This is a genomic window from Streptomyces sp. NPDC085524, from assembly GCF_044541755.1.
Taxonomy (GTDB): domain Bacteria; phylum Actinomycetota; class Actinomycetes; order Streptomycetales; family Streptomycetaceae; genus Streptomyces.
On the sequence record NZ_JBITTH010000014.1, the window covers coordinates 1 to 57,671 of the forward strand.

Below are 57,671 nucleotides of genomic sequence, written 5' to 3' on the forward strand. Positions count from 1 at the left end.
GCCGAGTACTGGCACGCACGGGTCCGTGCCGAGCTCGGTTTCGGCGGCGAGGACCCGGCGAAGGTCGAGGACATGTTCGACCTGAAGTACCGCGGCGCCCGCTTCTCCCTCGGCTACGGTGCCTGCCCCGACCTGGAGGACCGGGCGAAGATCGCCGAGCTGCTCCAGCCGGAGCGGATCGGGGTCCACCTCTCGGAGGAGTTCCAGCTCCACCCCGAGCAGTCCACCGACGCGATCGTCATCCACCACCCCGAAGCGAAGTACTTCAACGCACGCTGACACGGATCGGTCGTCCAGGGCATGCAGCACACGCTTCACGCCCTGGACGTCGTCCGCCTCGCCCGGCCGCATCGAGGGCAACAAGGCCTGCTCCGTGCCTGGTTCGCTGCCACGTATCGCTCCCCTCGCAACTTCCGGGGACGGCAGCGAAACGATCACGGTCGATGGGGTCGGTGCCTGTGCCGGGCCGTCCGCCGGACGTCGAGGTGGTCCAGGGCGGGGAGCGGCCGATCGGGGTCTCCCGGCGGGTCTCCGTCACCCAGGACGTGGAGACGGCCGCTGCCGGGCCGGGTGGTGCGGTGGAGAAGGTGTGCCCCCGGCAGGACTCGAACCTGCGGCCAAGTGCTTAGAAGGCACCTGCTCTATCCACTGAGCTACGGGGGCCGGAAGGTGGCCGCGGTGGGCCGCGCCGGGTCAAGGATAGGGCTCCGGCTGCCTTGTCCCGGCTGCTTCACCCGCGTGCCACGATGTGTAGGTTCGGTGAAGCGGTCCCGATAATCGCAGGCAGGTGCGATTCCCGCACCGCTTTTGCGCCGCCGCGCCCTTGGTGTTGTGCACTCGTTATGCCTGCGCCCCACTCGTCCACTGTGTCCAGGATGTCTTCTGGGGTAGCGCTCGGCGCGCAGAGGACTTATAAGCTTCAAAAATGGTCCTAAATTGGGCATTCTTCGCATGTGGTGACCTTGGATGTTCGGCCTCAGCTGCTCGATGCCCTGTCCGCCCTGCGCGACCGGGTCGCGTCCGTGCGTCTGCCGCTGCCCCTGCCCGGCGCCCCACGCGCCCGCCAGACCAGAGCCGAGCTGCTCGCGCAGCTCGACGACTACCTCGTACCCCGGCTGAAGGCGCCCGAGGCGCCGATGCTCGCCGTCGTCGGCGGGTCCACCGGAGCCGGTAAGTCCACCCTCGTCAACTCCCTCGTCGGCCGCCAGGTGAGTGAAGCCGGCGTGCTCCGGCCGACGACCCGCATCCCCGTGCTCGTCTGCCACCCCGACGACCACCACTGGTTCGCGGGGATGCGCGTGCTGCCCGACCTGATGCGGCTCTGGGTCCCGCACGACGAGGACGAAGGACCGCCCGCACCGCGGAAATCCCCCCGCGACACGGGACGCGGCCCCGGCCCCGGCCACCTGATCCGCGAGATGCGGATCGAGACCGTCTCCACCCTGCCCCGCGGCCTCGCCCTCCTCGACGCCCCCGACATCGACTCCCTCGTCGTCGAGAACCGCAACCTCGCGGCCCAGCTCATCTGCGCCGCCGACGTCTGGGTGATGGTCACCACCGCCTCGCGGTACGCCGACGCCGTCCCCTGGCACCTGCTGCGCACCGCCAAGCAGTACAAGGCCACGCTCATCACCGTCCTCGACCGGGTCCCGCACCAGGTGCTCGCCGAGGTTTCACGGCAGTACGCCGCCCTCCTCACCCGGGCCGGGCTGGGCGACGTACCCCGCTTCACCGTGCCGGAGCTGCCCGAATCGACGGGCGGCGGCGGGCTGCTCCCCGCCAGCGCCGTCGCACCCCTCTCCGCCTGGCTCGCCCACCACGCGCAGGATCCGGCCGCCCGCCAGTACGCCGTCGGGCGGACCGCCCTCGGCGCGCTCGACTCCCTCTCGCGGCGGATGCCGGAGCTCGCCTCGGCCGTCGCCGCCCAGCACGCCGCAGCCGTACGGCTGACCGGCGCCGTCGAGGACGCGTACAAGAAGGAGGGGAAGCGGATCCAGGGCCGCCTCGACCACGGCGCCGTACTGGCCGGGGACGCCCTCACCCGCTGGCGCGGCTACCCCCTCGACACCAGCGCCGCCGAACTGCTCGACTCCCTCGCCGACTCCCTCGGCGCGCTGGTCCAGTGCGCCGTCGCCGCCGCCGACGAGCGCATCGCCGACGCCTGGAGGCGCGAGCCCGCCTCCGGAGCCCTGTCACTGCCCGCCCCCGACAGGGAAGCCGGCGAACGCATCGGCATGGCCGTCCGGCGCTGGCGGCGCGTACTGGAGGAACTCGCCGAGGAAGAGGTGTCCGGCCTCGACCGGCAGCCCGCCCCCGACCCCGAAGGCGTCGCCGCCCTGCTCGCCGCCGCCCTCCTCGGCGGCAAGCGGGCCCGCCCCGCGGGGGAGCGGCTCGCCGAACGGATCGGCGCCCAGGCCGCCCTGCGGCTGCGCGACCGGGGTGCCGAACTGGTCGCCGACCACCTCGACCAGGTGCTGCGCGCCGAACGCGACCGCCGGCTCGCCCCCCTGGAAGCACTCGAAGTGACCCCGGAGCCACAGGCCGAGCTCATCGCCGCACTGTCCGTACTGCAGAAGGAGAGGTGACGCGGTGAGCGCCCTGACCGACCCGGACCGCGACCGCACCGACGACCGCTGGGACGACGGACTGATCGCGCGCTCGCGCCGGGCGGAGGTGGACGAGGGCGAGGACGGCACGGGCGAGGACGGCGACGAGGCACTCGTACGGGCCGTCTCCGGCGCCGGCAGCGACGGCGGCAAATCGGCCGCGCCCCCGCTCAGCCCCGAGGCCCAGGCCCTGAGGGCGCGCCTCGACGCACTGCGCCAGCTCGTCGGCCTCTCCCGGACCCGCATCCTCGACGGCAAGACCCTCGCCGAAGCCGGCCGGGTCCTGGACGAGGCGGCCGCGCGCCGCGGGCTGTCACCGCAGCACACGGTCGTCGCGATCGCCGGAGCCACCGGAAGCGGCAAGTCCACGCTGTTCAATTCACTCGCCGGAGTGCAGATCTCCGAAACCGGGCTCCGCAGGCCCACCACCGCCGCACCCATCGCGTGCAGCTGGTCGGACGGAGCCGCCGGACTGCTGGACCGGCTGGAGATCCCGGGCCGGCTGCGCCGCCGGCCCCGCGAGACCTCGGGGGCGGGGGCCCTGCGCGGCATGGTCCTCGTGGACCTGCCCGACCTGGACTCGGCGGTCGGCGCGCACCGCGACCACGTGGACCGCGTCCTGGCACTGGTCGACGCAGTGGTGTGGGTCGTGGACCCGGAGAAGTACGCGGACGCCGTCCTGCACGAGCGCTACCTGCGGCCGCTCGCCGGGCACGCGGAGGTCACCTTCGTCGTGCTGAACCAGGTCGACAGACTGGCCGGCGAGTCCGCGGACCTCGTACTGGACGACCTGCGGCGGCTGCTCGACGAGGACGGGATCGCACTCGGCGAGCACGGGGAGCCGGGAGCCACGGTGCTCGGACTTTCCGCCCTTACGGGTGAAGGCGTCGGGGAGCTGCGCGAACTCCTCGCACAGTTCACCCAGGAGAAGGGCGCCGCGACCAGGCGGATCTCCGCCGACGTGGACCGCGCCGCCGTGCGGCTCCGCCCGCTGTACGTGGCCGACGGGCACCCGGGGCCGGAGATCGGGGAGGCGGCGCGCACCGAGTTCGAGGACCGGCTCGCCGAGGCCGTCGGGGCGTATGCGGCGGGTCTCGCCGCCGAGCGGGCCTGGCGGCGCAACGCGGGCCGGGCGTGCGGGACGCCGTGGTTGCGGCTGTGGCGGTGGTACGAGAGCCGCCGCGCCCCCCGCACCCTGGCGGGCCTGGCCGCACTGGCGGTGATCGGCGGCCGGGGCACCGCCGCCGTGCAGGCCCCCGTCGAGGAGGAGGTGACCGCGCGCCAGCGCGTGGAGCAGGCCGTGCGGGCCGTCGCCGACGAGGCCGTCACCGGCCTGCCCGAGCCGTGGGCGCAGGCGGTGAGGGAGACCGCGGTGCGCGGCGGCGAGCGGCTCCCGGAGGAGCTGGACGAGATCGCGGTGACCCTGGGCGCGGCGGTCGCGGTGCCGAACGCCAAGCCCCCGCGGCCCGCGTGGTGGCCGGCGGCGGTGCTGGGCCAGGCGGCCATGACGCTGCTCCAGATCTTCGGCGGGCTGTGGCTGGTCGGGCAGATCGTCGGGGTCCTGGAGCCGAAGCTGCTGCCGCCCGTGCTGCTGATGGTGGCGGGCATCATCGGCGGGCCGCTCGTGGAATGGGCCTGCTCGATCGCCGCCCGGGGCCCGGCGCGGCGCTACGGGCAGGACGCGGAACGCAAGCTGCGCCAGGCCGCGGCCGGATGCGGGCGGGCCCGGGTGCTGGAACCGGTGGCGGCGGAACTGCTGCGCTACCGCGAGGTGCGCGAGCAGTACGCCACCGTCGCCGCAGGGGGGACGAAGTTGTCCACAACCCGCCAGTAGTCCACAGGCCGGAGCGGGTGTCGGCCCCGCGCCCCAGCATGATCCGTAGCCCGTACGGATGGTCCGCGCGGGCACGGTGCGAGGGGGAGGGCGGCCGGGATGAACGACACCCAGGTGACGCTGGTGGGCTGCGTGGCGACGCGGATCGACTTCAGGGAGACGCCGGGCGGCCCGTCGGCGAGGTTCCGGTTCGCGGTGACGCCGAGGTACTTCGACCGGCGCACGGACACCTGGACCGACGGGGCGACCAGCTTCTACACGGTGTGGGCGCGGCGATCCCTCGCCGTGAACCTGGCCGGTTCCGTGTCGGTCGGCGAACCGCTGGTGGTGCACGGGAGGCTGCGGGTGCGCGACGACCCGGCGGACGGGGAGGGCAACCGGTGGTTCTCGGCCGACATCGACGCGACGGCCATCGGACACGACCTCAACCGGGGGACCGCCGCCTTCCGGCGCGTGGTGAAGACGGAGACCCCACTGATGCCCAATCAGAAGGCGGCGGTGGGCTGAGTGTTCGAGACGGATAGGATTCGCCGGTACTCACGGGCACCTGGGTCTTTCACGGCCCGAAGGGGAAGACTGTGTCGATTTCCGTTCCCGCATCCTCCGCTCCTGATCCTGCACCTTCCGTACGGGGCTCCACACGACGCCCGCTGGCAGTGGCCCTGCTGGCCGCGGCCCTCACCGCCGCGCCCGGCGCCCGGGCGGCAGCCGACTCCGGCCCGGTGGCACCCCGGGCGCCGGAGGGCGCGAGTGCCGTCCTGGACGGGCTGAAGACGTACGGGCAGGCGGTCCTGCGCTCCGGCGACGGCTCCGTGCGGCAGATCCCGGCCGGGCTCTACGAGATGCGGGTCGACGGCGGCGGCATGCTCCAGACGTACGGGGTGGGCGTGGCGGGCAACGCGCAGCCCCAGGCCCGGTACACGGAGAGCGGCTGGAGCGGCAGCCCGCTCGCCGGGAACGGGGACGCGGGCCGGATCCGCTGGGTCCTGGAGCACTCCTACCCCCAGCTGAACGACCTGGCCGGGCTCGCCAAGGCGGCCGGGGCCGGCACGCTCACCGCGGAGAGCGCGGCGGCCGGGACCCAGGTGGCGATCTGGCGGCTGGCGGACAAGGTCCAGGTCGAGGCGGCGGACCCGGCGGCGGAGAAGCTCGCCGACTACCTCCAGAAGGCGGCCGCGCGGCTGCCGGAGCCGCCGGCTTCGCTCGCGCTGGACCCCGGCGAGGTCTCGGGGGCGGTGGGCACCCGGATCGGCCCGGTGACCGTGCGCACCGGGGCGCGGAGCGTCTCCGTCGTGCCCGACGCCGCGGCCCTCGCGATGGGCGTGCGGGTGGTGGACGCCGAGGGGCGGCCGCTGGACACCGCCGTCCACGGCACCCGGCTGTACTTCGAGGTGCCCGCGGGCACGCCCGACGGGACGGCCTCGGTCACCGTCCACGGGGCCACGAAGGTGCCGGTCGGCCGTGTCTTCACCAGCGAGGTGCCGGCCCAGGCCCAGGTCGTGGCCGGCTCCAGCGAGTCCGCGTCCACGGCCGTCGCCGAGGCGCAGTGGCCGCAGCCCCCGGCGCCCCAGGCGGGTGCCACCGCCGACCCGGGGGGCATCACGACCCTGGGCGGCCGGGCGGCCCCCGCTTCCCCGGCGACCCCCGAGGAGGAACGCCTGGCCACCAGCGGCAGCTCGGCGGCCACCCCGGTCATCGCCTCACTGGCGGTCGGCCTGGTGGTCCTGGGCGGCCTGGTGGTCCTCCTCCTCCGCAAGCGCCCCCAGGACGAGGAGGAGGCCTAGCCGGGGGGCTCAGGCGTCGAGGGCCGGGTAGTCGGCACGGACGGGGCCCGGGGTCACGCCCAGGTCGGCGCGCATCGCGGCCCGCATGCCCTTCCACTGGTCCCCCAGGCGCAGCAGCACGGCCTGGATCTCCTCGAACGACCCGCCCTCGGGCCAGGGCCGGCCCTCCTCCAGCCTCATGGTGCGGCTGTACGCCCCGGCGAGGACCTGCGTCAGGGCGTCCAGCTCCGCCAGGACCGCGTCCGAGGCGACCATCTGGGCCTCGGCGAAGGCGGCGTGCATCGCGTGCCGCGCCTCTTCCAGCTCCGCCCTGGCCTCGGGGGTCACCCCGCCCTTGTGGACGAGCCACAGGTACTTCATCAGCTCGATGCGGTAGCGGCGGTAGCCGGAGTTGGCCGTCACGTAGCAGGCGCGCCGCTTGTCCGCCTCGGCCAGGCGCTGCTCCCGCTCCCACTGGGCCTCGGCCACGCGCTGCTGGCGGTCGAACTGCTCCGCCTGGACGCGGCCCAGTACGCGCTGGGAAAGGATCGGCGCGAGGAGCGTTCCCGTCACCGCGACGACCGCGCCCGCGAGGGCGAGCAGGGCGTTCTCCACCAAACCTCCGTACATCGCTCTCCGTGAGGCCGTGGCCCCGGTTCACGGGCCATCCTGCCCCGCGGCGGCGCGGCCCGGACCGGGTTCGCGGACATCGCCCCCGATCTTGATCTGAACCTGGCAGGGCGAGTTCCGTGCCGTGGTGACGGGGACCGGAGCCACCGTCGGCTCCACCTCCTTGACCGACGGAGGCCGGGGCCGCAGGCCCCCTCCGCGGCGGGAGCCCGGCTCAGGTCCCCTGACCATTCGAGTTTCCCCCGCGGGGTGGACGTCAGGCAGTATGGGGTGTATCTGCCCACCATCGATCTGCCGGACGGTTTCTCTTGGCTGAGTTCATCTACACCATGCGCAAGACGCGCAAGGCACACGGCGACAAGGTCATCCTTGACGACGTCTTCCTGAACTTCCTGCCCGGCGCGAAGATCGGTGTGGTCGGTCCGAACGGTGCCGGTAAGTCCACCGTTCTGAAGATCATGGCGGGCATCGAGCAGCCGTCCAACGGCGACGCCTTCCTCTCTCCCGGCTACTCCGTCGGCATCCTCATGCAGGAGCCGAAGCTCGACGAGTCCAAGACCGTCCTGGAGAACGTCGAGGACGGCGTCGGCCCGATCAAGCAGAAGCTCAACCGGTTCAACGCGATCGCCGAGGAAATGGCGACGAACTACACCGACGAGCTGATGGAGGAGATGGGCAAGCTCCAGGACGACCTGGACCACGCCAACGCGTGGGACCTGGACGCCCAGCTGGAGCAGGCCATGGACGCCCTGGGCTGCCCGCCCGGCGACTGGCCCGTCACCAACCTCTCCGGTGGTGAGAAGCGCCGCGTGGCCCTCTGCAAGCTGCTGCTCGAGGCCCCCGACCTGCTGCTCCTCGACGAGCCCACCAACCACCTCGACGCCGAGTCCGTGAACTGGCTGGAGCAGCACCTGGCCCAGTACAAGGGCGCCGTCGTGGCCGTGACCCACGACCGCTACTTCCTCGACAACGTCGCCGAGTGGATCCTCGAGCTCGACCGCGGCCGCGCCCACCCCTACGAGGGCAACTACTCCACCTACCTGGAGAAGAAGGCCGAGCGCCTCAAGGTCGAGGGCAAGAAGGACGAGAAGCGCGCCAAGCGCCTCAAGGAAGAGCTGGAGTGGGTCCGCTCCAACGCCAAGGGCCGCCAGGCCAAGTCCAAGGCCCGCCTCGCCCGCTACGAGGAGATGGCGGCCGAGGCCGACAAGATGCGGAAGCTGGACTTCGAGGAGATCCAGATCCCGCCGGGCCCGCGTCTGGGCTCGATCGTGGTCGAGGTCAACAACCTCTCCAAGGCGTTCGGTGACAAGGTCCTCATCGACGACCTGTCCTTCACGCTGCCGCGCAACGGCATCGTCGGCATCATCGGCCCCAACGGCGCCGGCAAGACCACGCTCTTCAAGATGATCCAGGGCCTGGAGACGCCGGACTCCGGTGAGATCAAGGTCGGCGAGACCGTCAAGATCTCGTACGTCGACCAGGGCCGCGCCAACATCGACCCCAAGAAGACCCTCTGGGCGGTCGTGTCGGACGAGCTGGACTACATCAACGTCGGCAACGTCGAGATGCCGTCCCGCGCCTACGTCAGCGCCTTCGGCTTCAAGGGCCCGGACCAGCAGAAGCCGGCCGGCGTGCTCTCCGGCGGTGAGCGCAACCGCCTGAACCTCGCGCTGACCCTCAAGCAGGGTGGCAACCTGCTGCTCCTCGACGAGCCCACCAACGACCTCGACGTCGAGACCCTGGGTTCGCTGGAGAACGCCCTCCTGGAGTTCCCCGGTGCGGCCGTGGTCGTCTCCCACGACCGCTGGTTCCTGGACCGAGTGGCCACGCACATCCTGGCGTACGAGGGCGACTCGAAGTGGTTCTGGTTCGAGGGCAACTTCGAGTCCTACGAGAAGAACAAGATCGAGCGGCTCGGCCCGGACGCCACCCGTCCGCACCGCGCCACCTACAAGAAGCTCACCCGAGGCTGAGGCCGGAAGAATCATGGCCAGACACCACTACCGGTGCCCCCTGCGCTGGGCGGACATGGATGCTTTCGGGCACGTCAACAACGTCGTCTTCCTCCGCTACCTGGAGGAGGCGCGGATCGACTTCATGTTCCGCCTCGCGCCGGGGGAGGGCAGTGAGTCCTTCACGGGCGGCTCCGTCGTGGCCCGCCACGAGATCGACTACAAGCTGCCCCTCGTGCACCGTCACGAGCCGGTCCTCATCGAATCCTGGGTGACCCGGATAGGCGCCGCGTCCCTGACCATCCGCTACGAGGTCAAGGACGAGGCGACCGAGGACGCGCCCGAGACGGTCTACGTGCGCGCCGAGACCGTGGTCGTCCCGTACAACCTCGCCGAGGGGCGGCCCCGCCGCATCACCGCCGAGGAGAGGCACTTCCTGGAGGAGTACCTCGACAAGCCGAAGGCCCCCGAACCGGCTTCCGAAGGGCGCCTCGCGGCATGAACGAGCAGTTGCGCTTCGCCGACTCCGGGGAGGCGGCGGACCTCGCCGCCTTCCTGGGCCGGCTGGTGCACTACGACCGCGCCGCCGCGGTCCGCCTCCAGGCGGGCGGCGGCGCGCTCGCCGTTTTCGGACGGCCCCCGTCCTTCGAGGTCCTCGCCGTCCGCACGGTGCGGCTCGCCGAGCCGGTCGCGACGCCCCTGGACCTGACGGTCTCCGCCGGTGAGTTCCTGGAGCACGTGGACGAGGCCTCGGCCGCGGCCGCCGTGCCCGGCGCGGTCACCGGCCCGCCCTGGACCGGTGTGCTCCCGCCCCGCGGCGGCTGGCAGCAGGTTCCCGGGCTGCCCGCGCCCGAGCAGATGAGGGCGGCCGTCGCGGCGGCCGTCGCCGAGTTCCGGGCCCGTGACGAGGCCCTGCCCCCGCAGCACCGTACCCGCTCCGAGCGCGACCGCATCGGCCGCGACATCTGGTCCCGGACGCTGGGCGACACCGAACTCCCGCTGCGCGCCGTGCACGCCGCGCAGTCCCTGGGCTTCCTGCGGCCCGTCCGGTCCGCCGTGGCCGCCGGCGGGCCCGCCGGCGAGAGCTCTGCCGCCCACGACCCGGTGGCGCTGCTCGCCGCCGGGAGCTGGCTGCGGCTGCGCACCCCGTACGGCTCCGTCGCCATGCGCCGCCCCGGCGCCGCCGGCGGCCTGGGCGCCCTCCAGGTCCGGCCGGTCTAGGCCGCCCGGCTCCGCACCGCACCCCCCTCGCGTTCCGCTTGGGGGTGCGGTTCCGCGTCCGGATCAGCCCGCGGTGTTGATCATCGAGGCGGCCGCGTAGGTCAGGTACTTCCACAGCTGCGCGTCGTGCTCCGGCGCCAGCCCCAGCTCGTCCAGCGCGACCCGCATGTGCCGCAGCCAGGCGTCGTGCGCCGCCGAGTCCACCTGGAACGGGGCGTGCCGCATCCGCAGCCGCGGGTGCCCGCGGTGCTGGCTGTACGTGGTCGGACCCCCCCAGTACTGCATCAGGAACAGCGCGAACCGCTCCTCGGCGGGGCCCAGGTCCTCCTCCGGGTACATCGGGCGCAGCAGCGGGTCTTCGGCGACCCCCTCGTAGAAGCGCCGGACCAGGCGGCGGAAGGTCTCCTCGCCGCCCACCTGCTCGTAGAACGTCTGCTCCTGAAGCGTGCCCTGCGGAATCTCATTCACCCGACCATCGTCTCAGACGCCCGGACGCAGGACCGGGGTCCTAGGACCCATCCCCGGCCCCCGCCACCAGGCCCCGCAGTCGCTTCCCGGGCGCCCGCGCAGCACAGTGGAGACATGGGCGCACACACCTCACGCACCACCGCGGTACGGGACCTGCGGGAGACCGCCCACGCCGCCCAGGTGCGGGAGCTGACCGCCGCCGGGGTGCTGGAGGACCCGCGGTGGCGCGCGGCCTTCACCGCCGTGCCCCGGGACGTGTTCGTGCCGTACTTCTGGACCGGCCGCGGCGCCGGACACGAGCGGCTGTGGGCCGAGGACCCCGACCCCGAGCAGCGGGCCCGCTGGCTGCGCGGCGTCTACGCCGACACCCCCCTCGCCACCCGGCTGCGCGACGGCCGGCTGGTCTCCTCCAGCAGCCAGCCCTCACTGATGGCGAAGATGCTGACGGCCCTGGAGCCGGCCGACGGCGACGACGTCCTGGAGATCGGCGCGGGCACCGGCTACAACGCCGCCCTGCTCTGCCACCGCCTGGGCGACGAGCACGTCACCACCGTCGACCTGGACGAGGAGATCACCGAGTCCGCCAAGGCCCACCTGGCCCTGCTCGGCTACCACCCGGCCGTGGTCACCGGGGACGGCGCGCGCGGCTGCCCCTCCCGGGCCCCCTTCGACCGGATCATGGTCACCTGCGCGCTGCCGATGATCCCCGTCGCCTGGCTCGGCCAATGCCGGCCCGGGGCGCGGATCCTGGCCCCGCTGTCGACGGGGCTGATCGACCTCACCGTCCGGGACGCCGGCTTCGCCGAGGGCCGCTTCCTGCACACCCCGGCCTATTTCGTCCCGCTGCGCGGGGCCACGGCCGCGCCGTCACCCACCGAGATCGTGGAGGGGCACGGGCTCCCGTACGAGATGGTCGAGAACGAGCGCTTCCAGTTCATGCTGGTGCTGACCGACGGCGTACTGCACCCCCGCGAGGCGCTGGACCTGTGGCGCCGGGAGGACCGGCCGGGCCGTGAGCGCTTCGGGGTCACCGTCAGCGCCGACGGCCAGTGGTCGTGGCTCGACGACCCCCAGGGGCCCTACGTATGGCCCCTGGGGGAGGGCTGAATCAGCCCCGGCGGATGGTGATCGTGGTCCAGGCACCCACGTGGACGCGGTCGCCGTCGGCGAGCGGCACCGGCACGTAGGGCTGGATCGGCTCCTCGCCGCCGTTGATGGTGGTCCCGTTGGTGGAGTTCTGGTCCACCACCGCCCAGCTCTGGTCGGGCTGCTGGACGAGCACGGCGTGCGCGTGCGAGACGCCCGGGTCCTCCGGGGGCACCGACAGGTCGATGTCGGGCGACTCGCCCGTGGAGGCGCGGCGGCGGCCGATGGTGATCTGGCCGCCGGAGAGCGGGAGGTGCTGCTCCGGGGAGTACGCCGGCAGGTTGAGCCCGGCCGCCTCGGGGCCGCTGCGCTGCATCATCGCCATGAAGTACGAGCGGTCGGGGCCGATCGTCGCGGACCAGGCACCGCCCTGAGCCGGGAACGGCTGCTGCGGGGGCTGCTGCTGGTACTGGGGCGTGAACTGCTGCTGCGGGGACTGCGGCGGCACCTGCTGCTGGTACTCGTGCTGCTGCGGGGACTGCGGCGGCGCCGGGGGCTGCTGCTGGTACTGCTGCTGCGCGGGCTGCTGGTACTCCTGCGGCGCCTCGTGCGCGGGCGGCGGCAGCATCCAGTCGTCCTCGCGCTGGAGCGGCTCGGCCGGCCGGTTCACCCGGGACGGCCGCGAGCCCTGGTACTCGAAGTGGTCCTGGGAGTAGGCAGGCGGCGCCGGAACGGGCGGCGGGGGCGGCGGCGTGGCACCGGTCCGGGGGCCGGTGCCCGCGGTGGGCGTCCGCGTCAGGAAGTTGTACCGGCATTCCTCGCAGAACGGGGCCATGGCCTCGCGCGGGGTGCGGCACTCCGGGCAGAGCTCGGCCTGCATGGTCGCGGCACCACCGGTCGGGGGGAAGCCGTAGCCGTAGGAGGGCGCCGCGGGCGGCGTCTCCTGGGCCGCCATGCGGTGGCCGCACACCTCGCACCAGTCGTCGGAGGCGGACTGGTGCCCGTTCGGGCAGGTCGGCATGACGGCACTTCCCCCTTCTTCTCCCTGCGTCTTCGCCGCAGGTCTTCTCAGGTCTTCTTCACTCGGACGGTCTGCGTCGATCGCGTGTCGAGGGTCATCTCGTCGGCGTCGGCCACCTTCGCTTTCAGCCGCACAGTACCCGCCACCGCATCCACGACATCCACCACCTTCGCCAGAAGCTTCGCAGTGTCGGCGTTTCCGGACGCACTGGCCAGTTGCACGGCGCGTCCGAGCTTGGCCGTCGCGCCGCCGACATCGCCCAGTTTGCGGGCTTCGAGGCCCTGCTGGATAGCCTGCGCCAGCTCCGCCTGTCCCGTGTAGTGCGCGACCTGCGGGTTCATGGCCGTGGACGCGGCCAGATCGTCCGTCCACACCGCACGCACCAGCCCCTGGGCGAGCGTGGTCGCCGGTTCGCCGGGCGCCGCCGCCGGGAGGACGAGCGAGGCACGGGCCGCGAGCATCTCCTGGCCCACGGACGCGGCGGGGACGCGGACGCACACGTGGTACTCGCGGGACTCGTCGCCCCACGAGCCGGTCGGGTAGTCGCCCGCCCGCGGTCCGGCCTCCGTACGGCGGCCGGTCAGGTCCTGGAGGGTGGGCGCGACCTGCTTCACGTACTGGACCTCCACGCCGACCGGGGTCCACAGGCGCAGCGCGACGTCCGCGACCTCCTTGCCCATGACGTTCTCCATCATGCGCGTGAAGTCCTCGGCGAGGTGGGCCGGATCGGCCACGATGTCGGCGGAGCCGAGCAGGGCGCTCGCGATGCCGGTGACCTCCTTGACCTCCCAGTCGGTGCCCACACCGCGCGCGTCGCAGGTGAAGCGGCCGGCGCAGGCGTCGAGGGTGGCGCGGAGCACGGCCGGCTCCTCGTGCTCGTTGCGGCCGTCGGTGAGCAGGATGCCGTGCCGGATCGCGGCGGTGGAGCTCCGCAGCAGGCCGTCGGCGAGGCGCAGCCAGGTGCCGATGGCGGTGCCGCCGCCGGAGGTGAGCCCGCGCAGGGCCTCCTTGGCCTGGGCCCGGCTGGCCGGATCGGCGACGGCGAGGCGGCCCTGGCCCGGGTAGACCTCCTTCGCCACGTGCGTACCGGCGATCACGGCGAACGAGGTGCCGTCGCGCAGGGTGTCGATCGCGGCGGCCGTGGCCTCGCGCGCCCCGCGCATCTTGTCCGGCGGGTACTCCATCGACCCCGAGCAGTCGACCATGATCACGACGGCGGCCGTGCCCCGGTCGATGCCCGCACGGGTGGTGGCGGCGGCGCCACCGGTGGCGGTCACCGTCACGATGGCGTGGACCTCCCGCCCGCCCTCCGGGAGGAACTCGTTCTGGTACACCTCCACGCTGAAGCGCGGGGCGCTCGGCTTGGCGAAGTTCGCCATCGACTGGACTCCTAGGGACTCGGGCGGGCAGGCGGGCGGGCAGGCAGGCAGGCGGGCAGGCGGGTCGGACCTGGGGTCCGGCTTAGGGACGCGCTTCCGCTTCCGTTCCTGTCCCGGACTCCGGTTCCGCATGCGTCTGCGCCGGTGCTTGTGCCTGCGCCTGTGCCTGAGCCGCTTCGGGCGACGGCTGCGCGGGCGTGGTGAACGGCACCACGGCCACGGTGACGTTGTCGTGGCCGCCGCCGTCCAGGGCGTGGCCCACCAGGACCTGCGCACTGTGCAGCGGCCGGACCGCGGCGTCGGCGGGCAGCACCTGGGCCATCTCCCGCGCGGACTCCGCGTAGTTCCACAGGCCGTCGGTGCAGACCACGACCACGCCGGGGTGGTCCGGCTTGAAGGTGGCGGTGTGCGGTTCGAGGTCGTACGCGTCGGCCCCGAGCCAGCCGGTGATGGCGTGCGCGCGGACGTCGGCGTACGCCTCGGCCTCGCCCATCAGGCCCGCCGCGACCATCTGGGCGGCCCAGGAGTCGTCCTCGGTGAGGCGGCGCGGGAGCGCGGCCCGGTCGTCCGGCACCCAGTAGGCGCGGCTGTCGCCGACCCAGCCGACGGTCAGCAGGCCGCTGCCGACGACGGCGCCGACCAGGGTGCACGCCGGGGCGTTCTGCGCGCCGGGGACCTCGGGGGCCAGCGCGTTCACCGCCGCCGCGGCGGCGAGGATCGCGGAGTGCATGGCCTCCTGGGGGTGGGCGCCCCGGGGGAGCGCGTCGAGCAGCGCCTCGTTGGCGGCGCCGGCCGCGGCGGCGGATGCCTCGTCTGGGCGGCTGGCGGAGGAGACGCCGTCGCAGACGATGGCCACGGTGGCGGTGGAGCCGTCGGGCAGGGCGGTGGCCGCCACGGCGAACGAGTCCTCGTTGCGGTGGTGGCGCAGGCCCCGGTCGCTGACGGCGGCGACGCTGCCGAGCTCCTCCTCCAGGTGGTCGCGCTCGCGCGGCTGCGCGTGCCCGCAGTGCTCGCAGTACCCGTCGGTGTCCACGTGGCCGGCGCGGCAGGCGACGCAGGTCTTGCCGGTCCCCTGCGGGGCTTCGGCGGGGGCCTCGTGCGGGGCTTCGTACGAGGCTTCGTACGGGGCCTCGGCGTACGGGGTTTCCGCGTACGGCGTTTCCGTGTACGGGGTCTCGGCGTACGGGGTCTCGGCCGGGCCCCAGGCGGTCCCCTCCGGGGGCGTGCCCCCGCCGGGCAGGTCGTACCTGGCCTGCGGCCCCTCCGGAGCGCCGCCGTGCGCGTGCTCGACCGAACCCTCCGGGGCCCACGCCGACTCGGCCGGGGCGTCGACCAGGGTCGGCGCGGCGGAGGCCACCGAGCCCCAGCCGGGGGCCGGAGCGGCGTAACCGGCCGGGGCAGGCCCGGCGGGCGGTGCAACAGCGGGCGCGGCCTGCGCCGCCGCGGCCGGCGGTGCAGGTGGGAGCGCGATCGTCGGGCGGTCCGCGGACTCCGCCGGGGGAGGGGCGGTGACGGCGTATCCGCAGACTCCGCAGAAACGGTCACCCTCCTCCAGGGGTTCCGCGCAGCTGGGGCAGCCCGACGGCCGATGCATCGACATCACTCACACCCACGTCCGGGGACGGAAACGGTTTGCCCGTTCCACCAGTTCGATCCTCTCCTCGCCCCGCTGCGCCAGCCGCGCGAGCACGCGGTACGAGCGCTCCAGCCCGAAGCGCAGGCCCCGCTCGTCCAGTTGACTGCCGAGCAGCGAGGTCCGACCGGGGTCGGAACCCCGGCTACCCGACAGTACCCAGTCCAGGGCCGAGCCCAGAACTTCGGTGGCGAGCCGTTCGTGGCGCTCGGGGTCGAGACCGAACCGCCGCAGCGCCTCCACCTGGTCGGCGGCGGCCGTCAGATCGGCCAGCAGCGGCTCCTGCGGGGACCGGTCGCGCAGACGTGCGCGTACGGCCGCCACCCGGGCGGCGGTGTAGTGGATGGACGCCTCCGGTACGGATTCCAGCGTGAGCACGGCTCCGTCCCGGTCGCCGGCCGCCAGCTGGACCCGGGCCAGGCCGAAGGCCGCGCTGACGAACCCCGGGTCGGTGCTCCACACCAGGCGGTAGTACTCGGCGGCGTTGTCCAGCTGCCCCAGCACCTCCGCGCACAGCCCCAGGGCCAGCTTCGGCGCGGGTTCGCCCGGGAAGGCGTCGTAGATCGCGTCGAAGGACAGGGCCGCGATCTCGTCGTCCCCGGTGGCCAGCGAGGCGATGCCGCGGGCCCACACGACGCGCCAGTCGTCCGGGTGCAGTTCCTCCAGGTCCGTCAGCGTGCGGGACGCCTCCGGCAGTTCGCCCAGTTCGAGGTGGGCCCGCAGCCGGCGCAGCCGCAGTTCGGCGGAGTCGGCCGGTGCCGCGCCGAGGGCGGTCAGGAGTTCACCGGGCGCGGAGGCCATCAGGCCCGCCAGGAACCCCGCGTTGGGATCGCCCGCGTCCACGAGCGGCACGGGCAGCGCCAGCGCGGTCCCGCGGGTGTCGAGCCGTCTCGCTCCCGCGGAGGGGGCCGGGGCGACGGGGACCGCCGCGGGCGGCGAGGCCGGTGCGGGTGGGGCGGCCGTCGCCTGCCGCTGCCCCGGCACCCCCGGCACCCCCGACACGTGCGTGGCCGTGCTCCCGAGCCCGGGCACGGCCCCGCCGGCCGCGGCGGGCAGCGGGGTGCCGCCGGGGGCGTGTCCCCGTGCACCGGCTGCTCCCGTCGAGCCGTGGCCCGCGCCCGCCGGCGCTCCCGGCGCATGCGCTCCCGCTGGAAGCGGGAGAACGCCGGATGCGGGCGTCGGCGTGACCGCTGCGCCGCCCGGCGGGGTTGCGGCGGAGTGGGCCGGGGTGGCGGGGGCGCGGCCCAGGAGGCCGCGCAGTCCGCCGCCCCGCCGGGAGGCCACGGCCCGCAGGCCCAGGTGGGAGACGGCCGTCTCCGCCGTGTCCGCGAAGAGCCGGGTGTCCGGGACCCGGGTCTCGGGCCCGAACAGCGTCGACAGCTGCGGCCGCGGCCGGCCCGTCTGGAGGGCGACCACCTCGCGCAGCACACCCGTCAGCTGGTCCGCCATCTCCTGCGCGGACGCGAACCGCCGCCCCGGGTCCGGGTCGGTCGCCCGGACCAGCAGCCGGTAGAAGGACTCGTACCGCTGGAAGACCTCGATGTGCTCGGGGTCGGGCAGCGAGTCCACGAAGATGTTCGTGTAGCCCTGGAAGTCGAAGGTCAGGACGGCCAGCGTCCGCGCCACCGTGTAGAGGTCGGAGGCCACCGACGGCCCCAGCTCCGCGACTTCGGGCGCCTGGTAGCCCACCGTGCCGTAGATCGCCGACTCGTCGTCGTCCATCCGCCGCACCGCGCCCATGTCGATCAGCTTCAGCTGGTGCTGCTGCTGGATCGCGTTGTCGACCTTGAAGTCGCAGTACAGGAGGTTGCGGCTGTGCAGGTGGCCCAGCGCCTCCAGCGCCTCGATGCCGTACGCGCACGCCTGCTCCACCGGCAGCGGATCGCGCCGCCCGTCCGGCCGGCGCCGCTCGTTCGCGATCTCCTTCAGCGATTTGCCGCCGACGTACTCCATGACGATGTACCCGTCCAGCGAACCGGTCCGCTGGTCCAGGTGCTCCACGAAGTTGTAGATCCGCACGATGTTGGAGTGCTCGATCTCCGCGAGGAAGCGCCGCTCCGATATCGCGGCCTCCATCGCGTCCTGGTCCCCGGTGTCCAGCAGGCCCTTGAGCACCACCCACCGGTCCGAGACCGCCCGGTCCACCGCCAGGTACACCCAGCCGAGCCCGCCGTGGGCCAGGCAGCCCGCCACCTCGTACTGGCCGCGCACCACGTCACCCGCGTGCAGCTTCGGCACGAAGGAGTACGGGTGCCCGCACTTCGTGCAGAACCCTTCCGTCCGGCCGGGGCGGTCACCGCGCGCCCGGCCCACCGGAGCCCCGCAGTCCGAACGCGAGCAGAACCGCTTGCGCTCCGGCACCTCCGGGTTCTCCAGGACCGCCGTCGAGGGGTCCGGCCGCGGCACCTCGGGCACCTTGACCAGCCCGGCGCCGAGCTGGTTGCGCCCCGACGCCGAGACGGACAGGCCCGTACTGCGCACCGACACCGAGCGGGTCGACGCCGCCCCCGACAGCGCGCGCGACAGCCGCCCCGACACGGAGCGGCGGGACGAAGACGAGCGCGACGAACGCGAGGAACGCGCCGACGTCGACGCCGAGGAGGAGGAACGCGAAGAGCCGGAGCCCTGCGACCCCTGCGACCCCGACGAGCCGGCGGCGCCCCGGGCCGCGCTCGTCATCGCGGTCGGCGGCGACACCAGCTCCTCCGCACCCGCCAGGGCCGCGCCCACCGGCGCCAGTCCGCAGGTGTCGCAGTACAGGTCGCCCTCGCCCATGTCCTCGTACGTCCCCGGGCAGCCGGGGCGCAGGCATGCCGTTCCCACCAGGCTCATGCGCCGTCCTTTCCGGGAGTCTCCGCGGCCTGCAGGGCCTCCGCCGTCGCCTGCTGGTAGCGCAGGACGGCCTGCTCGGCGACGCGCAGATCGCAAGGAGCGCTCCACAGCATCCGCCGGGCCGTGTCGTACCGTTCCATCAGCAGAGGGTCCTCCGCCATGCCGTGCCGTGCCACCTTCGCCTTGTACGCGTCCAACCGCCCGCGCAGCTCCGCCCGCACCGCCAGCGGAGCCGTCACAGCGGTCAACGATTCGCGGGCCCTGCGCAGTTCCTCCTCGGCCCGTTCCTCCAGGGATTCCAGCAGCGGCGAGAGCCGGTGCCAGCGGGCGTGCCGCCGGTGCTCGGCCGCCGCGGCGAGCTGTTCCTGGAGCACCGTGGGCGGGCCGCTGACCGCGGGCACCTCCGACGCGGCGATCTTCGCCAGCACCTCGCCGCGCGCGGTCCGCGCCTCCGACAGGGTCCGGTCCGCCCGCGAGAGCACGTCCCGCAGGCTGATCAGCCGCTGCTCGGCGTCCTGCCGTACGTCCAGCACCGCCTCGACCTCACGGCGTACGTCCTCCAGCGCGAGCGCGGCCCGGTCGTAGCGCCCGGTGTCCGGGCGGCCGCCGCCGGGGGCCGAGCTGCCCGCCGCGGGCTGCCAGAACGCCAGCGGGTCGGCGATCACCCGGGCCCGCAGCTCCGTCAGCTCGGCGGTGATGTCCTCCAGGTCGTCGCCCGAGGGGTGCTCCCCGGGGCGCACCCCCACCGAGTGGGCCAGCGAGCGGGTGCGGTGCAGTTCGGCGGCGAGCAGGTCGATGCGGGCGGGCAGCGCCGACCACACCGCGTCGGCGGCCACCACCACGTCCAGCGAGCGCGCGTACAGGTCGTTCATCCGGGCCACCAGCTCGGCGAGCGAGAGCCGCTCCGCGAGCGCGGCGCCCTCCGCAGCGGCGCCGGCGATCAGCACGCCGGGCCCGCGCAGCCGCTCGGTGAGCTCGACGAGGTCCTCGCGGCCGGGCCAGCGGCGCCGCTCCCGGATCTGCCGGGCGGCGCCCAGGGCCCCGCTGTAGGCGTCGAAGTACGTCCACAGCCGGGTGATGTCGGCCTCCGTGGCCGCCCAGCGCTCCTTGGTGAGCCCGGTCAGCTCGGCCCCCTCCAGCAGCCGGCGCCCGGCGTGGTCCTGGAGCGCGAGCAGCGAGGTCTCGACCGCCTCGTGCTCCGCGCCGAGTCTGGCCAGGGCGCGGTCGACGCCGTCCCTGTCCATCACCGCCGATCCGCCTCCCACCGACAGCGCCTCCACCGATCGTTCCTCCGCGTCAGAATCCGCCGCCACGGGCCTCAGCCGTCCCGGTACTTGGGCGCGGGCGGCGCGGTCACGCCGGGCAGCACGGGCTCGAGGTGCTTGCGGTAGGAGACCATCCACGGGCTGTTCGCGCCGCCCGCCCGGTAGCCCTCCAGCACGTTGTTGACGCGGCGGACCAGGTCGGAGGCGTCCTTGTTCATGGCGACACCGTAGAACTCCCGGGTGAACGGCGAGCCCACCAGCCGCACGGAGGGGTCCTGCGCGGCCTGGCCGGCAGCGAGGGCGTTGTCCGTGATGATCCCGTCGACCTCGCCCAGCTGCAGCCGGACCAGGCAGTCCAGCTGGTTGGGCACGGTGACGGGCGCCGCGCCGTAGGACTGGGCCTTCAACGAGGCCTCCGCCGTGGATCCGGCCGCGACGCAGATCTTCCTGTCCTTCAGCGAGGTGTCGTACCCGGTGATGGGCGAGCCCTTGGGCGCGAGGACCTGCTGCCCGGCCTCGAAGTAGGCCGTGGAGAAGGCCACGTCCTCCAGCCGCTTGCAGTTGATGGTCATCGTCCGCACGACGATGTCGACCCGGCCCTCCTGGAGGGCGGGGATGCGCTGGCTGGTGGGGATGGCCCGGTAGATGACCGCCTTCTCGTCGCCGAGGATGTCCTTGGCGATGGCCTTGACCAGGTCGATGTCGAAGCCGTCGAGCCGGCCCTGGTCGGTCTGGCCCTCCAGGCCCGTCCCGCCGGTGGTGGTCTGGTTGCGGTAGCCCCAGCGGAAGCTGTTCTGGTCCACGCCCGCGACGAGCTTCCCCGCGGCCTTGATGCGCGCGATGGTCGCCCCGTCGACGGTGGACGGGCGCAGGCTCGCCTCCGGGTCCTGGCAGGTGTCGGAGGGGGCAGCCGGGGCCACCGCCATCTGGGCGGGCCCGCGGAACACCCCGGGGCGGCCCGAGTCCGGCGCCGCCTGGGTGAGCGGCAGGAGCACGGCCGCCGCCGTCATGGCGCATGCGGCGGCCATCGCGGTCACCCCGCCCCAGCCGCGCAGCCGGGCCCGCCGTGTCCGCGCCGCCCGCGGAGCAGGGAAGGGCCCTCCCGGCCCACCGCCGTAGTACCCCTCACCGTCCCCGTAACCCCCGCGCCCACCAGCACCGCCGTGGCCGCCGGGTCCACCCGCGCCGGAGTACCCGCCGGGTGCACCCGCGCCGGGGTGCCCGCCCGCGCCGCCGGGACCGGCCGCGCCGCCGGGACCGGCCGCGCCGGAGTGCCCGCCCGCGCCGCCGGGACCGTCGGGGCTGCCCGCGCCCTCCGGACCGGACCGGCCCGCGGCAGCGCCGGCGCCCAGGGGGCCGCGGGGGGTGCGGCCCTCGAAGCCCTCGGAAACCCGCCTCGCTCGTATCCGCATCGCGCTCACCTGTACTCCGAAAGCCTGCGCCCGATACCGAGCAGCGCCGCCGCCGCGCCGACGACCGCCAGGGCCGCCGAGCCCGTCACCAGACCGCCCAGCGCACCCAGCCCGTCCCGGGCCGCCCGGGTGAACTCCTGCTGTTCGTGGGCCACCGCCTGCTCCAGGGAGGCGTCCACCGTGTCGAACGCGGCCCCGCTGGTGTCCTTGTGCTGCGCGTCCCCCACGACCTGGGTCAGCGCGGCCTCGAAGTCACCCTTCAAGTCCGCCTCCCGGGCCGCCGCGTGCCGCTGCTGCCACTGCTTCACGCCGTCCGCCGCCCGGCCCACCGGCTCCCGCCCGGCCTCGTCGTCGGCGAGCCGCAGCGCGGTCGCCAGCCCGGCGTCCAGCTGCTTCATGTTGGAGGTGAACTCCACGTCGTACTTGTCGGACTTCTTGTCCTCGGCCAGTACGGCGCCCCGCGCGACCAGCGTCAGGTTCTCCCCGGCCCGCGCCTGGAGGGAGGCGATGCGCGCGTCGTTCAGCACCTTCAGCGACTCCTGCCCTTCCGCCCGGGCCGAGCTCAGGTCCGACCGTGCCACCGTGTGCCCCACGGCCAGCCACAGCAGGACCACCACCGACGCGGCCGTCGCGGCCAGCAGCCCGTGGTTGAAGACCCGGTTCGTACGACGGTAGTTGCGCCGCTGCGCCCACACCAGTGCGCCGAGCGCGACGAGGCCCAGTCCGAGCGAGACCAGCGGCCAGGCCCGGGCCTCGTCGTAGTCCGTGTACAGCCGGCCCGTCTCCGACTCGTACAGCCGCTGCGCCGCGGGCAGCAGCTGCGTGGTCATCTGCTCGTTGGCGTAGCGGAGATAGGCGCCGCCCAGCGGCATGCCCTGCCGGTTGGTGGCCCGGGCCTGCTCTATCAGCCCGGTGTAGCGCGGCAGCTGCTCGCTCAGCAGGGCGATCTGGGCGCGGGAGTCCTCGTTGCCGCCGGTGTTGGCGGCCGCGTTGACCAGCAGCTTGGAGGCGTTGGCGATGTCCTTCTCGTAGCGCTGGCGGACCTCGCGCGGTTCCTGCGCACCCAGCAGGAAGCCGCTGGAGGAGGTCGTGTCGGCGTCCGCGAGGGAGCGGTAGATGCTCGCCGCGTCCGCGCTCAGCGGCTGGCTGCGGCCCACGACGTCGTCGGCGGCGGTGGACCGGGCGGAGATCTCCCACACGCTGACCGCGCCGAACAGGAGGACCAGGGCCGCCAGGACGGCGCCGATGATCCGAAGCCGTCCCGGCTCGGTCGTCGCCGCCTCACGCAGCCGCTCCACGCCCTCGGCCCAGGCGGTACCCCGCCCCGGCGGCCCGCCCGGCGGCGGTCCCGACGGACCGGCGGGCGGTACGGAGACACCGCCTCCGGGCGCGGGCGCGCGTGATGTGATCGCCACCGTGACCTCCCCCTCGGTCCTGTCCACTGTCCGGAGCAGTATGGCGTCAGTGCCGGCCGACCACACCACCCGGTGCTCGTTCCCGGACGATCCGACCCCCCGACCCGCCCCGCCACCCCTTCCCCGTCAATACGCTCGCGGGACCGCCACGGTTCCAGACCTGCCCCCTCCACGGGCAGGTTCACCCGAATCGGGCACCGGACCGCGCATCGAGCGGGACACCGAACTGCGCACGCAGATGCGCGTACGCCGGGGGCGGGGCGGCGAGGGCGTCCAGCCCCAGGAGGGCGGCGCCCAGCACCGGCGGCGCCGTGATCACGTGCATCCTGGCGAGCGGGGCCCGTTCCGCGAGGCCCCGCGCGACGCGGTCGTTCAGCTGCGGGTACCGGGCCGTCAGCACCCCGCCGCCCAGGACCACCGGGACCGCGCGGCCGAGGAGTTCCAGGCGGTGCAGCGCCACCGTCGCCATCGCCACGACCTCGTCCGCCTGCCGGTGCACCAGCGCGCCCGCCACCGGGTCCCCGGCGGCCGCGACCGCGAACAGCACCGGGACCAGTTCGTGCCGCCGCCCGCCCGGGATCCGGCCCAGGTGCAGCGCCTCGATCAGCCCGTACATCGAGCTGTGCCCGAAGTGCGCGGGCAGCGCCCGGGCCAGCTCCGTCGGCTCGCCCCGCCCGTCCTCGGCGCGGGCCGCGAACCACAGGGCCTCCTCGGCCAGTCCGCCCCCGCCGCCCCAGTCGCCGGAGATCCGGCCGAGCGCGGGGAAGCGCGCGGTGCGCCCGTCCGGGGTCATCCCGACGCAGTTCACCCCGGCCCCGCACACCACCGCGACCCCGCACGGCTCCTCCACGCCGGCCCGCAGGATCGCGAAGGTGTCGTTGCGCACCTCGGTGGCCGCGCCCCAGCCGCGGGCGCCGATCGCCTCCGTGAGCTGCTGCTCCTCCACCGCCAGGTCCGCGTTGGCCAGGCAGGCCGACACCTGCGCGGCGTACGGCGCTCCGGGCCGCGCCGCGGGCAGCCCCGCGGCCGCGGCGGCCGCCGCGACGGCCTGCCCGAGGACGTCCACGGCGGGCTCGACGCCGGAGCGCGGAGGCTGGAAGCCCCCGGAGCGGCCGGTGCCGAGCACCGTGCCGTCGGCGGCGATCAGTGCCGCGTCCGTCTTGCTGTTGCCCGCGTCGATCGCCAGTACGGAAGGGAGGGTCAGGCCCACGCCAGGTGCTCCTTGTTGTGCGCGAGGAGGCGGTCGGTGAGCCCCTCGGCCAGGTCGAACTGCCCCACCAGCGGATGTGCGAGCAGGGCCTTGAAGACCCGCTCGCGACCGCCGCGCAGGGCCGCGTCGAGCGCGAGGTCCTCGTACGCCGTCACGTGCGAGACCAGTCCGGCGTACAGCGGTTCCAGCCGGGGCACGGGCAGCGGCACCGGGCCGGAGGCGCCGACACGGGCCTGGACCTCGATCACCGCGTCGTCGGGGAGGAACGGCAGGGTGCCGTTGTTGAGGGTGTTGACCACCTGGACCGGCGAACCCCCGTCGCCCAGCAGGGCGGCCGCCAGGTCCACGGCCGCCTCCGAGTAGAAGGCCCCGCCCCGCTCGGCCAGCAGCGCCGGCTTCTCGTCCAGGGCGGGATCCGCGTACAGGCCGAGCAGCTCCTGCTCCATCGCGGCCACCTTCGCGGCCCGTGAGGGCCCCGTGCCCAGTTCCCGGACGACCTCGTCGTGGGCGTAGAAGTAGCGCAGGTAGTACGAGGGCACCACGCCGAGCCGGTCCAGCACCGCACGCGGCAGGTGCAGCTGGGCGGCGATCGACTCCCCGTGCTCGGCGAGCAGCCGGGGCAGCAGGTCCTCCCCGTCGGGCCCGCCGAGGCGCACGCCCCGTTCCCAGGTCAGGTGGTTGAGGCCGACGTGGTCGAGGTGGACGTCGGCCGGGGCCACGTCCAGCAGGGCGGCGAACCTCCGCTGGAAGCCGATGGCCACGTTGCACAGCCCGACCGCCCTGTGCCCGGCGGCGAGCAGGGCCCGGGTGACGATCCCGACCGGGTTCGTGAAGTCGACGATCCAGGCGCCGGGGTTGGCGCGGCGGACCCGCTCGGCGATGTCGAGGACCACCGGCACGGTGCGCAGCGCCTTGGCGAGCCCGCCCGCCCCCGTGGTCTCCTGCCCGACGCATCCGCACTCCAGCGGCCAGGTCTCGTCCTGGAGCCGGGCGGCCTGTCCGCCGACGCGCAGCTGGAGCAGGACCGCGTCGGCGCCGTCGACGCCCGCGTCGAGGTCGGCGGTGGTGGTGACCCGGGCCGGATGGTCCTGCCTGGCGAAGATCCGCCGGGCGAGGGCGCCGATCAGCTCCAGCCTTTCGGTGGCGGGGTCGATCAGCACGAGCTCGGCGACGGGCAGGGTGTCGCGCAGCCGCGCGAAGCCGTCGATCAGCTCGGGGGTGTAGGTGGAACCGCCGCCCACCACTGCGAGTTTCATCGGTGTCAGCCTTTCACTCCGGTCAGGGTGACGCCTTCGACGAACGCCTTCTGGGCGAAGAAGAAGAGGACGATCACCGGGGCCATGACCAGCACGGTCGCGGCCATGGTCAGGTTCCAGTTGGTGTGGTGGGCGCCCTTGAAGGACTCCAGTCCGTAACTGAGCGTCCAGGCTGCCGGGTTGTCCGAGGCGTAGATCTGCGGGCCGAAGTAGTCGTTCCAGGCGCAGAAGAACTGGAACAGGGCGACCGCCGCGATCCCAGGCTTCGCCATCGGCAGGACCACGCGCAGCAGGGTGCGCACCTCCCCGCAGCCGTCGACGCGGGCCGCGTCCAGGTACTCGTCCGGGATGGTCAGCAGGAACTGGCGGAGCAGGAAGATGGAGAACGCGTCGCCGAAGGCCATCGGGACGATGAGCGGCCACAGGGTGCCGGACAGGTCGAGCTGCTTCGCCCAGAAGAGGTACATCGGGATGACCACCACCTGCGGCGGCAGCATCATCATCGAGATCACGAGCAGCAGCGCGAGCCGTCGCCCGCGGAAGCGGAACTTGGCGAGCGCGTAGGCGACGGGCACCGAGGAGACCACGGTCAGCAGGGTGCCGAGGCCCGCGTACAGCAGGGTGTTGCGCCACCAGGTCAGGAAGCCGGGGGTGTGCCACACCGTGGCGTAGTTGCCCCACTCCCAGGTGTCCGGCCACAGGTCGCGGGTGAGGGCCTGCCGGTCGGCCATCAGGGAGGTGAGCAGCAGGAAGACGAAGGGGAGGACGAAGAACAGGGCGGCGGCCACGCCCAGCGAGTGCACTCCGACCCAGTGCAGGACGGCCCTGCGGTTGCGCGCGCCCACGGCGCCGGTCGCGCTCACGCGTCCGCTCCGACCAGTCCGCCACGGCGGCGCATCAGGAGCGCGGTGAAGGCCATCGAGAGGGCGAAGAGGACCAGGGCGATGACGCATGCGGAACCGTAGTCGAAGCGCTGGAACCCGGCGTTGTAGACGAGCTGGGGGAGGGTCAGGGTGGACTTGTCGGGGTAGCCCGGCTCGAACTGCTGGCCCGAGCCGCCGATCACCCCGGCCGCGACCTTCCCCGCCACCAGCGGCTGCGTGTAGTACTGCATGGCCTGGATGACCCCGGTGACCACGGCGAACAGGATGATCGGCGAGATGTTCGGCAGGGTGATGTGGCGCAGCCGCGCCCAGGCCCCGGCGCCGTCGAGCTCGGCGGCCTCGTACTGCTCCTTCGGTACGTCGAGCAGCGCGGCCATGAAGATGACCATCAGGTCGCCGACCCCCCAGAGTGCGAGCACGGTCAGGGCGGGCTTGGACCAGTCGGCGTCGGTGAACCAGCCGGGCGTGGGCAGGCCGGCCGCGTCGAGGAGGGTGTTGGCGGGGCCGGTGCCGGGGTTGAGGAGGAAGACGAAGGCGAGGGTCGCGGCGACGGGCGGGGCCAGGTAGGGCAGGTAGAAGAGGGTCCGGAAGACCCCCGCCCCCGTCTTGATCTTCGTGATGAGCAGGCCGACCCCGAAGCCGAAGGCGACCCGGCAGGAGACCATCACCACGACCAGCCAGAGGGTGTTGCGCATCGCCGGCCAGAACAGCGGATAGTCCGAGAAGACGTAGGTCCAGTTGTCCAGCCCGTTGAAGACGGGCGGCCGGAAGCCGTCGTACCGGGTGAAGGAGAAGTACACGGTGGACAGCAGCGGGTAGGCGAAGAAGAGGCCGAAGCCGATCAGCCAGGGCGACATGAAGGCCGCGGTGCGCAGCGCGGAGCGGCGGTGCTTGGACCGCAGCGGGTTCGTGGTGGCCATCGGGGCTACTTGGCCTTCGCGATGTCCGTGTCGATCTGCTGGTCGGTCTTCGCGAGCCCGGCCGGGATGTCGGCGACGTCGCCCTTCTCCACCGCGTAGGCGAAGTCCTGGAGGGTCAGCTGGTAGGTGCCACCGTCGGCCTGGGCCGGGGTGGTGTTCGACTTCGCGTGCCGCGCGATGTCGATGAAGGTCTTGAACTCCGGGGTCACCTGGAGGTCCGGGGACTCCAGGGCCGCCAGCGTGGAGGGGATGTTGTGGATGGCGTTGGCGAAGGCCACCACCGCCTCGGTGTCGGTGGTCATGTACTTGACCAGTTCCCAGGCGGCGTTCTGCTTCTTGCTGCCCCCGGCGATGCCCATGATCGTGCCCGACAGGTAGCCCTTGCCGTAGTCGCCGAGCCGGTCGTCGGGCACGGGCAGCGGAGCGGTGCCGACCTCGAACTTCACCCCGGCCTCCTTGGCCATCGCGGCCCGCCATTCGCCGTCGACCTGCATGGCGACCTGGCCCGTGTGGAAGGGGTGCTCGGCACTCCACTCGTCGCCGAAGGTGCTGCGGAAGCGCTCCAGCTTCTCGTAGCCGCCGAGCTTCGCCACCAGGTCCTTCTGCGCGGTCAGCATCTGCGCGAAGGCCGGGTCCTTGGCCAGGCTGGACTTGCCGTCGGCGCCGAAGTACGTCGGGCTCCACTGGGCCGCCAGCCGCATGGGGGTGGTCTCGTAGCCGTGGAAGGTGGGCATCAGCCCGACCTGCTCGTACGAATCACCCTTCGGCTTCGTCAGCTTCTGCGCGACCTCCGTGAACTGGCTCCACGTCTTGGGGGGTTCGGTGATGCCGGCGTCCGCGAAGGCGGTCTTGTTGTAGACGAGGCCGTACGCGTCGTTCAGCAGCGGCAGCGTGCACTGGTTGCCGTTGAACTGGGTGTACTCCAGCAGGGTCTTGGGGAAGACCTTGGCCTTGTCGATCCCGGACTTGGCGAGGAAGGGGTTCAGGTCGGCGAAGGCGCGGGAGTTGCAGAACTTGCCGACGCTGTCGGTGGTGAAGGAGGAGACCACGTCGGGGGCCTGGTCGCCGCCGGCGCGCAGCGCCTGGTTGATCTTGTCGTCGGTCATGTTGCCGGTGACCTGGACCTTGATGTTCGGGTGCGCCTTCGTGAAGCGGGCGATGTTCTCCTCGATCGCCTTGACCTCGCCCGGCGCGGACCAGCCGTGCCAGAAGTTCAGGGTGACCTGCGCCTTCGGGTCGTCGTCGGCGGCGTTCGAGCCGCCGCCCGTACAGCCGGCGGCGAGGACGGATATCGCGGCGAGGAGGACGGTCGCGGTGACCGGGCGTCCGGTTCTGGGCATGGCGGGGCTCACTCTCTGCGGGAGGAACTTCCGATGGGGGGTGCCGGTGGGGTGCGCGCGGGGGCGGGACGTGGGGGCGTGGCGCGTGCGGATGCGGGCCGCGGACGCGGCTTCGGGTGCGGGATCAGCGGGAGGTGTCGAAGACCTCGTCGCGGGTGGTTGCCAGCGCGGTCTCCAGGGCGCCGCGCAGTACCGGCCCTTCGGCCACCTCGCCGGAGACCAGGCGGGGGCGGGAGGGGGCCAGTTCGGCGAGCTCGGCCTCCAGGAGCTCCCGCAGCGGGTCGCCGCCGGCGGCGATCACGGCCCCGGAGAGGACCACGATCTCGGGGTCGAGGACGGCCACGAGCGAGGCGAGGCCGGTGGCCAGCAGGGTGGCGTACGTCTGGAGGAAGCGCAGGTACGGCCCTTCGGGCGTGGCGGCGGCCCGGGCGAGCAGGGCGACGGCGGCACCGACCTCGGCACTGTGGGGCCCGCCGGAACCACCCTGGGGTGCGGCCCCGGCTCCTGGCGCGGGCACGGTCTCGGGTGCGGAGGCGGCCGCGGCCTCCACGCCCAGTTCGGCGGCGAGTCCGGGCACCACCTGTGCGCCGGCCAGCTCCTGGTAGCCGCCGGTGTTGGCGCGGGCCGGCTGCCGGACCAGGGGGTGGCCCGGCACGGGCAGGAAGCCCACCTCGCCCGCGCCGCCGGTCCAGCCGCGGTGCAGCCGGCCGCCGAGCACGAGGGCGGCGCCGAGGCCCTCCTCGTTCCACAGCAGGACGAAGTCCTCGTGGCCGCGGGCCGCGCCGAGGCGCTGCTCGGCGACGGCGGCGAGGTTGACGTCGTTCTCGTACTCGACGGGCATCGGCAGGGCGGCGGCCAGCTCGTCGAGGAGCGTGGGGGAGTGCCAGCCGGGGAGGTGGCCGGCGTAGCGCAGCCGGCCGGTCTGCGGGTCGAAGGCGCCCGGGGTGGCGATGACCACCCGGCGCAGGTCGGAGTGGTGCAGTCCGGCGGCCTTCACGGCCTCGCCGAGGGCCGCGGTCACCTGCTCGACGGCGCCCGCGCCCTCGGTGTACGGCACTTCGTGCGTGCCGACGACGGTGCCGGTGAGGTCGGCGACGGCCGCGAGCGCCCGGCCCGGGGTGACGTCCAGTCCGCCGACGTACGCGGCCCGGGGGTTGACGGCGTACAGCTGGGCACTGGGGCCGGGGCGGCCGCCGTCCGTGCCGGTGGCCACGACGAGTCCGGCGGCCTCGAGGCGGGCCAGCAGCTGCGAGGCGGTGGGCTTGGACAGCCCGGTCAGGCTGCCGATCCGGGTGCGGGAGAGCGGCCCGTGCGCCAGCAGGAGCTCGAGGGCGGCCCGGTCGTTCATGGCGCGCAGCAGGCTGGGGGTACCGGGCGTGGCGGCGGGCATGGCGCGTTCTCTCTCTCGCCGGAGCAGACAGGACGGACTGCGAGGAACTGTTAGGTAAGTTTCCTATCACCGTTCGGGCCCTGTCAATGCCGCTGCCCCGCAGGATCGGCCTGCGGGGCAGCGGGGGAGGCGTGCTCCGGGCTACTTCGTGATCTTCGGGCCGCCGGGCGCGGGGATCGGGGCGGTGGCCAGGGACTGCGGGGAGGCCGGGTTCGCCAGGGCCGAGGGGGCGGCGACGGCGGCCGACGGGTCCGCCGGGGCCTCCTCCTCTTCGGCGGGTGCGGCCGCACCGCCGATGATCCGGATGCCCGCGGCGTCGAAGGCCTCCTTGATCCGCCAGCGGAGCTCCCGCTCCACCGCGAACTGCTTGCCGGGCATCGTCTTCGCCGACACCTTCACCGTCATCGAGGCGAGCAGCACCTCGTCCAGGCCCAGCACCTCCACCGGACCCCACAGGCGCTCGTCCCACGGGGACTCCTTCGCCAGGGTGTCGGCGACCTCCTGGACCACCTCGCGGATCCGGGTCAGGTTCTCCGTCGGCTTGACCTGGACGTCCACGCCCGCGGTCGCCCAGCCCTGGCTGAGGTTGCCGATCCGCTTGATCTCGCCGTTGCGCACGTACCAGATCTCGCCGTTGTCCCCGCGCAGCTTGGTGACCCGCAGGCCGACCTCGATGACCTCGCCCGAGGCCACCCCGGCATCGATCTTGTCGCCGACGCCGTACTGGTCCTCCATGATCATGAAGACGCCGGACAGGAAGTCGGTCACCAGGTTGCGGGCGCCGAAACCGATCGCCACACCGGCCACACCGGCACTCGCCAGCAGCGGCGCCAGGTCGATCTTCAGGGCGGCCAGCACCATCAGCGCGGCCGTGCCGAGGATCAGGAACGACGCGACCGAGCGCAGGACCGAACCGATGGCCTCCGAGCGCTGCCGACGGCGCTCGGCATTGACCAGCAGCCCGCCCAGGGCGGTGCCCTCGACGGCCTCGGCGCTGGTGTTCATCCGGTTTATGAGCTTGGTCAGCGCCTTGCGGACCACCGAGCGCAGTGCGGCCGCGATCACGACGATCAGCAGGATCCGCAGGCCGATGCTCAGCCAGGTGGCCCAGTTCTGTTCGATGAAGCTCGCGGCCTCGGTGACGCTCTCCTGCGCCTCCTTGACCGAGGCGGGCGCGTCCGGAACGTCCGCTGCCAGCGGCAGCAGAGCGGCGGGCCAGGGCACGACGGGAACCTCCAGGTATAGCGGTCTGCCCGGAGGGGTTGTGCGGGCAGACCAACCACACTAACGGGGCAATCCCTTCAACGTGTTTGCCGAGGGGCTTCCTGTTCGAGGGAGAGACCAGACTCACCTGGGCAGGAAGGAGGTGTGGTTGAAAACACCCCGGACCCGTTACGGGCGCGTGGTGGCGCTTCGACCAGCCATAAGGAGAGACTGGAGAGCAGATCGTCCCGGCGCGAGCCACGCGCCGCCGGCGTACAAGGAGGCAGTCCGTGCCGCACGTCCTGGTCCTCAACGCGTCGTACGAGCCCCTCGGCGTCGTACCGCTCCGCCGCGCGCTCGTCCTCGTCCTGGAGAACAAGGCCGTCTCCCTGGAGGAATCCGGCGCCTATCTGCACAGCGCGACAAGGGTCGTCCCCGCGCCCAGCGTGGTCCGGCTCAAGCGCTTCGTACGGGTCCCCTACCGGGGGCCCGTTCCACTCACCCGGCGAGCGCTGTTCGCGCGCGACGGGGGGCGCTGCATGTACTGCGGGGCCGTGGCCACCAGCGTCGACCACGTCATCCCGCGCAGCCGGGGCGGCCAGCACGTATGGGACAACGTCGTCGCCGCGTGCCGCCGCTGCAACCACGTCAAGGCCGACCGCCACCTGGTCGACCTCGGCTGGCGCCTGCGCCACCAGCCGGCGCCGCCGTCGGGGCTGGCCTGGCGCATCATCGGCACGGGGCACCGGGATCCGCGGTGGATGCCGTACCTCCAGCCGTACGGGGCAGAGGACGCGCTGGAACGCATCGGGGTCGCGGTGTCGTAGCCCCGCCGTGCCGGCCCCCCGGGGCTTCGCCGGCGGGGCTGGAATCGGCCGGCGTCAGCCCGCACGTCCGCGCTGCCCGCAGGGCAGTTCCAGCCCCTCCGGCGTTTGAGGAGCGGGGGTTCGGGGGGCGGCGCCCCCGACAACGGCGCCGCAGGCTACGGCGTGACCGCGTAGGCCTCCGCGGACCAGAGGCTGCACCCGAAGCGCGTCGCGCGGTGCTCGCACGTGACCCGGACGAAGCGGGAGCCAGGGGCGTCCACGCGGACCGTCTCGCGGCCGCCGCGGGAGGCGGGGACGGTGGCGGCCGGGCGCCACGTCGTCCCGTCCGCGGAGGTCTCCACCCGGTACGCCGACGGGTACGCCTCCTGCCAGCGCAGCTCCAGGCGGCCGATCCGGGCCGGGGAGCGCAGTTCGGCCTGCCACCACGCGCCGTCCACCGCGGGCGAGGACCAGCGGGTGTTCGGGTAGCCGTCGACCGCCGCCGACGCCGGGAAGTCCGGGGTCTCGTCCCCCGAGGAACTCGCCCGCGCCGTGCGCAGCAGGTCCGGGCCGCCCGTACGGGCCACCGCACGCACCGTCAGGGTGCGGGTCTCCCCGCCGAAGGAGACCGGGACGGCATAGGTGCCCGGCGGCGTCGCCGGGGCGACGCTGACCTCCAGCGGGATCGACACCTGCCCGCCCCGCGGGGCCACCACGTTCCCCGGCACCCGGACCGAGACGCCCGCCGGCGCGTTCACCACCAGCGGCCCCCGGACCTCGCCGGCGCCCAGCGCGGTGAGCCGGGCGGTGGCCCGCTGGGAGGCGCCGCCGATCTCCGCGTCGGCCGCCGCGCCGTCCGTCAGCTCGAAACGGGCCTGCGGGCCGTCACCGAGCCACGGCACCACCTGGTGCACCGCGGGCGCGGCACCCGCACCCGCCCAGGAGAGCCGCACCGCGTCCGCCCGCACCCCGCCCGTGTCCGCCTGGGTCCAGCCCGACGCGGCTGCGTCGGCCACCTTGCGCCAGCCCTCGCCGGGCACCTCGACCTCCACCACCGCGCCCCGCACGCCCGCCGGGAGCGGGTCCGTCATCACCGTCACCGCCGAGACCGGGCGCGGCGAGTCCAGCCGCACCGTCCAGCTGTTCGCGTCCTTCGTCACGGTGCCCGTCTTGCGCGCGGCGCCCGTCCACGCGTCCGCCTCCGCGGCGGCCTGCGTCAGGAAGGGATCCAGTACCGCCTTGTCGACCCGCACCGTGCCCGGCTCCGCCAGCGCCTTCCGGGCCCCCGCCAACGCCTGGGAGGCCTTCCACGCGGCCGTCCCGTCGCCCCGGGCCTGGGCCTGGAGGACGTCGAGCGCCAGCTCTCCCGCCGTCCCGTAGCGCGCCAGCCGGTCCAGCCAGGGCCCCGCCTCGGCCGACAGCGACGGCAGCCGTGCGGGCGCCTCCCGCAGCACCGTGAATGCCTTGCGCAGTTCGGCCCCGGCCGCCGGGTCGCCCGCCGCGCGGGCCTTCCAGAACTGCTCGACCAGCGGCTTCAGATACGCCGACTCCTCCAGCTTCAGGCCCGAGGACGCGGTGTTCCCGGCCAGCGCCGCCACCGCCTCCCGCGCCCGCGCGTCGGGGCCCGCCAGGTCGCGCACCGCCGCCGCCCAGGACTCCCCGGCGCGGTAACCCCGCGGGTTCCACGCGAAGTCGGCCGCCGTGAAGAGCGGGATCCGCGACAGGGTGCCCTGCGGCATCGCGTTGGCCAGCAGTGCCGCCGAGCCGCCCGCCACGGCGGGCTCGCGGCCCGCGTAGGGGCCGAGGAAGATCCGGGCCGGATCCCAGTCGTTGACCGGGTAGTTGTCCATGGTGACCAGCGGGTGGCCCATCGTGGAGCGCGCCCCGGCCACCTCCTTGCCGGTGATCGTGCGGGGCACCACGCCCACGCCCGTCCAGGCCACCTCGACCCGCGGGTCCAGCGCCGCGGCCAGGGCCTTGCGGTAGGTGGTGGAGCCCTGCTGGTGGTACTCCGTCGGCAGCAGCGACAGCGCGGCCGTCCCGCGGTCCTTCCGGGACAGGTGCGCCGCCAGTTCGCCCGCGACCTCCGCGTGCGCCTTCGCTGCCGCCGCGGGTCCCCTTCCGTACTTCTCGCGGTCCTCCCGGCAGCCCCATTCGGAGTAGCTGACGTCCTGGAACTGCACCTGGAAGGCGCGGAAGCCCAGCTCCCACATCGCGTCCAGCTTGTGGGCCAGGGCTGCCCGGTCGGCCGCCGAGGACAGGCACATGGACTGGCCGGGAGAGACCGCCCAGCCCAGTACGACCCGGTTGGCGCGGGCCTTCTCCGCGAGTGCGCGGAACTCCTCCTGCCGCTCCGCCGGGTACTCCTGCCGCCAGGCCGTCGTCCGGTAGGGGTCGTCGCCGGGCGCGATCAGCAGCCGGTTCTGCTTGGTGCGGCCCATGAACTCGACCTGCGCGAGGCGCTGTTCCCCGGTCCACGGCTCCCCGTAGAAGCCCTCGGTGATCCCGCGCACGGGCGCCGCCGGCCAGTCCCGCACCAGCACCCCGGGCGCCTTCCCGGCGCCCGCCGCCAGCAGTTGACGCAGCGTCTGCGCCGCGTGGAACAGCCCGTCCTCGCCGACGCCGGCCAGCGCGACCGTGTCCCGGCCGCCGGGCCGTCCCACCGCCAGCCGGTAGCCGCCGTCCGGCAGGTCGCCGGGCTCGGCCGCACCCAGCGCCCGCAGCGCCTCCTGGGCGTCCGGGCCCTGGAGGCGTACGACGGTGCCCTGCGCGGGCAGCGGGGCCCCGGGGGCGGCTTCGCGCACGGTGCGGACGCCCGCCGCACGCAGGGCCTCCCGCACGACCCGGACCGCCTCGGGGTCCGCGTCGGCCGGGGCCACCAGCACGGCCTCCGCGCCCAGGGGCACCTCGCGCGCCGGATCGGCCGTCATCGCCTGCGGCCGGGGCCATACGGCGGGGCCCTCGGCGGCGGTGCGCGGGGGGTTGGCGGCGGGGTCGAGGACGAGCTCGGCGGAAGCGCCCGCGCCCGCGACGGCGGCCGGTTCGCGGTCCGCTCCGGACGGACCGGATGCCATCGTGAACAGGCCGACCGGCGCGGAGCCCACGGCCCCGCCCAGCAGTGACCCGATCACCGCCACTGCGGCGGCAGCCGTCCGCTTCCTGCCCCTGAGCTGCACAGAGCCTCCTCGCCCCGAGACGTCCCCCGCCCGTACGGATGAGCCCGAGCCCACCACCCGTGCGGCTGGAGTGTCAATGCGGACGGGTGATCTGACCGGGATACGCCAGGAATGCGATGCCCCGTACTGGGTAGGGCTGCTGTGTTCGCGGCCGTGTCCCAGGGTGCCGCCCCGGTGTTGACCGGGCGCCGACCCACCCTCAGCACAAAGGAGTGCGCCCATGGACGACCTGGCCCGGCTCGCGGCCCTGCACGGCGTGGCCACCGCCTACCAGCCGGCCGCGGACGTCACCGTCCCGGTACCGCCGGCCACGGTCGCCGCCGTACTCGGGATGCTCGGGGTGTGCACCGACACCCCCGAGGACGTCTCGGCGGGTCTGGACTCCGCCGAACGGCGGCAGCGGGAGCGGCTGTTGCCGCAGACGCTGGTGTGGTGGGAGGGCGAGCCGCCGCCGGCGGAGCTCGCCGCGCTGCCGGCCGGGACGAAGGTCCGCCTGGAACCGGAGCCGGCGGAACCGGGGGCGCCCGGCGGGTGTCCGGCGCCTGCGGAGCGGGCCGCACGGCCCCGGTGCGTCGAATGGTCCGGCGGATCCGTGCCCGGAGAGGTGCCCCTGGGGGTTCACCGGCTCGCCGTCGCCGTGCCGGACGGGCGCACGGGCGAGGCCACCCTCATCGTGGCCCCGGAGCGGGCGCCCGCCGCGCCCGAGCGGGCGCACGGGGTGCTCGTCCAGCTGTACTCGCTGCTCTCCGAGCGCTCCTGGGGCATGGGCGACCTCGGCGACCTCGCCGAACTCGCCCGCTGGGCCGGCCGCACCCACGGCGCCGGGTTCATCCAGGTCAACCCGCTGCACGCGGCCGTGCCCGGCACCCCGACCGACCCGTCCCCGTACCGGCCCTCCTCGCGCCGCTTCCCGGACCCGGTCCACCTGCGGATCGAGGACGTCCCGGAGTACGCCGGGTGCCCGGAGCAGGAGGCCCTCGCCGAACTCGCCGCGCGGGGTGCGCAGCTGCGCCGCGCGGTGCTGGAGAAGGGGGAGCTGATCGACCGGGACGCCGTCTGGGAACTCAAGCGCGCCGCCCTGGAGTTGCTGTACGCCGTCCCGCGGACGCCCGAGCGCGAGGCCGCGTACCGGGCCTTCTGTGCGGAGCAGGGGGCTCCGCTGGACGTCCACGCCGCCTGGTGCGCCGGCCATGTGGGCGACGGGAAGGCCGACTTCCACCGCTGGCTCGTCTGGCTGACCGACACCCAGCTCGCCGCGGCGCAGCGGGTGGCCCGGGAGTCGGGGATGGCCGTCGGCATCGTGCACGACCTCGCCGTCGGCGTGCACCCCGAGGGCTCGGACGCCCGTACCGGCTCCTTCCACGCCCGGGGCGCCTCCGCCGGCGCCCCGCCCGACGCCTTCAACGCGCGCGGGCAGGACTGGGGGCTGCCGCCCTGGCGGCCGGACCGGCTGGCCGACACCGGCTACGCCCCCTTCCGGTCCCTGCTGCGCTCGGTGTTCCGCTACGCCGGCGCCCTGCGCATCGACCACGTCATGGGCCTGTTCCGGCTCTGGTGGATCCCGGAGGGGACCCCGCCCGCCGAGGGCGCGTACGTCGCGTACGACGGCGAGGCCATGCTGGCGGTCCTGGTCCTGGAGGCCCACCGGGCCGGGGCCCTGGTCATCGGCGAGGACCTCGGGACGGTCGAGCCGCGGGTCCGCCGGGCGCTGGCCCGGCGCGGGGTGCTCGGCACCTCGGTGCTCTGGTTCGAGCGGGACTGGGACGGGGGCGGCAAGCCGCTCGCGCCGCAGGACTGGCGGGCCGACTGCCTGGCCACCGTCACCACCCACGATCTGCCGCCCACGGCCGCCAAGCTCGCCGGGACCCACGTGGAACTGCGCGCCCGCCTCGGCCTGCTGGCGTCCCCGGTCGAACGGGAGCGGGCCGAGGACGCCGCCGACACCGCGGAGTGGCTGGAACTGCTCGGCGGGCTGGGTCTGGACACCGTGGGCGAGGAGGCCGCCGTACGGGCCCTGTACGCCTTCCTGCTGCGCACCCCGGCCCGGCTGGTCGGCGTGTGGCTGCCGGACGCGGTGGGGGACCGGCGGCCGCAGAACCTGCCGGGCACGTGGGACCAGTACCCCAATTGGCGGCTGCCGGTCGCCGACGCCGACGGACGGCCCCTGACCTTGGAGGAACTGGCTGCCTCGCCCCGCGCGAACGCCCTGCTGAGGGCCCTGCGGAAGGGGGCCTGACCCCGTACGGCACCCCCGGGCGCGCGGGCCGTCGGGGCGTTCGCTAGTTTGGCACCGTGGACAAGAAGAACGCTCTGCGCGCCGGCGCCGTCACGGCCGGAACCGCGCTGATGATGCTGCTGATGACGTCTCCCGCCCTCGCGCTCACCCGCGACGACGGCGACGACCCGGGCGCGGGTCTGAGCGTCGGCGAGACGCTCGGCCTGTACGTGGCCCTGCCGATCGTGCTGTTCCTGGTCATCGCCGGTCTGGTGATGGTCCTCGACAAGTCGGACAAGCCGCAGAAGCAGGCCTGAACGGGCTGACCCCGTAGGGGCAGCACCACATACTTCCCGGGCGCCGGGGGTCCGCACCACCGATTCGTTTCGGCCGTGCGACGACCCCCGGCGCCTCGTCGTGTCCTCACATGCCGGCAAGCAGCTTGCGGAGCAGCCCGCTGAGCACGGCGGCCTCGTCCTCGGTCAGCCCGGTGAGCGCGGCGCGCTGCACCTCGAGGCCGGCGGTGACCGCCTCGTCGATGAGCGCGAGCCCGCGGTCGGTGATCGTCACCTGGAGTCCGCGCCGGTCGTGCGGATCGGGCTTGCGGCAGAGCAGTCCGGCCTTCTCCAGCTTGTCCAGACGCCCCGTCATGCCACCCGTGGTGAGCATCAGCGTCGCCGACAGCTGCCGCGGCGAGAGCGTGTACGGCTCGCCCGAGCGGCGCAGGGTGGCGACCACGTCGAACTCGCCGCGTGAGATCCCGAAGCGGGCGTAGGTCCGTTCCATCTCGTCCCCCATGGCCCGGGCGATCCGGTAGATGCGTCCGAAGACTTCCATGGGGTCGGTGTTCAGGTCCGGGCGCACCACGTGCCACTGGGCGGCGATGGCGTCGACGGCGTCCTTGTTGGCCTCGGTCATGGGCGCAGTATCCAGCCTTCCGGAAGTCGATCGCAAGAAAGTTGCTTGACGGAAAGTAGCTTAGGAGTAAGCTACTTTCCATCGACCTACTTTGACCGGCCAACTGCGGGGGAAGCACATGGAAACGAGAGTCGCGGGAGAGCGGGCCATGCTCGCCGGTGTCGGCATCAGCGCGGTCGGGATCGGCATGTACATCCCGTTCTCGCTCGTCTTCTTCCACCACGTCACCGGGCTCTCCTTCACCCTCGTCGGCCTGGTCATGACCATCACGGGCGTCGCCGGACTGGCCTTCATGCCGCTCGCCGGGACGGCCGTCGACCGGTTCGGCGCCAAGAAGGTCAACCTGGTGCTGTACGGGATGCGGGCGGCCGGCTTCGCGCTCTACCCCTTCGCGAGCTCGCCGGCCGCCTTCGCCGCGGTCACCCTCGTCACCGCCCTCGCCGACCGCTCCTTCTCGGTCGTCCAGCAGTCCCTGATCGGGGAGGTGGCGCGCGGCTCCGCCCGCGACCGGCTCCAGGCCTCGATCCGGGCGCTGCAGAACGCCGGCATGGGCGCGGGCGCCCTGCTCGTCTCCGGGGTCCTCGCGCTGTGGGGGACCGGCGGATTCACCTACACCGCCTGGGGCAACGCGCTGGCCTTCACCCTCGCCGGACTGCTCGTCTCCCGGGTCCGCCCGGTGCACGCCGCCGGGACCGGCTCCGCGAAGCGCGAGTCCGCCGGCTACCGGATGGTCCTGCGCGACCGGCCCTTCCTCGGGCTGACCGCCGCCAACTTCCTCACCGCGCTCGGCTACTCCGCCCTCTCGGTCCTCTTCCCGCTCTACCTGACCACCTGGCTGACGGCGCCCGACTCCCTCACCGGAGCCGCCTTCACCCTCAACACCGCCCTGTGCGCCGGGGCCGGCGTGCTGATCGCGAGCCGGGTCCGCCGCTCCGGCGCCCGCCGCACCCGCTCGGCCGCCCTCGGGTCGCTGCTCTTCGCCGCCGCCTTCGTCGGGCAGATCGTGCTCGGCACCGTCCGCCCCGGGCAGACCGCCACCCTGGTCGCCCTGATGGTCATCGTGGTCGTCTACACCCTCGGCGAGCTGGTGCACAGCCCCTCCGGCGGCGCCCTGTCGGTCTCCGCCGCCCCCGAACCCGTCCGCGGCCGCTACCTGGCCACCTACCAGCTGTCCTACTCGCTGGCCACGGCGCTCGCCCCCTCCCTCTTCACCGCCCTGCTCGCCGTCGACGGCCGCCTGCCCTGGGCCGTCCTCACCGTCAGCGCGCTCGGCGCCGCCCTGGCGCTGGTCCGGCTGGAGCCGCACCTGCCCGCCGAGGCCGTGCACGCCGAGCCGCCGGCGCCGGCCGCCCCCCGCACCTCGGTGCCGGCCGCGGCCTGAGCGCCGCCCGCACGCCCCTCACGTCCCTCGATCCTCACCTGCCGAGGAGTCAGCACCATGAAGCGCATCGCCACCGTCGCCCTCACCGCCCTCGCCCCGATCTCCTGGGGTTCCACCTACTTCGTGGCCAGCGAACTGCTGCCGCCCGACCGGCCGCTGTTCACCGGGGTCATGCGGGCCCTGCCCGCCGGACTGCTGCTGACGGCACTGGCCCGGACCCTGCCCAAGGGCGAGTGGTGGTGGAAGTCCGCCGTCCTCGGCACCCTCAACATCGGCGCCTTCTTCCCGCTGCTGTTCCTCTCCGCCTACCGGCTGCCCGGCGGGGTCGCGGCCGTGCTCGGCTCGGCCGGCCCGCTGTTCGTCGTGGGGCTCGCCGCCCTGCTCCTCGGGGAGCGCGCGAGTCTCCGTACCGTCCTCGCGGCCATCGTGGCGGCCTTCGGCGTGAGCATGGTCGTCCTCACCGCCGAGGCGAAGCTGGACGCCATCGGGATCATCGCCGGCGTGGTCTCCTCCGCCTCCATGGGTGCGGGCACCGTGATGACGAAGCGCTGGGGACGGCCCGATGGCGTCGGCCCGCTGGCCATGACCGGCTGGCAGCTCACCGCGGGCGGGCTGGTCATCGTCCCGGTCGCCGCGCTGGTCGAAGGCGCCCCGCCCGCGCTCGACGGCCACGCCGTGCTCGGCTACGGCTACATGATGCTGATCAACACCGGGACCGCGTACTGGCTCTGGTTCCGCGGCATCGGGCAGCTCAGCGCCACCTCGGTCACCCTGCTCGGCCCGCTCTCCCCGCTCACCGCGGCCGTCATCGGCTGGGCGGCCCTCGGCCAGGCGCTGACGCCCGTACAGCTGGCGGGCATGGCGATCGCCTTCGGGGCCACCGTCGCCGGACAGCTCTCGGCCGCCCGCCCGGCCCGCGTCGCCGCCGAGGAATCGTTCAGTTCTACTGAAGAGATCAATCAAAACATTTCGATGGACCTGACCGATGGGACGGTGCGACGGTAGGCGTACCGATCACGCAGACCCACCCCGAGGGGGAGACACACAGTGGCCGTCACGGACCGCGCCCGTACCGTTCCGCAAGCTCAGCCCACCGTCATGGGCACCGGGAAGAAGGGAGCCGCCGGGCTCGGCGTGCTCCTCGCCCTCCTCGCGACGGTCGTCTGGTCCGGCAGCTTCGTCGCCACGCGCGGAATGGCCGGGCACGTCCCGCCCGTGCAGGCCGTCTTCTGGCGCTGGGTCATCGCCCTCGTCGCCGTCGCCCCCTTCGCCGCCCGCCAGGTCTGGCAGCAGCGGGCCCTGATCCGCAAGCACTTCGGGTTCATCGCCCTGGCCACGCTGTTCGGCGTCACCCTCTACAACACCCTCGTGCACCAGGCCGGACTGACCACCTCGGCCTCCAACATGGGCATGATCATGGCCGCTTCGCCCGTCATCATGGCGCTGTACGCCCGCCTCGGCGGCGAACGGCTCGGCGCCCGCCGCACCATCGGGATGTTCGTCGCGGCCTTCGGCGTGCTGCTGCTCGTCGGGGACGGCTCCATCGGCTTCGACTTCGGCGCCGGCGACCTGTGGATGTTCGCCGCCGCCCTCTCCTTCGCCACCTACAGCGCCCTGCTCAAGCGCAAGCCCGCCGAACTGGGCGGCCTGGCCTTCCTGATGACCACCTTCGCGCTCGGCGCGCTGATGCTGGCACCCGCCTACGCCGTCTCCGTCTCCGTCCAGGGCGCCTTCGAGGTCACCGCCGGGTCCGTCGGAGCGCTGCTCTACGTCGGCGTGTTCTCCTCGGCCGTCGCCTTCTTCGCCTGGAACAAGGCGGTCTCGATCATCGGGGCGGCCCGCGCCGGAGTCGTCTACTACCTCCAGCCGGTCTGCGTGGCCGGACTCGGCCTCCTCCTGCTGGGCGAGCGGACCGGCCCCGCGCAGCTCCTGTGCATGGTCCTGATCCTGGGCGGGGTCATGCTGGGGAGCGCCCGCAAGTAGGCCGCCGGTAGGTTCGGCCCATGACCGAGTGGGACATCAAGAAGCTGCGGATCCTGCGGACCCTCGCCGAACGGGGCACCGTGACCGCGACGGCCGAGGCGCTGCACATGACGCCCTCGGCCGTTTCGCAGCAGCTGACGAACCTCGCCCGGCAGCTGGGGGTGGCGCTCCTGGAGGCCGAGGGCCGGCGGGTCCGCCTCACGGACGCGGCGCACCTCGTACTGCGCCACGCGGAGGCGGTGTTCGCCCAGCTGGAGCGGGCCGACGCCGAGCTCGCGGGGTACCTCGCGGGAGACGCGGGGGAGGTGCGGGTGGGCGCCTTCTCCACCGCCGTACCGGCACTCGTCGTCCCGGCGGTGGCGGCGCTGCGGGAGAGCCGGCCCGGGGTGGAGGTCCGGGTCCGTGAGACGGAGGCCGCGGAGTCCTACGAGCTGCTGGCGGCCGGGGGCGTGGACCTGGCCCTGTCCCTGGCGGCCCATGCGCCGACGGCCCGCGATCCGCGGTTCACGCGGGTGACGCTGATGGAGGACCCGCTGGACGTGGCGCTCCCGCCGGGGCACGCGCTGGCCGGGGCGGCGGAGGTCCGGCTGGCGGACCTGTCCGGCGATCCGTGGATCTACGGAGGCAGCGGGCCCTGGTCGGAGATCGCGGTGGGCGCGTGCGAGGCAGCGGGGTTCGTGCCGGAGCAGGCGCACTCCGCCTCCGGGTGGACGGCGATCCTGGCGATGGTCGAGGCGGGCATGGGGGTGGCCCTGGTGCCCCGCATGGTGTCGAGCCGGGCCTCGGGCGTGGCCGTCCGGGTCCTCACCCACGACCGGCCCACCCGCCACGTGATCGCCGCGGTCCGCCGGGGTGGCGAGGCCGCGCCGGCGCTGGCCCACGTCCTGACGGCCCTCCGCGCCGTCGCCGCGGCCCGCGGGTAGCCCGGGGCGGGGCCGTTGCCGCTGCGCGGGGCCCGTCCCCCACCCGCCTTTCCACCGTTCCCCGGGCTCCGCCCGGACCCGTCCTGGGGCTCCACCCCGGACCCCGCTCCTCAAACGCCGGAGGGGCTGGATCTGCCGGCCGTGCCCGTGGGGCGGTGCTCCACGGGCACGGACGGCGGGGGCTACGCGCCAGCGGCAGCGGCGTCCGCGGCCTGGGCCTTCAGGGCGCGCTCGACGCCCGACCGGGACTCCGAGACCAGGCGCCGCAGCGCCGCGTTCGGCTCGGCCGAGTCCAGCCAGGAGTCCGTCGAGGCCAGGGTGGCCTCCGAGACCTGGAGCGACGGGTACAGACCCACCGCGATCTGCTGGGCGATCTCGTGGCTGCGGGACTCCCAGACGCCCTTGAGCGCCGCGAAGTACTGCGCGGCGTACGGGGCCAGCAGCTCGCGCTGGTCCGTCTGGACGAAGCCCGCGATCACCGCCTCCTGCACCGCGTTCGGCAGGTCCGCGGACTCCACCACCGACGCCCACGCGGCGGCCTTCGCCTCGGCCGTCGGACGCGCCGCCCGCGCCGTCGCGGCGTGCCGCTCGCCGGCCGCCGTCGCGTCCCGCTCCAGCTCCGCCGCGATGGCCGCCTCGTCGGCACGGCCCGTGGCCGCCAGCCGCTCCAGGAACGCCCACCGCAGCTCGGTGTCGACGGCCAGGCCCTCGACCACGGCCGAGCCGTCCAGCAGCGCCGACAGGAAGGACAGCTGCTCCTCCGTACGGGCGGTGGCCGCGAAGGCGCGCGCCCACGCCAGCTGGTGGTCGCTGCCCGGCGCCGCCGCACGCAGGTGCTCCAGCGCGGCCGAGGTCCAGGCCGCCAGGCCCTCCTCCCGCCACGCCGGGTCGGCGTACAGGTCCACGGCCAGCTTCACCTGGCGGTGCAGGGACTGGACGACGCCGATGTCCGACTCCTTGCCGATGCCCGACAGGACGAGGGCCAGGTAGTCGCGGGTGGCCAGCTCGCCGTCGCGGGTCATGTCCCAGGCCGAGGCCCAGCACAGGGCGCGCGGCATCGAGTCGGTGAAGTCGCCCAGGTGCGCGGTCACCGTGGCGAGGGACTCCTCGTCCAGGCGGACCTTGGCGTACGACAGGTCGTCGTCGTTGAGCAGCACCACGGCCGGGCGGGCACGGCCCAGCAGCTCCGGCACCTCCGTCAGCTCGCCGTCGATGTCCAGCTCGATCCGGTCCGTGCGGACCAGCTTGCCGCCGTCCAGGTCGTAGAGGCCGACCGCGATCCGGTGCGGGCGCAGCGTCGGCTCGCCCTTGGCGCCGGCGGGCAGCGCGGGCGCCTCCTGGCGGATGCCGAAGGCGGTGATCACGCCGTCCGCGCCGGTGGTGATCTCCGGCCGCAGGATGTTGATGCCGGCCGTCTCCAGCCATGCCTTCGACCAGGTGGTCAGGTCGCGGCCCGAGGTCTCCTCCAGGGCGCCCAGCAGGTCGGACAGGCGGGTGTTGCCGAAGGCGTGGGCCTTGAAGTAGGCCTGCACGCCCTTGAAGAAGGCCTCCATGCCGACGTACGCGACGAGCTGCTTGAGCACCGAGGCGCCCTTGGCGTACGTGATGCCGTCGAAGTTGACCAGGACGTCGTCGAGGTCACGGATGTCCGCCATGATCGGGTGCGTGGACGGCAGCTGGTCCTGCCGGTACGCCCAGGTCTTCATGGAGTTGGCGAAGGTGGTCCACGCGTGCGGCCACTTCGAGCCCTCCGCGTACGCCTGGCACGCGATGGACGTGTAGGTGGCGAACGACTCGTTCAGCCACAGGTCGTTCCACCACTCCATGGTGACGAGGTCGCCGAACCACATGTGGGCGAGCTCGTGGAGGATGGTCTCCGCACGCACCTCGTACGAGGCGTCCGTCACCTTCGAGCGGAAGACGTACTGGTCGCGGATGGTGACCGCGCCCGCGTTCTCCATCGCGCCCGCGTTGAACTCCGGCACGAAGAGCTGGTCGTACTTGGCGAAGGGGTAGTCGTAGGCGAACTTCTCCTGGAACCAGTCGAAGCCCTGCCGGGTCACGTCGAAGATCGCGTCCGCGTCGAGGAACTCGGTGAGCGAGGGGCGGCAGTAGATGCCGAGCGGGACGGACTGCCCGTCCTTGCCCTCGTACGAGCTGTGCACCGAGTGGTACGGGCCGACGATCAGCGCGGTGATGTACGAGGAGATGCGCGGCGTCGGCTCGAAGGCCCACACCCGGTCCTTCGGCTCGGGCGTCGGCGAGTTCGAGATGACCGTCCAGCCCTCGGGGGCCGTCACGGTGAACCGGAACGTCGCCTTCAGGTCGGGCTGCTCGAAGCTGGCGAAGACCCGCCGCGCGTCCGGCACCTCGAACTGCGTGTACAGGTAGGCCTGCTGGTCGACGGGGTCGACGAAGCGGTGCAGGCCCTCGCCCGTGTTGGTGTACGCGCAGTCCGCGACGACGCGGAGCTCGTTGGCACCGGCCGCGAGCCGGTCCAGGGCGATCCGGGAGTCCCGGAAGACCGCCGCGACATCCAGCGACCTGCCGTTCAGGACGACCTCGTGCACGGCCGGGGCGACCAGGTCGATGAAGGTCTCGGCCCCGGCCTCGGCCGACTGGAAACGCACGGTGGTCACGGAGGGGTAGGTGCCGCCCTCCTGAGCGCCGCTGAGATCGAGCTCGATCTCGTACGAGTCGACGGTGAGCAGCTTGGCCCGCTGCTGGGCCTCTTCACGGGTGAGATTCGTGCCGGGCACGCGTTCATCTCCTTTGATGGTGACGTTGCCCGGCCATCCTTCCATGCGGTTCGTGCCACCGGGCCGGACTAATCCACGGGCGAACGCGACGTCGGATTCCCGCCGGACTCCGGCGGGCGGCGGGACCATGCTGGCGGACATGGACAGCAGCTACTGGGCGAGGCCCATCGAGGAGACGGCACTCACGGAGCTCCGGGTGCGGGACGACGCCGGCCGGGAGTGCCTCCCGTACCGGGACATGGAGGGCGGGGCGCCGCTGCGCTGCTGCCTGCGGGCGAGCGGGGCCGGCGAGCGGATCGCGCTCGTCTCGTACGCGCCGCTGCGCCGCTGGGCGGCCGGTACGGGCGCGGACCCGGGGGCCTACGACGAGCAGGGGCCGGTCTTCATCCACGCCGAGGCCTGCGCTGGGCCCGCGGCGGGCGCCGGGCACCCCTTCGCCCGCGCGGGCGTGCAGCGCACCGCCCGGCGGTACGACGCCCGGGGGCACATCCTCGGCGGGCGGGTCCTGGACCTCGGGGAGGACCCCGGCGGGGTGATCGAGCGGGCCCTCGACGAGGCCTTCGCCGAGCCGGAGACGGCCCTCGTGCACCTCAGGGCGGCCGAGTTCGGCTGCTTCCTCTTCGAGGTCCGCAGGCCGTGACACGGGGAAGGGGCGGGCACCGAACGGCGCCCGCCCCTTCCCGCACGTCTGCCGGGGGTCAGCCCTGCTTCAGCTCCTCGGCGACGAGCTCCGCGATCTGCACCGCGTTCAGCGCGGCGCCCTTGCGGAGGTTGTCGTTCGACAGGAACAGCGCGAGGCCGTGGTCCACCGTCTCGTCGGCGCGGATGCGGCCCACGTACGAGGCGTCCTTGCCGGCGGCCTGGAGGGGGGTCGGGATCTCCGACAGCTCGACGCCCGGGGCGTCCTTCAGCAGCTCGTAGGCGCGCTCGACGCTGATCGGGCGGTCGAAGCGGGCGTTGACCTGGAGCGAGTGGCCGGAGAACACGGGGACGCGCACGCAGGTACCGGAGACCTTGAGGCCGGGGATCTCGAGGATCTTGCGGGACTCGTTGCGGAGCTTCTGCTCCTCGTCGGTCTCGAAGGAGCCGTCGTCGACCAGGTTGCCCGCGAGCGGGACCACGTTGTAGGCGATCGGACGCTTGTAGACGGCAGGCTCGGGGAACTCCACCGCGTCGCCGTCGAAGGTCAGCTGGTCGGCGGCCTCGGACACCGCGCAGGCCTGGCCCTTGAGCTCGGCGACGCCGGCCAGGCCGGAGCCGGAGACGGCCTGGTAGGTGGTGGCGACCATCGCGGACAGGCCGGCCTCCTCGTGGAGGGGGCGCAGCACCGGCATGGCGGCCATGGTGGTGCAGTTCGGGTTCGCGATGATGCCCTTGGGGCGGTTCTTGATCGCGTGCGGGTTGACCTCGGAGACCACGAGGGGGACCTCGGGGTGGCTGCGCCAGGCGGAGGAGTTGTCGATCACGACGGCGCCCTGGGAGGCGACCTTCTCGGCGAGGGCCTTGGAGGTGGCACCGCCGGCGGAGAAGAGCACGATGTCGAGGCCGGAGTAGTCCGCCGTCGAGGCGTCCTCGATGGTGATCTCCCGGCCCTCCCACTCGAGGGTCGAGCCGGCCGAACGGGCCGAGGCGAACAGCCGCAGCTCGTCCACCGGGAACTTGCGCTCGGCGAGGATGCCGCGCATGACTCCGCCGACCTGTCCGGTGGCTCCGACGATTCCGACCCTCACGGTGACTCCTTCAGCTACGTACGACGCGTGCGCGCGTGGAGCCATCATGCGTTCGACCCCACGAGCCTTGTCCAATCCATTGTCCGCAGTACGGACGATCTGCCGCGGTTGACGGGTCCCGGGACCCCTCGGCCGCGGATCCGAAGGCTCCACTCGCCCGCCGCGCGGACGAAGAGCGGGCGGGCGCAGAAGGGGCCGGGGCAGCGCGAAGGGGCCGGCGCCATCGGCACCGGCCCCTCCGTCATGCGGTCACACCGTCATGCGTTCGCGCTCGCGCGCACGCGCTACGGCAGGACCTTCTCGATCTGCACGCTGCCGGTGCCGGCGGCGGTGCCGCGGGCGTTCAGCAGCTGGACCTGGCCGAAGAACTGCCGGCCCTCGGGGGCGGCGGCGCTGACCAGGACGTTCGCCGAGATCGCCGTGGAGGCGCCGTTGGCGAGGTTCACCGCGGCGGCCTCGTCGACCTGGACGGAGCCCAGGGCGGCCGAGAAGAACACGTCGCGGTAGTCGTAGGTGGTGGAGCCGGACGGGACGGCGTAGCCGATCACCTTGATCTGGTAGGTGCCCGCGCCCGGGTTGGCCAGGCTCACGGCCTCCTCGGAGTCGCCGTCGGCGGAGGAGCCGACCTTGACGCCGTCCTTGTAGACCTCGAGGTCGAGGTCGGCGGCCGTGTCGGAGACCTTGCCGATCGCGATGTCGAGGCGGGAGACGCCCTCGCCGATCGTGACCTCGGTGGTCTGGGTCTCACCGTTGGCGATGGTCGGCTTGGCGACCTTCGCCGAGCCGAGCGGGCCGCCCTGGAGCTTGCCGCCGGCGATGGCCGCACCGTCGTTCTTGACGGTCCACTGGACCGGCGCCGGGGTGCCCTGCTTCACCTCGGGCAGGACCTTGACCGCGGGGTCGAAGGCCGCGCCGAGCACGGAGACGTCCAGCTTGAACGGGTTGTCGAGGAGCGGCGACGTACGGCGCGACTCGACCTCGATCTCCCAGACGCCCGGCTGCGGGTCGGCGTACGACCGCAGGTCGGGGCGGCACTTGTTCGCCGGGTTGTCGTAGTTCGGGTAGCACTGGGTGGTCGCGCTGTCCTCGACGCCCACACCGTACGGGTGGATCGAGATGAAGCGCGTCTGGCTGCCCGCCGCGAGACCGCCCAGGGCGACCTCGAGGGTCTTCGCGCCCTGCGGCACGGTGACGAAGTACGACTTGTGGCTGTTGCGCTGCACGGACGAGGTGTCCGAGAAGGCGAACGACGGCTTCGCCAGCGGGGTGGAGGCGACGACCGTGGTCAGGATCTGCTTGTCGATGCCCTCGGTGGTCTCGTCGTCCAGCTGCAGGATGCCGCTGTGCACGCCGGCCGTCTTGACGTTGGCCTCGACCTTGATGGTGACGGGCTTGTTCAGCGGCAGCGTGACGTAGTCGTAGCCGCCGATGACCTTGAACGTGCCGTCGTTGTTGCGCCAGCTCAGGTTGTGGCGGGTGCCGTACTTGACGCCGGTGGTGCGGGTGACGACGACGTCGTAGACCTTCTTCTGGCCGACCTTCAGGCCGCCCTCGCGGTCGTAGAGGCCGGTGCCGAAGCCCGGGGTCTTCAGGAACTGGTCGATCGCGGTGTCGACCGGCGCCTTGACGGTGAACTCGTTGGACTTCGCGCCGCGCTGGATGGACTCCCACGCGCCGAGGATGTTGATCAGACCCGAGCCCTGGGCGTGCGCCGGGACGTCGTCGATCTTCTTCGCGGTGCTGGTGAGCGCGGTGCGCAGGCTCGCCGGGGACAGCGCGATCTTCTGCTGCTTGGCGGCCGAGATCAGCAGGGCGCTGGCGCCCGCCGCCTGCGGCGAGGACATCGAGGTGCCCTGGAGCATGCCGTAACCGGCCGGGAGGGTGTAGCCGGCCTCCTTCACGGGCGCGCCGGGCAGCCAGGTCTGGATGGTGTTGATGGCCGCGCCGGGGGCGGTGATGGTCGGCGTGAACCCGCCGTCCTCACGCGGACCGCGCGAGGAGAAGGGGAACATGTTGTACTTCTTGGTCACGCCGGAGCCGTAGTTGGCGGCCCAGGTCTCCTTGGAGACCGCGGCACCCACGGAGATGACCTTGTCCGCGAGACCGGGGTCGCCGATGGTGTTGACACCGGGGCCCTCGTTGCCCGCCGAGATGACGAGCTGGACACCGTAGGTGTCGATGAGGTTCTTGTAGAGCTCCGAACGGGCGTTGTTGCCGTCGTTCAGCGCCGGCAGGCCGCCGATGGACATGTTGACGATGTCCACGCCGCGGTTGACGACGAGGTCGATCATGCCCTCGGTCAGCGCGATGTTGGTGCAGCCACCGGACCAGGTGCAGGCGCGCGAGGAGACGATCTTCGCGCCCGGCGCCTCGCCGTTCATCTTGCCGCCGAAGAGGCTGTTGGCGGCGGTGATGCCGGCGACGTGCGTGCCGTGCTCGGACTCGATGATGCCGATGTTGACGAAGTCGGCCTTCTTGCCGACCCAGTCCCCGCCGAGCGGGTCCATCGGGACGTCCTTGCGGATCTGGATCACGAACGGGATGCGCTCGGCGACGTCGGTCGCCGGGTTGTCCGTACCGAAGTACCCGATCTGGTAGCCGTCCTTGTACGGCTTCATCGGCTCGTTGTTCGTGAAGTCGTTGTCCTGGTCGGTGTCGACGCGGACGGTGCCGGCGGCGACGTCGTAGAGCATGCCGAACCGGTCGGTGGTGTCCCCGTCCCGGTTGACGTCGCCCTTCATGTCGCCGTTGGCGGTGATCGACTCGCTGAAGCGGCTCCACTGGAAGCTGCCCTCGGGGGCCTTCCAGCTCGCGCCGCCCGCCGTGAAGGTGCCGCCGGCGGTGGTGACCGGGGTGATCTGGGCGCGCCAGGTGGCGTCGCCGTCGGCGATCGGGTCGGTCGCGGTGACCCAGTCGACGATTTTGCGCTCGCCGGTGGTGGTCTTCTGGAGGGCCGGGTGGCTGACGTCGACGCCCGAGTCCAGGATGCCGATGGTCACGCCGCGGCCGTCGGCCTGCGGGTTCTTCGCGACGAAGTCGACCGCGCCCGTCTCGAAGGACGGGTTGTACGGGTTCTTCGCCGGGGTGTTCTTGTCCGGCGCGGGGTACGACTCCGCGGCGGTCTTCTGGACCTTGCCCGACTCGCCCTTGGTGTCGGGGCGGGGGTCCGGCAGCTGGATCTCGTGGCGCAGGTCGATGCCGTGCACGGAGGACAGCTTGGCGGCCGCCTTCAGCGCGGCCTCCGCCTTGCCGGTGGGCAGGGTGGCGCGCACGTAACCGAGCTTGTCGTAGGTCTGGCCCACCGAGGCGCCGGGGACGGCGCCGATCTGGTCGGCGACCTGCTTGGTCTGGCCGGGGGCCGTGGCGACCATGACGGTGACGGTCGCGTCACCCTTGGCCTTGGCCTCCTGGAGCAGCTCGGCGTCGGCCGAACCGATCTTCTGGTCGGCGGACTTGACGGCTGGGTTGGAGCCCGGGGCGTCGGTCCCGTTCGCCGCGAAGACGGGCGCCGAGCCGGTGGCCGCGAGGGCGGCCACCAGGCCTGCCGCGGCCGCGACGCGCGCGACGCGTCTGGCCGTGGGTATGGAGCCGGGGGATTCGAGGGTCATCAGCATCCCTGGTAAGTGAAAGATACGGTCCGGATTTCGGTGCCGGATGACCGGTCAGCTTTGCGCAAACGACAGCTCTTTGGGGAGGGTTGTCATTGACCGGTACCCGCCATGGCGGACACTCGCCAGCGCAGCGCATACGCCAGCGGCGCCTTACCGGGACAGACCGGGGTGAAATCCGGGAGCCGCGGAGCTGATTTGTCGACTTGACGACCGCACGACAGCACCGGGGCGCGATCGCGCCCCGGTGCGGGTGTGACAGTTTCGGATCGTTCAGCGCTCGCGCGTGCGCGCGTAATGACGTGAGGCCTTCGCCCGGTTCCCGCAGACGGCCATCGAGCACCAGCGCCGCGTGCCGTTGCGCGAGGTGTCGTGGAAGTGCAGGATGCAGGTCTCGGAGGCGCACTTGCGGATCCGGTCGGGCGCGGTGGCCAGCAGTTCCAGGTAGTTCCGGGCCGCGGTCCAGGCCGGGCCCCAGGTCGGGTCGTCGAACTCGGCCCGCTCGCCCGGGCCTTCGGCCGTCAGGGTGGCGCGGATGCGGCCGTGCTCCAGTACGGCGTCGACCAGTGCGCGGGCGCTCTCGTCGGCCGGGTCCGCCACCGCGCGGGCCAGGGCCTCCCGGGCGGTCATCAGGTGGACGAGGGTCGGGGCGTCGGCGCGGAAGCGGCCGGCCAGCCCGGTGGACTCCAGCCAGATCCGCAGCCCCTCGACCCGGGCGAGCCCGAAGGCCCCGGCGAAGAGGTCGGCGAGCTCGCCCTCCTGCATCCAGCGCGTGTTCAGCAGGTCGAGCGCGACCGGCTCCCCGGTCAGGGGGCGGGGGTCCGCCGCCGGGTCCGTCGCCGTCATTTCCGTCTCCTCCACGCCTCGCTAACCCCTGAAGGGTACGTGACCGGTTGACGCCTCTTGTTCTAACCCTTAACATCGATTTAGAAGGTTAGAACGTAGGGAAGTCAAGAACTCCTTTGGGGAAGGAACCCGCCATGACGACTGCCATCAGCACGCTCCGCACCGGGCACGTGGGCCTGAACGTCACCGATCTGGAGCGCTCGCTCGGCTTCTACCGGGACGCGCTCGGCTTCCAGGTGCTGGGCGAGGGCAAGGAGGAGGGCCGGCGCTTCGCCTTCCTGGGGCAGGACGGCGAGCTCGTGCTGACCCTCTGGCAGCAGGCCGAGGGCGCGTACGTCCCCGCCGCGGCCGGACTGCACCACCTGGCGTTCTCCGCCGGAGCCATCGAGGAGGTGCGGGAGTACGAGGAGCGGTTGCGCGGCCTGGGCGTCGAGTTCGCGTACGAGGGCGTCGTCGCCCACCGCGAGGGCTCGGCATCGGGCGGCATCTTCTTCCACGACCCCGACGGGACCCGCCTGGAGATCTCGGTCCCGACCGGCGCCGAAGGTGCCCCCGCCCCCGCCGAATCCGCTCCCACCTGCGGCTTCTTCTAATGTCCGGGGTCTACCACCGGGGCTCGCTGGCCGTGCAGGAACGGGTCGGCGTGCGCGAGCTCGCCGAGCACGTCGGCCGCTCGATCGGCACGGGCATCAGGGACGTGGCCGCGGCCTTCCTGGAGCAGCAGCCCCACCTGGTCGTCGGGGCGGCCGACGGCGGAGGCCGGCTGTGGGCCTCCCTGCTCACCGGTGCGCCCGGTTTCGTACGGGCCACCGGGCCGCAGCGGATCACGGTCGCCGGCGGGCTGCCGGCGGGCGATCCGCTGACCGGGGCGCTGGCCACGGCCGGGACGAAGGTCGGCACCATCTCGCTCGACCCGCGCACCCGGCGCCGGATGAGGCTGAACGGGACGCTCGAGGTGACCGCCCGCGGCTTCGCGGTCCACGCCGAGCAGGTCTTCTCCAACTGCCCCAAGTACCTCCAGAAGCGGCAGCCGCTGGACCTGGCCGCCGAAGGAGCCGGTGTCGTGCGGCGCGGGGAAGCGCTCACCCCCGGCCAGGAGCGGGCCGTCCGCGCCGCCGACACCTTCTTCGTGGCCACCACGGCGGAGGCGGACGGGGTCGACGCCAGTCACCGCGGCGGGCTGCCCGGTTTCGTCGAGGTGCTCTCGCCGACCGAGCTGAGCTGGCCGGACTACGCGGGCAACGCCATGTTCCTGACCCTGGGCAACCTCGCGGCCGACCCCCGGGCCGGGCTGCTCTTCCCGGACTGGGAGACCGGGGCCGTACTCCAGCTCAGCGGCCGCGCCCGGGTCGAGTTCGGGCCCGACGGGAGCCGCAGCACCCGCTTCCGCGTGGAGTCGGTGGTGGAGGCCGTCCATCCGGGGCGGCTGCGCTGGAGCGCCCCGGAGTACTCGCCCCACCTGCCTCACCTGGGCAGCACCACCAGATAGGCGGCGGGCTCGCGGTCGCCGGAAGCCGTCAGGGCGGTCCGGACGACCGCGGCCTGCCGCTCGGGCCAGTCGCGGAGCTTGCGCGGGGTGATGTGGATGACGGTCACGCCGAGCCGCTCCAGGGTCTCGCGCTTGCGCACGGACTCGGACCACTCCTCGTCCTCGTCCTGGCGCGGGGCGCGGGTGTCGAGCTCCAGGGCCACGGAGTGCTCCGGCCAGAAGGCGTCGACCCCGCCGAGGTGGGGGCCGCCGGGGATGCGCAGGTCCACGTTCCAGACCGGCTCGGGCAGCTCGTAGCCGCGTACGAGGTGGTACAGCCGGTCCTCGGCGATGGCGCGGCCCTCCACCAGGAGCGCCTCGACGGCGTCGACCACGTGCGGGCGGTTCAGCAGCCGGGCCACCGTCAGTTCCCGTACGACGGCCGCCGGTTCGCAGTGCCCGGCGCGGACGGCCTCGCTGAGCAGGCGGCGTACGGTGCCGGCGTCGTCGAGCTGGGCGACGGCGTCGGCGACGGCCCGCGCGACGGGCGCCACCGGCAGTCCGGTCACCTCCTCGGACCGCGGCGGGGTGTGCGCGCGCACGATCCGCACGTCCCCGGTGGAGCGCAGCCGGCGGGTGCCGGGTACGAGCACGTCGATGTGCGGGAGGGCGAGCAGCGCGGGGACGGAGGTGAACCGGTACAGGGCGAGTGCCGCCAGCCCGGTGATCATGGCTTCCCCGTGCCCGCGGCGGTCGGCGTACAGCAGGGCGGCGTGCAGCCGCTCCTCGCTGGTCGCGGGCCCGGAGTGGAGCAGGAAAACCCCGGGCAGGATCTGCTGCCAGGGCCGCCCGGCGGCGTCGGAGGCGGAGACGCCGTGCTCCCGCAGCTGGGCGAGGGTGAGCACGCGGGGGCGGCTGCCGGTGAGGTGGGCGAGGGGGAGGGGTGCGTTGTGGTTCATGACGCAGTGGTTCCCTCAGGCCATGGCCTTGCTAACCGGTGTTACACGCTCGTCGACAAATCCGGACAAGACAGGGCTAAAGTACGGGCGTTCGATGACCGATACGCTGCGCCGTCCCGACCGGGGCTCCGCCCCGCACCCCGCGCCTCAAACGCCGGCGGGGGTTCGGGGCCGGGCCCCGAACCCCCGCGGGGTCAGACGGCGGCCGCGTCGCAGCGCTGGGCGCGCAACGCCCGCGCCAGGTCGTCCCGGGACTCCAGGACCAGGCGGCGCAGGGCCGGCGGAGCCGAGGCGTGCGAGGAGAGCCACGCGTCGGTCGCGGCCACCGTGGACTCGGGGTCCTGGAGCGACGGGTACAGCCCCTTCACCACGTGGATGCCGATCTGGATCGACCGCTCCGACCAGATCCGCTCGATCACCTCGAAGTACCGCCCCGCGTACGCCGCCAGCAGCCCCCGCTGCGAAGCCTGCTGCATGCCCGCGATGGTGGCCTCCACCAGCGCGTTCGACAGTGCGTCGGACTCGACCACCGCCGCCCACGCCTGGTCCTTGACCGCCGCGGACGGCCGCGCCGCCAGGCACCGCACCTGGTGCCGCTTGCCCGACGCCGTGTCGTCCCGCGCCAGCTCCGCGGCCAGTACGCCCTCGTCCACGGCCCCGTGCGCGGCCAGCGGCAGCAGGAAGTCCCAGCGCAGCTCCTGGTCCACCTCCAGCCCGTCGATCCGGGCGGAGCCGTCCAGCAGCCCCAGCAGCAGCTGGAAGTCGCCCTCGGTCGTCGCGCCCGCCGCGAAGAAGCGGGCCCACGTCAGCTGGTGCTCCGATCCCGGTTCGGCCAGCCGCAGTTCGTGCAGCGCGCCCGCCGCCAGCTCCCGGCCGGCCTGCTCGCGCCGGTCGGGCGCCGAGTAGTGGGTGACCGCGGTCTGGGCCTGCGCGTGCAGCATCTGCAGCACGCCGACGTCCGTCTCGCGGCCCGCGTGGGCCAGTACCAGCGAGAGGAAGTCGCGCGCCGGCATCAGGCCGTCCCGCGTCAGGTTCCACAGGGCGGACCAGCTCAGCGCCCGTGCGAGCGGGTCGGTCAGATCGCCCAGGTGCCCGCGCAGCGTGGCCAGCGAGCCCTCGTCGAAGCGGATCTTGCAGTAGGTGAGGTCCTCGTCGTTCACCAGGACCAGGTCGGGCCGCTCCCGGCCCGCCAGTTCCCCGACGACCGTCCGCGGCTCCGCCACGTCCACCCCGGCCCGCGCGTAGCGGACCAGGCTGCCGTCGGACTCCAGCCGGTACAGGCCGACCGCGACCCGGTGCGGGCGGAGCTCGTCGCCCTCCTGGACCACCGCCAGCTCCGTCACGCGGCCGCCCGCGTCGTACGTCAGCACCGGGGTCAGCACGTTCACGCCCGCCGTCTGCAGCCAGGCCCGCGACCATTCGGCCATGTCCCGGCCGGAGACCTCGGCGAGCACCGACAGCAGGTCGTCCAGGGTGGTGTTGCCGTACGCGTTCGCCTTGAAGTAGCGGCGCGCGCCCTCCAGGAACGCCTCCCGCCCCACGTAGGCGACGAGCTGCTTCAGCACCGCCGCGCCCTTGGCGTAGGTGATCCCGTCGAAGTTCAGCTTCGCGTCCTCCAGGTCACGGATGTCGGCCGTGATCGGGTGGGTGGACGGCAGCTGGTCGGCGCGGTAGGCCCACGCCTTGCGGTTGTTGGCGAAGGTGACCCACGCCTGGTCGAAGCGGGTGGCCTCCACCAGTCCGAAGGAGCCCATGAAGTCCGCGAAGGACTCCTTCAGCCACAGGTCGTCCCACCACTTCATGGTGACGAGGTCGCCGAACCACATGTGCGCCATCTCGTGCAGGATCGTGTTCGAGCGCCGCTCGTAGGAGGCCTTCGTGACCTTCCCGCGGAAGATGTACTCCTCGCGGAAGGTCACCATCCCCGGGTTCTCCATCGCGCCCAGGTTGTACTCCGGCACGAAGGCCTGGTCGTACTTCCCGAAGGGGTAGGGGTAGTCGAAGATCTCGTGGAAGAGGTCGAACCCCTGCTTGGTGACGAGGAAGACGTCGTCCGCGTCGAAGTGCTTCGCCAGCCCCTTGCGGCACATCGCGCCCAGCGGGATCGTCAGGTCCCCGCGCGTGTAGGTGTCCGTCACGTAGTGGTAGGGACCGGCGACGACGCAGGTGATGTACGTCGAGATCGGCTGGGTTTCGGCGAACCGCCACACCCCTCCCTCGCGGGACTCCTCCGCGCCGTTGCTCCAGACCTGCCAGCCCTCGGGCGCGGTCACCTCGAAGCGGTACGGCGCCTTCAGGTCCGGCTGCTCGAAGTTGGCATACACCCTGCGGGCGTCCGCCGGCTCGTACTGGGTGTAGAGGTAGACCTCGCCGTCCTCGGGGTCCACGAAGCGGTGCAGGCCCTCACCGGTGCGGCTGTACGCGCAGTTCGCGTCGACCACCAGGACGTTCTCGGAGGCCAGGCCGTCGACGGCGATCCGCGCGCCGTCGAACACGGCGGCGGCGTCGAGCGTCCGGCCGTTCAGCGTGACGGAGTTCACGGAGGGCGCGATCAGGTCCACGAAGGTGGACGTGCCGGAGGCGGCGGCCCGGAAGCGGATCGTGGTCACCGAGCGGAAGGTGCGGGGTCCTTCGGCTGCGTCGGCCTCCTCCACTGCCGACCGGAGGTCGAGGACGACCTCGTACCCGTCGACGGACAGCAGTTCGGCCCGCTCGCGGGCCTCCTCGCGGGACAGGTTCTCTCCGGGCACGTGCACTCCTTCGTGCGTCGTCGCGTTCTTGTGACGAATCCTCCCACGGGGGAATGTGCGCGCCCCGGTCCTGGTTGGGGACACAGAACGTCAGCCAGTGCTGCCTTTTTGCCAAGCCGGAGACTGAGGAGAGACATGACCGACACCCAGGTGCGCGAGAAGACCCCGGTCGACTTCTGGTTCGACCCGCTCTGCCCCTGGGCCTGGATGACCTCCCGCTGGATGCTGGAGGTCGAGAAGGTCCGTGACGTCGAGGTCCGCTGGCACGTGATGAGCCTCGCGGTGCTGAACGAGAACCGCCTCGACGAACTGCCCGAGCGCTACCGCGAACTGCTCGGCCCCAAGGGCTGGGCCCCGGTCCGCGTGGTGGTCGCCGCCCAGCAGAAGTTCGGCGACGAGATCACCGGCAAGCTGTACACCGAGCTCGGCACCCGCATCCACAACGAGGACAAGGGTGCGACCCGCGAGGTCATCGCCGAGGCCCTGGCGGCGCTCGACCTGCCGGCCGAGCTGCTCGCGTACGCCGACTCCGACGAGTACGACGAGGTGCTGCGCGCCTCGCACAACGACGGCATCGAGCGGGTCGGCCAGGAGGTCGGTACCCCGGTGATCTCCGTGCCCGGCGCCGACGGCGAGGAAGTGGCCTTCTTCGGCCCGGTCGTCACCCCCGCCCCGCGCGGCGAGGCCGCCGCCCGGCTGTGGGACGGCACCCTGCTGGTCGCCTCCACGCCCGGCTTCTACGAGATCAAGCGCACCCGCACCAAGGGCCCGTCTTTCGAGTAGCCCGCCCGCGCGACGACGCAGAAGGCCCCCGCGAGTCACGTCCTCGCGGGGGCCTTCCGTTGAACACGCCCGCCGGTGAAGGTTGAGAAGACGATCACGAGGCGGACGGCTGTGGGGTGCCGGTCAGCCCTTGACGGGGATCAGCAGCGGGGTGTTGGCCTTGGCGTCGGTGTAGCGCTTGGCCACGTCCTGCCAGTTGACGACGTTCCACATCGCCTCGATGAAGTCCACCTTCTGGTTCTTGTACTGCAGGTAGAAGGCGTGCTCCCAGGCGTCGAAGACCAGGATCGGGGTGCTGGCCACGCCCACGTTGCCCTGGTGGTCGTAGATCTGCTCGACGACCAGGCGGCCGCTGACGGGCTCGTACGCGAGCACGCCCCAGCCGGAGCCCTGGGTGGCCGAGGAGGCGAAGGTCAGCTGCTTCTTGAACTTCTCGAAGGAGCCGAAGGACTCGGCGATCGCGTCGGCGAGGTCGCCCAGGCCGTCGGCCGCGGTCGGCTCGCCGCCGCCCTCGCCGGTCTTCGGGCTGGCCATGTTGTGCCAGTAGATGCTGTGCAGGATGTGGCCGGAGAGGTGGAACGCCAGGTTCTTCTCCAGGCCGTTGAGCGCGCCCCAGTTCTCCTTGTCGCGCGCCTCCGCCAGCTGC

Annotated in this window: 45 protein-coding genes and 1 tRNA gene (1 of these 46 running past the window's edge); 20 read left to right on the forward strand and 26 right to left on the reverse strand. The window is 73.2% G+C overall.

The window, feature by feature from the left end:
* Positions 1-279, forward strand: a 279-nt coding sequence (locus ACIGFK_RS22010) for a vitamin B12 dependent-methionine synthase activation domain-containing protein (RefSeq protein ID WP_400053221.1), incomplete at its 5' end; no start/stop codon positions are given.
* Positions 280-590: 311 nt separating this feature from the next.
* Here ACIGFK_RS22010 and ACIGFK_RS22015 read toward each other — a convergent pair.
* Positions 591-663 (reverse strand) — tRNA-Arg (locus ACIGFK_RS22015).
* Between the two features lie 299 nt (positions 664-962).
* Here ACIGFK_RS22015 and ACIGFK_RS22020 point away from each other — a divergent pair.
* The 4 genes from ACIGFK_RS22020 (at position 963) to ACIGFK_RS22035 (ending at position 6,224) form a co-directional block, all read left to right on the forward strand.
* Positions 963-2,585 carry a dynamin family protein gene (locus tag ACIGFK_RS22020; RefSeq protein WP_376657611.1) on the forward strand — a complete coding sequence of 541 codons (1,623 nt, stop codon included), beginning with the start codon at positions 963-965 and terminating at the stop codon, positions 2,583-2,585.
* A 4-nt stretch (positions 2,586-2,589) separates the two neighbouring features.
* Entirely contained in the window at positions 2,590-4,440 is a 1,851-nt protein-coding gene (locus ACIGFK_RS22025; RefSeq protein WP_376657610.1) for a GTPase, read from the forward strand.
* 99 nt (positions 4,441-4,539) lie between these two features.
* Positions 4,540-4,947, forward strand: a complete 408-nt coding sequence (locus ACIGFK_RS22030; RefSeq protein WP_376657609.1) for a single-stranded DNA-binding protein — start codon at positions 4,540-4,542, stop codon at positions 4,945-4,947.
* Between the two features lie 149 nt (positions 4,948-5,096).
* Entirely contained in the window at positions 5,097-6,224 is a 1,128-nt protein-coding gene (locus tag ACIGFK_RS22035; protein WP_376657608.1) for a thioester domain-containing protein, read from the forward strand.
* A gap of 9 nt (positions 6,225-6,233) precedes the next feature.
* Here ACIGFK_RS22035 and ACIGFK_RS22040 read toward each other — a convergent pair whose 3' ends face one another.
* Positions 6,234-6,833: a hypothetical protein gene (locus ACIGFK_RS22040; RefSeq protein WP_376657607.1), complete on the reverse strand. Its 600-nt coding sequence runs from the start codon at positions 6,831-6,833 to the stop codon at positions 6,234-6,236.
* A 308-nt stretch (positions 6,834-7,141) separates the two neighbouring features.
* Here ACIGFK_RS22040 and ettA point away from each other — a divergent pair, with 308 nt between their 5' ends.
* The 3 genes from ettA to ACIGFK_RS22055 are packed head-to-tail and all read left to right on the forward strand — an operon-like array spanning position 7,142 to position 10,006.
* The gene (ettA, locus tag ACIGFK_RS22045; protein ID WP_078848321.1) at positions 7,142-8,806 is read left to right on the forward strand and encodes an energy-dependent translational throttle protein EttA; all 1,665 of its coding nucleotides are present in this window, start codon (positions 7,142-7,144) and stop codon (positions 8,804-8,806) included.
* A gap of 13 nt (positions 8,807-8,819) precedes the next feature.
* On the forward strand, positions 8,820-9,287 hold the full coding sequence (locus tag ACIGFK_RS22050) for an acyl-CoA thioesterase (protein ID WP_376657606.1): 468 nt from the start codon (positions 8,820-8,822) through the stop codon (positions 9,285-9,287).
* Entirely contained in the window at positions 9,284-10,006 is a 723-nt protein-coding gene (locus ACIGFK_RS22055; RefSeq protein WP_386471080.1) for a hypothetical protein, read from the forward strand. The genes ACIGFK_RS22050 and ACIGFK_RS22055 overlap by 4 nt, the downstream gene beginning before the upstream one ends.
* Before the next feature lie 63 nt (positions 10,007-10,069).
* On the opposite strand, the gene ACIGFK_RS22060 is transcribed toward ACIGFK_RS22055, so the two are convergent.
* Positions 10,070-10,474, reverse strand: coding sequence for a globin (locus tag ACIGFK_RS22060; RefSeq protein ID WP_376657604.1), 405 nt, complete (start codon positions 10,472-10,474; stop codon positions 10,070-10,072).
* A gap of 114 nt (positions 10,475-10,588) precedes the next feature.
* On the opposite strand from ACIGFK_RS22060, the gene ACIGFK_RS22065 reads away from it, so the two are divergent.
* Entirely contained in the window at positions 10,589-11,581 is a 993-nt protein-coding gene (locus ACIGFK_RS22065) for a methyltransferase domain-containing protein (protein WP_376657603.1), read from the forward strand.
* Between the two features lies 1 nt (position 11,582).
* On the opposite strand, the gene ACIGFK_RS22070 is transcribed toward ACIGFK_RS22065, so the two are convergent.
* The 14 genes from ACIGFK_RS22070 to ACIGFK_RS22135 all read right to left on the reverse strand — a co-directional run bounded on the left by ACIGFK_RS22070 (position 11,583) and on the right by ACIGFK_RS22135 (position 30,741).
* Complete coding sequence (locus ACIGFK_RS22070; RefSeq protein WP_386471076.1) at positions 11,583-12,581, reverse strand: FHA domain-containing protein; 999 nt, start codon at positions 12,579-12,581, stop codon at positions 11,583-11,585.
* Between the two features lie 47 nt (positions 12,582-12,628).
* Positions 12,629-13,960 carry a VWA domain-containing protein gene (locus ACIGFK_RS22075; RefSeq protein WP_376657601.1) on the reverse strand — a complete coding sequence of 444 codons (1,332 nt, stop codon included), beginning with the start codon at positions 13,958-13,960 and terminating at the stop codon, positions 12,629-12,631.
* 82 nt (positions 13,961-14,042) lie between these two features.
* Complete coding sequence (locus ACIGFK_RS22080) at positions 14,043-15,560, reverse strand: protein phosphatase 2C domain-containing protein (RefSeq protein WP_386471073.1); 1,518 nt, start codon at positions 15,558-15,560, stop codon at positions 14,043-14,045.
* A 3-nt stretch (positions 15,561-15,563) separates the two neighbouring features.
* Positions 15,564-18,425, reverse strand: coding sequence for a tetratricopeptide repeat protein (locus ACIGFK_RS22085; protein WP_376657599.1), 2,862 nt, complete (start codon positions 18,423-18,425; stop codon positions 15,564-15,566).
* A complete protein-coding gene (locus ACIGFK_RS22090; RefSeq protein ID WP_376657614.1) occupies positions 18,422-19,669 on the reverse strand; it encodes a hypothetical protein in 1,248 nt (415 codons plus the stop codon). The genes ACIGFK_RS22085 and ACIGFK_RS22090 overlap by 4 nt, the downstream gene beginning before the upstream one ends.
* Positions 19,670-19,743: 74 nt before the next feature.
* On the reverse strand, positions 19,744-20,718 hold the full coding sequence (locus ACIGFK_RS22095) for a glutamate ABC transporter substrate-binding protein (RefSeq protein ID WP_376657613.1): 975 nt from the start codon (positions 20,716-20,718) through the stop codon (positions 19,744-19,746).
* Between the two features lie 389 nt (positions 20,719-21,107).
* Complete coding sequence (locus ACIGFK_RS22100; RefSeq protein ID WP_376657598.1) at positions 21,108-22,517, reverse strand: hypothetical protein; 1,410 nt, start codon at positions 22,515-22,517, stop codon at positions 21,108-21,110.
* 181 nt (positions 22,518-22,698) lie between these two features.
* Entirely contained in the window at positions 22,699-23,727 is a 1,029-nt protein-coding gene (locus ACIGFK_RS22105; protein ID WP_376657597.1) for an N-acetylglucosamine kinase, read from the reverse strand.
* Positions 23,718-24,983 (reverse strand): 6-phospho-beta-glucosidase, encoded by a 1,266-nt coding sequence (locus ACIGFK_RS22110; protein ID WP_376657596.1) that lies wholly within the window; start codon positions 24,981-24,983, stop codon positions 23,718-23,720. The genes ACIGFK_RS22105 and ACIGFK_RS22110 overlap by 10 nt, the downstream gene beginning before the upstream one ends.
* A 5-nt stretch (positions 24,984-24,988) precedes the next feature.
* Positions 24,989-25,936: a carbohydrate ABC transporter permease gene (locus tag ACIGFK_RS22115; protein ID WP_400053227.1), complete on the reverse strand. Its 948-nt coding sequence runs from the start codon at positions 25,934-25,936 to the stop codon at positions 24,989-24,991.
* Positions 25,843-26,787 (reverse strand): carbohydrate ABC transporter permease, encoded by a 945-nt coding sequence (locus ACIGFK_RS22120; protein ID WP_376657594.1) that lies wholly within the window; start codon positions 26,785-26,787, stop codon positions 25,843-25,845. The genes ACIGFK_RS22115 and ACIGFK_RS22120 overlap by 94 nt, the downstream gene beginning before the upstream one ends.
* A gap of 5 nt (positions 26,788-26,792) precedes the next feature.
* Positions 26,793-28,127, reverse strand: coding sequence for an ABC transporter substrate-binding protein (locus ACIGFK_RS22125; protein ID WP_376657593.1), 1,335 nt, complete (start codon positions 28,125-28,127; stop codon positions 26,793-26,795).
* 124 nt (positions 28,128-28,251) lie between these two features.
* On the reverse strand, positions 28,252-29,517 hold the full coding sequence (locus ACIGFK_RS22130) for an ROK family transcriptional regulator (RefSeq protein WP_376657592.1): 1,266 nt from the start codon (positions 29,515-29,517) through the stop codon (positions 28,252-28,254).
* A 141-nt stretch (positions 29,518-29,658) separates the two neighbouring features.
* On the reverse strand, positions 29,659-30,741 hold the full coding sequence (locus ACIGFK_RS22135; RefSeq protein ID WP_376657591.1) for a mechanosensitive ion channel family protein: 1,083 nt from the start codon (positions 30,739-30,741) through the stop codon (positions 29,659-29,661).
* A gap of 269 nt (positions 30,742-31,010) precedes the next feature.
* Between ACIGFK_RS22135 and ACIGFK_RS22140 the strand changes: the two genes are divergently transcribed.
* Positions 31,011-31,547 (forward strand): HNH endonuclease, encoded by a 537-nt coding sequence (locus ACIGFK_RS22140; RefSeq protein WP_376657590.1) that lies wholly within the window; start codon positions 31,011-31,013, stop codon positions 31,545-31,547.
* A gap of 155 nt (positions 31,548-31,702) precedes the next feature.
* Here the strand turns inward: ACIGFK_RS22140 and ACIGFK_RS22145 are convergent, their stop codons facing one another.
* Positions 31,703-34,702 (reverse strand): beta-N-acetylglucosaminidase domain-containing protein, encoded by a 3,000-nt coding sequence (locus ACIGFK_RS22145; RefSeq protein ID WP_400053231.1) that lies wholly within the window; start codon positions 34,700-34,702, stop codon positions 31,703-31,705.
* 220 nt (positions 34,703-34,922) lie between these two features.
* Between ACIGFK_RS22145 and ACIGFK_RS22150 the strand changes: the two genes are divergently transcribed.
* Positions 34,923-36,938, forward strand: coding sequence for a 4-alpha-glucanotransferase (locus ACIGFK_RS22150; RefSeq protein WP_400053233.1), 2,016 nt, complete (start codon positions 34,923-34,925; stop codon positions 36,936-36,938).
* 56 nt (positions 36,939-36,994) lie between these two features.
* A complete protein-coding gene (locus tag ACIGFK_RS22155; RefSeq protein WP_376657587.1) occupies positions 36,995-37,234 on the forward strand; it encodes a hypothetical protein in 240 nt (79 codons plus the stop codon).
* A 106-nt stretch (positions 37,235-37,340) separates the two neighbouring features.
* Here ACIGFK_RS22155 and ACIGFK_RS22160 read toward each other — a convergent pair whose 3' ends face one another.
* Complete coding sequence (locus tag ACIGFK_RS22160) at positions 37,341-37,835, reverse strand: MarR family winged helix-turn-helix transcriptional regulator (RefSeq protein WP_376657586.1); 495 nt, start codon at positions 37,833-37,835, stop codon at positions 37,341-37,343.
* Between the two features lie 118 nt (positions 37,836-37,953).
* Here ACIGFK_RS22160 and ACIGFK_RS22165 point away from each other — a divergent pair, with 118 nt between their 5' ends.
* Genes ACIGFK_RS22165 through ACIGFK_RS22180 form a run of 4 tightly spaced genes read left to right on the forward strand, consistent with a single transcriptional unit; the run spans position 37,954 to position 42,122 of the window.
* Positions 37,954-39,216, forward strand: a complete 1,263-nt coding sequence (locus ACIGFK_RS22165; protein WP_376657585.1) for an MFS transporter — start codon at positions 37,954-37,956, stop codon at positions 39,214-39,216.
* 57 nt (positions 39,217-39,273) lie between these two features.
* Positions 39,274-40,221, forward strand: a complete 948-nt coding sequence (locus ACIGFK_RS22170) for an EamA family transporter (RefSeq protein WP_400053236.1) — start codon at positions 39,274-39,276, stop codon at positions 40,219-40,221.
* A 42-nt stretch (positions 40,222-40,263) separates the two neighbouring features.
* Positions 40,264-41,199 carry a DMT family transporter gene (locus tag ACIGFK_RS22175; RefSeq protein ID WP_376657583.1) on the forward strand — a complete coding sequence of 312 codons (936 nt, stop codon included), beginning with the start codon at positions 40,264-40,266 and terminating at the stop codon, positions 41,197-41,199.
* 20 nt (positions 41,200-41,219) lie between these two features.
* A complete protein-coding gene (locus tag ACIGFK_RS22180) occupies positions 41,220-42,122 on the forward strand; it encodes a LysR family transcriptional regulator (protein WP_376657582.1) in 903 nt (300 codons plus the stop codon).
* Between the two features lie 182 nt (positions 42,123-42,304).
* Here the strand turns inward: ACIGFK_RS22180 and pepN (ACIGFK_RS22185) are convergent, their stop codons facing one another.
* Positions 42,305-44,881, reverse strand: a complete 2,577-nt coding sequence (pepN, locus tag ACIGFK_RS22185) for an aminopeptidase N (RefSeq protein WP_400053238.1) — start codon at positions 44,879-44,881, stop codon at positions 42,305-42,307.
* A 139-nt stretch (positions 44,882-45,020) separates the two neighbouring features.
* On the opposite strand from pepN (ACIGFK_RS22185), the gene ACIGFK_RS22190 reads away from it, so the two are divergent.
* Positions 45,021-45,521, forward strand: coding sequence for a DUF1203 domain-containing protein (locus tag ACIGFK_RS22190; RefSeq protein WP_376661374.1), 501 nt, complete (start codon positions 45,021-45,023; stop codon positions 45,519-45,521).
* Positions 45,522-45,579: 58 nt separating this feature from the next.
* Here ACIGFK_RS22190 and ACIGFK_RS22195 read toward each other — a convergent pair whose 3' ends face one another.
* The 3 genes from ACIGFK_RS22195 to ACIGFK_RS22205 all read right to left on the reverse strand — a co-directional run bounded on the left by ACIGFK_RS22195 (position 45,580) and on the right by ACIGFK_RS22205 (position 51,065).
* Entirely contained in the window at positions 45,580-46,611 is a 1,032-nt protein-coding gene (locus tag ACIGFK_RS22195) for an aspartate-semialdehyde dehydrogenase (protein WP_376661375.1), read from the reverse strand.
* A 284-nt stretch (positions 46,612-46,895) separates the two neighbouring features.
* Complete coding sequence (locus ACIGFK_RS22200) at positions 46,896-50,219, reverse strand: S8 family serine peptidase (RefSeq protein WP_386473647.1); 3,324 nt, start codon at positions 50,217-50,219, stop codon at positions 46,896-46,898.
* 273 nt (positions 50,220-50,492) lie between these two features.
* Complete coding sequence (locus tag ACIGFK_RS22205; RefSeq protein ID WP_400053241.1) at positions 50,493-51,065, reverse strand: CGNR zinc finger domain-containing protein; 573 nt, start codon at positions 51,063-51,065, stop codon at positions 50,493-50,495.
* Between the two features lie 134 nt (positions 51,066-51,199).
* Between ACIGFK_RS22205 and ACIGFK_RS22210 the strand changes: the two genes are divergently transcribed.
* Together ACIGFK_RS22210 and ACIGFK_RS22215 are read left to right on the forward strand one after the other, a co-directional pair.
* Entirely contained in the window at positions 51,200-51,658 is a 459-nt protein-coding gene (locus ACIGFK_RS22210) for a VOC family protein (RefSeq protein WP_386473644.1), read from the forward strand.
* On the forward strand, positions 51,658-52,554 hold the full coding sequence (locus ACIGFK_RS22215; protein ID WP_376661379.1) for a pyridoxamine 5'-phosphate oxidase family protein: 897 nt from the start codon (positions 51,658-51,660) through the stop codon (positions 52,552-52,554). The genes ACIGFK_RS22210 and ACIGFK_RS22215 overlap by 1 nt, the downstream gene beginning before the upstream one ends.
* On the opposite strand, the gene ACIGFK_RS22220 is transcribed toward ACIGFK_RS22215, so the two are convergent.
* Entirely contained in the window at positions 52,530-53,492 is a 963-nt protein-coding gene (locus ACIGFK_RS22220) for a hypothetical protein (protein WP_400053244.1), read from the reverse strand. The two genes, ACIGFK_RS22215 and ACIGFK_RS22220, sit on opposite strands and share 25 nt — an antisense overlap.
* Positions 53,493-53,686: 194 nt before the next feature.
* A complete protein-coding gene (pepN, locus tag ACIGFK_RS22225; protein ID WP_376662049.1) occupies positions 53,687-56,242 on the reverse strand; it encodes an aminopeptidase N in 2,556 nt (851 codons plus the stop codon).
* A 135-nt stretch (positions 56,243-56,377) separates the two neighbouring features.
* On the opposite strand from pepN (ACIGFK_RS22225), the gene ACIGFK_RS22230 reads away from it, so the two are divergent.
* Positions 56,378-57,025 (forward strand): DsbA family protein, encoded by a 648-nt coding sequence (locus tag ACIGFK_RS22230; RefSeq protein ID WP_376662050.1) that lies wholly within the window; start codon positions 56,378-56,380, stop codon positions 57,023-57,025.
* Between the two features lie 123 nt (positions 57,026-57,148).
* On the opposite strand, the gene ACIGFK_RS22235 is transcribed toward ACIGFK_RS22230, so the two are convergent.
* Positions 57,149-57,671, reverse strand: partial view of a superoxide dismutase gene (locus ACIGFK_RS22235; protein WP_376662051.1) — the 3' portion only. 134 nt of this gene lie beyond the right edge of the window; the window shows 523 of its 657 coding nt (coding positions 135-657); the start codon falls outside the window, past its right edge — the gene reads right to left on this strand; the stop codon is at positions 57,149-57,151.

Excerpts from the sequence above, each read along its gene's own strand:
- ACIGFK_RS22030 (WP_376657609.1), top strand. The coding sequence starts at position 4,540 with ATGAACGACACCCAGGTGACGCTGGTGGGCTGCGTGGCGACGCGGATC.
- ACIGFK_RS22040 (WP_376657607.1), bottom strand. The coding sequence starts at position 6,833 with ATGTACGGAGGTTTGGTGGAGAACGCCCTGCTCGCCCTCGCGGGCGCG.
- ACIGFK_RS22050 (WP_376657606.1), top strand. The coding sequence starts at position 8,820 with ATGGCCAGACACCACTACCGGTGCCCCCTGCGCTGGGCGGACATGGAT.
- ACIGFK_RS22055 (WP_386471080.1), top strand. The coding sequence starts at position 9,284 with ATGAACGAGCAGTTGCGCTTCGCCGACTCCGGGGAGGCGGCGGACCTC.
- ACIGFK_RS22065 (WP_376657603.1), top strand. The coding sequence starts at position 10,589 with ATGGGCGCACACACCTCACGCACCACCGCGGTACGGGACCTGCGGGAG.
- ACIGFK_RS22070 (WP_386471076.1), bottom strand. The coding sequence starts at position 12,581 with ATGCCGACCTGCCCGAACGGGCACCAGTCCGCCTCCGACGACTGGTGC.
- ACIGFK_RS22075 (WP_376657601.1), bottom strand. The coding sequence starts at position 13,960 with ATGGCGAACTTCGCCAAGCCGAGCGCCCCGCGCTTCAGCGTGGAGGTG.
- ACIGFK_RS22080 (WP_386471073.1), bottom strand. The coding sequence starts at position 15,560 with ATGTCGATGCATCGGCCGTCGGGCTGCCCCAGCTGCGCGGAACCCCTG.
- ACIGFK_RS22085 (WP_376657599.1), bottom strand. The coding sequence starts at position 18,425 with ATGAGCCTGGTGGGAACGGCATGCCTGCGCCCCGGCTGCCCGGGGACG.
- ACIGFK_RS22090 (WP_376657614.1), bottom strand. The coding sequence starts at position 19,669 with ATGGACAGGGACGGCGTCGACCGCGCCCTGGCCAGACTCGGCGCGGAG.
- ACIGFK_RS22095 (WP_376657613.1), bottom strand. The coding sequence starts at position 20,718 with ATGGCCGCCGCATGCGCCATGACGGCGGCGGCCGTGCTCCTGCCGCTC.
- ACIGFK_RS22110 (WP_376657596.1), bottom strand. The coding sequence starts at position 24,983 with ATGAAACTCGCAGTGGTGGGCGGCGGTTCCACCTACACCCCCGAGCTG.
- ACIGFK_RS22115 (WP_400053227.1), bottom strand. The coding sequence starts at position 25,936 with ATGCGTCATCGCCCTGGTCCTCTTCGCCCTCTCGATGGCCTTCACCGC.
- ACIGFK_RS22120 (WP_376657594.1), bottom strand. The coding sequence starts at position 26,787 with ATGGCCACCACGAACCCGCTGCGGTCCAAGCACCGCCGCTCCGCGCTG.
- ACIGFK_RS22125 (WP_376657593.1), bottom strand. The coding sequence starts at position 28,127 with ATGCCCAGAACCGGACGCCCGGTCACCGCGACCGTCCTCCTCGCCGCG.
- ACIGFK_RS22130 (WP_376657592.1), bottom strand. The coding sequence starts at position 29,517 with ATGCCCGCCGCCACGCCCGGTACCCCCAGCCTGCTGCGCGCCATGAAC.
- ACIGFK_RS22150 (WP_400053233.1), top strand. The coding sequence starts at position 34,923 with ATGGACGACCTGGCCCGGCTCGCGGCCCTGCACGGCGTGGCCACCGCC.
- ACIGFK_RS22160 (WP_376657586.1), bottom strand. The coding sequence starts at position 37,835 with ATGACCGAGGCCAACAAGGACGCCGTCGACGCCATCGCCGCCCAGTGG.
- ACIGFK_RS22165 (WP_376657585.1), top strand. The coding sequence starts at position 37,954 with ATGGAAACGAGAGTCGCGGGAGAGCGGGCCATGCTCGCCGGTGTCGGC.
- ACIGFK_RS22170 (WP_400053236.1), top strand. The coding sequence starts at position 39,274 with ATGAAGCGCATCGCCACCGTCGCCCTCACCGCCCTCGCCCCGATCTCC.
- ACIGFK_RS22180 (WP_376657582.1), top strand. The coding sequence starts at position 41,220 with ATGACCGAGTGGGACATCAAGAAGCTGCGGATCCTGCGGACCCTCGCC.
- ACIGFK_RS22190 (WP_376661374.1), top strand. The coding sequence starts at position 45,021 with ATGGACAGCAGCTACTGGGCGAGGCCCATCGAGGAGACGGCACTCACG.
- ACIGFK_RS22200 (WP_386473647.1), bottom strand. The coding sequence starts at position 50,219 with ATGACCCTCGAATCCCCCGGCTCCATACCCACGGCCAGACGCGTCGCG.
- ACIGFK_RS22205 (WP_400053241.1), bottom strand. The coding sequence starts at position 51,065 with ATGACGGCGACGGACCCGGCGGCGGACCCCCGCCCCCTGACCGGGGAG.
- ACIGFK_RS22210 (WP_386473644.1), top strand. The coding sequence starts at position 51,200 with ATGACGACTGCCATCAGCACGCTCCGCACCGGGCACGTGGGCCTGAAC.
- ACIGFK_RS22215 (WP_376661379.1), top strand. The coding sequence starts at position 51,658 with ATGTCCGGGGTCTACCACCGGGGCTCGCTGGCCGTGCAGGAACGGGTC.
- ACIGFK_RS22220 (WP_400053244.1), bottom strand. The coding sequence starts at position 53,492 with ATGAACCACAACGCACCCCTCCCCCTCGCCCACCTCACCGGCAGCCGC.
- ACIGFK_RS22230 (WP_376662050.1), top strand. The coding sequence starts at position 56,378 with ATGACCGACACCCAGGTGCGCGAGAAGACCCCGGTCGACTTCTGGTTC.